Raw genomic sequence first — 55,484 nt, 5'->3', positions numbered from 1 at the left:
GAGGGGACCGAGCCGGCCTTCTCGAGCCCGCTGGACAAGGAGACCCGCGAGGGCGAATACCGCTGTGCCGGCTGTGACCTGCTGCTCTTCACCAGCGCCATGAAGTACGACTCCGGGACCGGCTGGCCGAGCTTCTTCGAGCACGTCGAGGGACACCTGCTGACCAGCGTCGACTACTTCCTGGTCTTCCCGCGCACCGAGTACCACTGCGCGCGGTGTGGCGGTCACCAGGGCCACGTCTTCGACGACGGCCCCGAGCCTACCGGCCTGCGCTGGTGCAACAACGGCCTGGCGCTGCGATTCGTCCCCGCCTGAATCCCGATTGTGATACCTTGTCGCGATCGTCTGGACGTTTGATTGCCAAGGATTTCATGGACGCACACGACAAGATCATCAGCCGCCTCGCCGAGGAACTCGCCGTTCGCCCGCCGCAGGTCAAGGCAACGGTGGAACTGCTCGACGGCGGGGCCACCGTGCCCTTCATCGCCCGCTATCGCAAGGAAGTCACCGGCGGGCTCGATGATATCCAGCTGCGCCAGCTCCATGAGCGCCTCGCCTACCTGCGCGAGCTGGAGGAGCGCCGCGAGACGGTGCTCGCCGCCATCGACGAGCAGGGCAAGCTCACCGACGCGCTCGCCGCCAGCCTCCGTGCCGCGGACACCAAGCAGCGCCTCGAGGACCTCTACCTGCCCTACAAGAAGAAGCGGCGCACCAAGGCGCAGATTGCCCGGGAGGCGGGGCTCGAGCCGCTGGCCGACACCCTGCTGGCCGACCCGGCCCTGGTCCCCGAGGCAGAGGCGGCCAAGTACCTTCGCGCCGCCGGGGGCGAGAGTCCCGCCATCGAGGACGCCAAGGCGGCCCTGGACGGGGCCAAGCAGATCCTCATGGAGCGTTTCGCCGAGGACCCCGAACTGGTCGGCCAGCTACGCGAACGGTTGTGGCGCGAGGGCGAGCTCTCCTCCCGGGTGATCGCCGGCAAGGAGCAGGAGGGCGCCAAGTTCTCCGACTACTTCGAGCACGACGAGCGGCTCGCCAGGGTGCCCTCGCATCGGGCGCTGGCCATGTTCCGCGGCCGCAATGAGGGCGTGCTGGCGCTGGCCCTGCGCCTGCCCGGCGAGGACGAGGCCCCGCTCCATCCGGCCCAGGTGGCCATCGCCCGGCACTTCGCTATCAGCGACCAGGGCCGGCCCGCCGACCGCTGGCTGGCCGAGGTGGTGCGCTGGACCTGGCGGGTCAAGCTCTATACCCACCTGGAGACCGAGCTGATGGGGCGGCTGCGCGAGCGCGCGGAGCTCGAGGCCATCGAGGTGTTCGCCGCCAACCTCAAGGACCTGCTGCTGGCCGCGCCGGCGGGCCAGAAGGCCACGCTGGCGATCGACCCGGGCCTGCGTACCGGCTGCAAGGTGGCGGTGGTGGATGCCACCGGCCAGTTCCTCGAGCACGCCACGATCTACCCCCATGCGCCCCGCAATGCCTGGGAGGCTTCGCTTTCCGAGCTGGCCCGGCTGGTGGAGACGCACGACGTGGCGCTGATCGCCGTGGGCAACGGCACCGCCAGCCGCGAGACCGACAGGCTCGCCGGCGACCTGGTCAAGGCCTTCGCCGGAAAGAAAGCGCTTTCCAAGGTGATGGTCAGCGAGGCGGGGGCCTCGGTCTACTCCGCCTCGGAGTATGCGTCCCGGGAGCTGCCGGAGCTCGACGTCACCATCCGCGGCGCGGTCTCCATCGCCCGGCGCCTGCAGGACCCGCTGGCCGAGCTGGTCAAGATCGAGCCCAAGTCCATCGGCGTGGGCCAGTACCAGCATGACGTCTCGCAGCTGCAGCTCTCCCGGAGCCTGGAGGCGGTGATCGAGGACTGCGTGAACGCCGTGGGGGTGGACCTCAACACGGCGTCGAGCGCGCTGCTCTCGCGGGTCGCCGGCCTCAATGCGGCCCTGGCCGACAACATCGTCGCCCGTCGCAACGCCGAGGGTGCCTTCACCAGCCGCCGGGCGCTGCTCGACGTCAGCCGCCTCGGGCCCAAGACCTTCGAGCAGTGCGCCGGCTTCCTGCGCATCATGAACGGCGACAATCCGCTGGATGCCAGCGCCGTGCACCCCGAGGCCTATCCGCTGGTGGAGCGCATCGCCCAGCGCAGCGGGCGCCCGCTGGCCGGGCTGATCGGCGACAGCGCCACCCTCAGGTCGCTCAAGCCCGCCGAGTTCGCCGACGAGCGCTTCGGCGTGCCCACGGTCACCGATATCCTCGCCGAGCTCGACAAGCCGGGCCGTGACCCGCGCCCCGAGTTCAAGGCGGCCGAGTTCCGCGAGGGCGTCGAGACCCTGAAGGACCTCGAGCCCGGCATGATCCTCGAGGGCAGCGTGACCAACGTCACCCACTTCGGGGCCTTCGTCGACATCGGCGTCCACCAGGATGGCCTGGTGCACATCTCGGCACTCTCCGAGAAGTTCATCGAGGACCCGCGCACCGTGGTCAAGGCCGGCGACATCGTGCGGGTCAAGGTGATGAGCGTGGACCTCGCGCGCTCGCGCATCGGCCTCACCCTGCGCCTCGATGACCAGCCCGACGACCGGGGGGGCGACCAGGCCTCCGGCCCGCCGCGCCGCGGGCGTGGCAATGGCCGGGGCCAGGGAGCCGGCAAGGCCGGCCGCGGCGGCAAGGTGGCCGAGCCGGCCAACCAGATGGGCGCCCTGGGGGCGGCCCTGCTGCAGGCAAAGAAGGGCCGCTGACCTTGAAGCGCCGCCTGGCGGCACCATAATCTGACGTTTGCCGGGCGCCATGGCGCCCGCCTTTCCACATATGGGGTGACCATCTTGTCCGAATCGCTCACCAGCCGCGTCGATCGACTCAAGTCCCTGGCCGACCAGGGGCGGGTCGGGCGCCTGCGCCGCGGCATCGAGAAGGAGGGGTTGCGGGTCGACGGCGAGGGGCGCATCGCCGCCACCCTGCATCCCGCCGCGCTGGGCTCCAAGCTGACCCACCCGCACATCACCACCGACTACTCCGAGGCGCTGCTGGAATACATCACCCCGGTCTATTGTCGGCCGGGCGATGCCATGGCCTTCCTCGCCGACCTGCACCGCTTCAGCTATCGTCACCTTGACGACGAGCTGATCTGGCCGGCCAGCATGCCGGCGCGCCTGGACGGCAATGACAGCGTCCCCATCGCCGACTACGGCCGTTCCAACGTGGGCACCATGAAGCACGTCTACCGCAAGGGGCTGGACCTGCGCTACGGACGGATCATGCAGTCCATCGCCGGGGTGCACTACAACGTCTCGCTGCCCGATGACCTCTGGCAGCTGCTGCGCGAGCTCGAGGGTGACCGCGACACCCCCCTTCGCGACTACCGTTCGGCGCGCTACTTCGGCCTGATCCGCAACTTCCGTCGCCACAGCTGGCTGCTGCTCTACCTGTTCGGCGCCTCGCCGGCACTGGATCACAGCTTCCTGCCGAGCGGCGAGGTGCCCGAGAAGCTCCAGCGGCATGGCGAGGAGACCCTGGTGTCGCGTCACGCCACCAGCCTGCGCATGTCGGACCTGGGCTACCAGAACAAGGTCCAGGAGCAGCTGAAGATCTGCTTCAACTCGCTTTCCAACTACGTCAACACCCTGCGCCACGCCATCGCCACGCCCTGGCAGGACTACCAGAGGCTGGGCGTGAAGGAGGGCGACGAGTGGCGCCAGCTCAATGCCAACATCCTGCAGATCGAGAACGAGTACTACAGCGACATCCGCCCCAAGCGGGTGGCGCGCCACGACGAGACCCCCAGCCAGGCACTGGAGGCCCGCGGCGTGGAGTACATCGAGGTGCGCTGCCTGGACCTCAACCCCTTCCTGCCGCTGGGGGTGGATGAGCCCCAGATCCGCTTCATCGACACCTTCCTGATGTGGTGCCTGCTCAGCGAGAGCCCCTGGATTCCCGACGACGAGTGCGACCGGCTGGACGACAACCGCCGCCTGGTGGTCGAGCGCGGCCGGGACCCCGAGCTGCGCCTGCTGCAGGATGGTCGGCACCGCTCCATCGCCGACTGGGGGGGCGAGATCTTCGACGAGATGGTGGCGGTGGCGGAGCTGCTCGACCGCCTGGAAGAGGGAGAGCCCCATGGCGAGGCGCTGGCGGCCCTGTCGCCGCGCCTCGACGACCCCGCCCTGACGCCTTCCGCTCGCCTGCTGGCGCGCCTCGAGTCGACCGGGGAATCCTTCGTCGAGGCCATGCTGGGCCTCGCCCGGGAACAGGCCCAAGACTTCCGTGACACCTCCATGGACCCGTCCCGGGAGTCGATGTTCGACGAACTGGTGGCAACGTCCCTGGCGCAGCAGCAGGACCTCGAGGCGGCAGACACCGAGGACTTCGACGCCTTCCTGGCTCGCTACTTCGAGCGCGCCCGAGAGGTGCGGGCCGTCACGCCGCTACAGACGGGAGAGACGTCATGATCGACGACCTTCGGCGCCTCTCGGTCCGCGAGTGGAGCCTCGCGGGCCTCGCCTTCTGCGCCCTGATGATGGCCGTGGCCCTGGGGCTCGAGCACCTCGTCGGGCTGGAGCCCTGCCCGCTGTGTATCTTCCAGCGGGTGGCCGTGCTGGCCGCCGCCGCCGTCTTCCTCGTCGCCGCGATCCACGACCCCGAGGGCCGCGCGGGTGCGGTGACCTACGGCCTGCTGTCGCTGGTCGCCGTGGGCGGCGGCATCGCCGTGGCGGGGCGCCACCTGTGGCTGCAGTCGCTGCCCGCCGACGAGGTACCGAGCTGCGGCCCGGGGCTCGACTACATGATGGAGATCCTGCCCCTGCAGCAGGTGCTGGCCCAGGTGCTCTCCGGCTCGGGAGAATGCGCCGAGATCGATTTCCTGCTGCTTGGCATCTCGCTGCCCGGCTGGACCCTGGCCGGCTTTCTGGTGCTCGCGCTGGTCCCGCTGGGCCTGCTGCTGGCGGCCAATCGCCCGCGTCGCGGCTATCACTGGCAGGGCTAGGCTCGGGCCATGCTCTATCGAGACCTGGCCTCCCAGGAGGCGATCGACCGGGCCTACGACCCCATGCGGGGGCGCGACCCGGCGGCCCTGCTCGAGGACTGGCGCGCGCGTAGCGCGGCCTCCCGCCAGCGCCATCGGGTAACGCTCGACCTGCCCTACGGGCCGACCCTCGCCGAGTGCCTGGATCTCTTCCATGCCGAGGGCATGGGGGAGGAGAGCGCGGAGGGGAGAGAGGAGGGCAAGCCTGCTCCCTGCCACCTCTTCTTCCATGGCGGCTACTGGCGCTCGCTCAGCCACAAGGAATTCAGCTTCGTCGTCGACGGCCTGGTGGCCGCTGGCATCAGCGTGGCGGTGGTCAACTACGCCCTCTGCCCCGCGGTGGCGTTCGGCGAGGTGGTGCGCCAGGCCCGGGCGGCGCTGGCGTGGGTCCATCGCAATGCGGGGGCACTGGGTGTCGACCCGCACCAGCTCAGCGTCTCGGGCCACTCCGCCGGCGGGCACCTCTGCGCCATGCTGCTGGCCACCGACTGGGAAGGCACGTACGGTCTGCCCCACGACTTGATCAGGGGGGCGCTGTGCGTCAGTGGCCTCTATGACCTCGGGCCCTTCCCCTGGTCATGGCTGCAGCCCAAGCTGCAGCTCACCGGGCGTGACGTGAGCGACTACAGTCCCGTGCGGCAGCCCTGCCGCGTCCCGTCCGCGGTGCGGCTGGTTGCCGGGGGCGAGGAGTCCAGCGAGTTCGCGCGCCAGATGCAGGCCTACGCCGAGCACCTGCGCGGGCAGGGAGTCAGCGTCGAGCCGACATTACTCGAAGGCGATGACCACTTCTCTATCCTCGACCACTATCGCCCCAACGGGCGTATCGGCGACTGGATCACCGCCTTTCATCCCTGAGCGCTGATGGCGCCAAGGTGGGGCAGTCAGATAAGGGGGTGCTACACGCCCAGGTAGCGGTCGCGGATGCCGGTATCCAGGGCCTCGGGTGGCCCCTCCCACGCCGTGCGTCCCTTCTCCAGAATGGTGCAGCGGTCGACGACCGGCAGCAGTTCGCCGAGCGACTTGTCGACGATGAGGGTCGACTGGCCCTGTGCCTTGAGCAGGCGCAACGCTGACCAGATCTCCTGGCGGATGACCGGTGCCAGGCCCTCGGTCGCCTCGTCGAGTACCAGCAGACGCGGGTTGGTCATCAGGGCGCGACCGATGGCAAGCATCTGCTGCTCGCCGCCGGAGAGGGTGGCCGCCATCTGGCGGCGCCGCTCGGCCAGCCGCGGGAAGAGGCTCTCGACGCGCTCCCGGGTCCAGGGACCGGGGCGGGCGGTCACCATCAGGTTCTCGTGCACCGACAGGTTGGGAAAGCAGCGGCGGCCCTCCGGCACGAGCCCCAGGCCGCACTGGGCGATGCGGTAGGCCGGCAGGCGCCGCAGGTCCCGCGACTCGAACTCGATGCGTCCGCGCCGCGCCGGCGTCAGGCCGAACAGCGAACGGATGGTGGTGGTCTTGCCCATGCCGTTGCGCCCCATGAGCGCCACCATCTCGCCGGCCTCGACCTGCAGGCTGACGCCGAACAGCGCCTGGGACGGCCCGTAGAAGGTCTCGATGTCGGCGATGACGAGCATCTCAGTCTCCCAGGTAGGCATCGCGGACGCGCGGGTCCCGGCGGATGGCCGCGCTGTCGCCATGGGCGATGACGCTGCCCGCTACCAGCACGGAAATGCGATCCGCCAGCCGGAACACCGCGTCCATGTCATGTTCGATCAGCAGGATGGGGACTTCCCGTTTCAGCGTCTCGAGCAGTTCGGTGAGCCGCGCCGACCCCTCGGGGCCGAGACCCGCCATGGGCTCGTCCAGGAGCAGGGCCCGCGGCTCGAGGACCAGCGCACAGGCCACCTCTACCTGGCGGCGCTCGCCATGGGAGAGCGCCGCTACCGGCGTGTCGGCACGGTGGGCGAGGTGCATGCGCTCAAGTGCCTCATAGGCGGGTTCGAGCAAACTGCGATCGCGGCTGACCGGCCGCCAGAAGCGGAAGCTGTGGCCCTGCAGCGCCTGGGCGCCGATCATCACGTTGCGCAGCACGCTGAGCGGTTCGGCAAGGCACGAGACCTGGAAGCTCCGTCCCAGGCCGAGGCGTGCCCGGCGGGCGACCCCCAGGGCGGTGATGTCGCGCTGCCCCAGATGGATCTGCCCCGCATCGGGCCTGAGGCTGCCGGCAATCTGGGCGATCAGCGTCGACTTTCCGGCGCCGTTGGGGCCGATCAGGGCATGGATCTCGCCGGCCCTCAGGTCCAGCGACACGTCGTGGGTGGCCTGCAGTGCACCGAAGCGCTTGTGCAGGCCGGACATCGACAGCACGGCCTCACTCATGGCGCTCCCTCCCGGCCAGCCAGCCGATCACGCCCTGCCTGGCGAACAGCACCACGCCCAGCAGCACCAGGCCGAGGAAGAACTTCCAGTATTCGGTCAGCCCCCCCAGCAGGGTCTCCATCAACACGAAGAGGATGGCCCCGGCAAGCGGCCCGTAGAGGCGCCCGACCCCGCCTAGGATCACGATCACCATCAGTTCGCCGGAAAGGTGCCAGCTCAGCATGGAGGGACTGACGAAGCCGTTCAGGTCGGCGTAGAGGGCACCGGCCAGGCCGGTGATCATCGCCGAGATGACGAAGGCTACCAGGCGGATGGGGAAGGGCGAGATACCGGCGGTGGCCAGGCGGGTCTCGTTGAGCCGCGCCATGCTCAGGGCGGCCCCGAAGCGGGACTTCATCAGTCGCGAGGTGAGCGCCAGGGAGAACACCAGGCCCGTGAAGCAGACCAGGAAGAAGCTCAGGGCGTGGTTGGTGTCGAGCCCGGGCAGGGAATTGCGCAGATAGATCGGCAGGCCATCCTCGCCCCCGTAGTCGGGCCACGAGTTGGCAAAGTAGTAGGCCATCTGGGCGAAGGCCAGGGTGATCATGATGAAGTAGACCCCGCTGGTGCGCAGCGAGATGGCGCCGATCACCAGGGCGAGCAGGCCGCAGAGCAGCGCGGCCGCCAGCCAGATCACCAGCATGTCGTCGCTGCCGGGCAGGCCCATCACCAGGCTGCCGTCGAAGGCGTGGTAGGCGCTGACGCCGCTCACGTAGCCGCCCAGGCCGAAGTAGGCGGCATGGCCGAAGCTGATCATGCCGCCGTAGCCGATGGCCAGGTTGAGTCCCACCGCGGCCATGGCCACCAGGGCAATGCGCGAGGCGAGATTGACGTAGTAGACCTCCCCCAGCAGGTGGGCGGCGACGGGGGCCAGCAGCATCAGCGTCAGAAGACCGCCTTGCACCAGGTGTGCGCGGTCCAGCCAGCGGTTCGTGCCAGCCGGGCGCTCCGCGGCGGGGGTGGTCGTGGGATGGAGCCTAGTCATGGGCGGCAAAGAGTCCTTTCGGCTTGAAGGCCAGAATTACCGCCATGAGAATGTAGATCAGCATGGCGGCCAGGGCTGTCCCGGCCCCGGCGGCGTCCGACGGCGCCATGAACTGGCCGAACAGGGCGGGAAGGAAGACCCGGCCCAGGGTATCCACCAGGCCGACCAGCAGGGCGCCGAGCAGGGCACCCTTGATCGAGCCGATGCCGCCGATCACGATCACCACGAAGGCCAGGATCAGCACCGGCTCGCCCATGCCCACCTGCACCGACTGCAGGGCGCCCACCAGTGACCCGGCCAGGCCCGCCAGGGCGGCGCCCAGGGCGAACACCAGGGTATAGAGCCGCCGGATGTTGACCCCCAGGGCGCCGATCATCTCGCGGTCGCTCTCGCCGGCGCGGATGCGCATGCCCAGCCGGGTATGCGCGATCAGCAGGTAGAGGCCGGCAGCAACGACCACGCCCACGGCGATGATCACCAGCCGGTAGACGGGATAGCGGGAGCCGCCGGGCAGGGCCACCGACCCGGCCAGCGCCTCGGGCGGGCTGAGCCACAGCGGCGAGGAGCCGAACAGCCAGCGGGTGCCCTCGGAGAAGATCAGGATCAGCGCGAAGGTGGCCAGCACCTGGTCGAGGTGCTGGCGCCGGTAGAGACGGCGGATCACCAGCAACTCGACGATGGCCCCCGCCGCGGCGGCCGCCAGTACGCCGGCGGCCAGCCCCAGCAGGAAGGAGCCGGTCGAGGCGGTGGCCAGGGCGGTGACATAGGCCCCGACCATGTAGAAGGAGCCATGGGCCAGGTTGATCAGCCCCATGACCCCGAACACCAGGGTCAGGCCACTGGCCATCAGGAAGAGCATGGTACCGAGCTGCAGGCCGTTGATCAGTTGCTCGATCAGCAGGGTAACGGACACGTCAGGCATCCTTGGTGGAACGAAGGAAGGGGCGGTGCCGAGACCACGCCCGGCCCGGCATCGCGACGATCACATCCGGCACTGCTCGGCATAGACGTCCTGGATGTCCTCGACGGCCAGGCCGACCAGGCGGTTGGTCGGCTCGCCGTCCTCGCCCTCGACCACCTCGCGGACATGGATGTCCTGGATCGGGTGGTGGTTCGGACCGAAACGGAACTTGCCGCGCACCGAGTCGAAGTCGGCCTCGCGCAGGGCCTCGCGAAAGGCGTCCTTGTCGCTCGGGTGGGCCTTCTCCAGGGCGCTCAGGATCAGGCGGGCCGTGTCGTAGCCCTGGGCCGCATAGAGGGTCGGGGTCCGCTCGTAGGCCTCACGGAAGCCCTCGACGAAGGCCTGGTTGGCCGCGTTCTCCAGGTCGTAGGCCCACTGTGAGGTGTTCATGGCGCCGATCGCGGCGCTGCCCACCGCCTTGATGATCGTCTCGTCTAACGAGAAGGCCGCTCCGAACACCGGCATCTCCACCCCCGAGTTCTCCCACTGCTTCATGAAGGAGATGCCCATGCCGCCAGGCAGGAAGAAGAACAGGCTATCGGCGTCGCTGGCGCGGATCCTGGCGATCTCGGCGGCGTAGTCGGTCTGGCCCAGCTGGGTGTAGATCTCGTCGATGACCTCACCCTCGTAGAGGTGCTTGAAGCCGGCCAGAGCATCGGTGCCCGCGGGATAGTTAGGCGCCATCAGGATGGGGGCCTCGTAGCCCTGCTCGCGCATCCAGGCGCCCATCGCGCCGTGCAGGTTGTCGTTCTGGTAGGCCACGTTGAAGTAGTTCTCGTGGCACATCTTCCCGGCCAGCGCCGAGGGGCCGGCATTGGGCGAGAGATAGAAGGTCCCCTGGCGGACCACGGAGGGCACCACGGCCATGGCCAGGTTGGACCAGATGATGCCGGTCATGATGTCGACCTCGTCGCGCTGCATGAACTCGTTCGAGAGCGTCTTGGCCAGGTCGGGGCGGCGGGCGTCGTCCTGGATCAGCACCTCGATGTCGCCGCGGTCTGCCTGGTCGATGGCGAGCATGAAGCCGTCGCGGACATCGACGCCGAGATGGGAGCCTCCCCCCGAGAGGGTGGTGATCATGCCGATCCTGACCTCCTCGGCCTGAGCCGTGGCCACGGCGGTCGTCATCAGCAGGCCGAGGCCGGCGCGGGTCAGCTTGTTCATGGGAGTCCCCTCCAGAGTCCTGATGGTGTGATGGCGGCAGCGCGGGCGGAGCTGCCCGAGATACACGTTACTACGAATGCCGCGATGACCTCTCCACGCTCCCCCAGCGGTGACAGGTGACCGCACGCCCTGCCATCCTCGCGGGCAAGCCGCGGCGACTCAAGCGCCACGTCGCGCTGAGGCGGCAACGGGATTGACACCGGGCCCGGCAGGCGCGAGTCTGTCAACTCGCGGGTCGAGTGCCCCGAGTGGCTGGCCGCATCGGGCAAGGGAGGCACCCATGCTGGAAGACTGCAAGAATGCCCTGGAGCGCTGGGGAGGCGTGCACGAGCTGATCGATCGCTGGCTGCACGAGCGCCGTGAGCTGCTGATCCATTTTGCCGCGCTGAAGCAGGCCTGTGACGCCGAGCTCGAGGCGGTGAGCGCGGAGCGCGTCGATACCTTCGGCGAACTGCTGATGGACTACATCAGTGCCGGCCACTTCGAGGTCTATCCCCAGCTGCGGGAGGAGGCCAAGGCCTTCGACGACCACCAGGCCCTGGAGCTCGCCGACCGCCTGCTCGAGCGCCTGGAGATGTCCACCGAACTGGTGCTCTCCTTCGATCGCGACTACGACAGTCCCGCCCGTGCCCAGCACCATATGCGTCGACTCCCCGCCTGGCTCGACCGCCTGAGCCGGGGGCTCAGCGAACGCTTCACCCTCGAGGACCAGCTGATCGCCCGCCTGCATGCGGCCCATGCGCCGGATGCCACTCGCGCCGAGGCCGACTCCCGGGCCTGAGCCCACCGTCCTCTCGAGACGAAGCCACGATCCGCATCGTCATGATTCGCCCCATCGGCTCCCGAGGTCGATGGGGCGTTCTCGTTGCGGGTGCCGTATCCACCTGATGCGAGGCTGACGGCGCTGCCTAGAGCCGGCGGTCCAGTCGCGCGCCAAGCACCAGCATGCAGGGCGTGAGCAGCAGGGTCAGGCCGGTGGCGAAGGTCAGGCCGCCGGCGATGGCGCTGGAGAGCTGGGTCCACCACTGGGTCGAGGGGGCGCCCAGCCCCAGGCTCGGGGTGATCAGGTCGACGTTGACGCCCAGCACCATGGGCGCGAGGCCCAGCACCGTGGTCACGGCGGTGAGCAGCACCGGGCGCAGGCGCAGGCCGCCGGCCTCGAGGGCCGCCTCGCCGGGAGCGAGCCCGTCACCGCGCAGCTGGTTGTAAGTGTCGATCAGCACGATGTTGTTGTTCACCACGATGCCCGCCAGGGCGATGATGCCCATGCCCACCATGACGATGCCGAAGGGCTGGGCATTGGCGAGCAGGCCGAGCAGCACGCCGGCGGTGGAGAAGACGATGGCGGAGAGCACCAGCGCCGCCTGGTAGAGGCTGTTGAACTGGGTGACCAGGATCAGCGCCATCAGGCAGATCGCCACCAGGAAGGCCGTGGCCAGGAAGCGCATCGCCTCCTGCTGGTCCTCCTGCTCGCCGGCCACGTTCACCATCACCCCCTCGGGAGGCGCCTTGGCCGCCTCGAGCAGTGCCCGCAGCCGTTCGTCGGCGCTCTGGTCCGGTTCCACGTCGGCCTCCAGCGTGACGGCCCGGCGCCCGTCGATGCGGTGCAGGATACCCACCTTGGGGGCGGGCTCCAGCGAGACGAAGTGCGAGATCGGCACCTGCCCTCGCGTGGTGTTCAGCGTCAGGCGGCCCAGCTGGTCCAGCGAGCGGGCCCCCCGCGGCAGGCGCACCCGGATATCCACCTCGTCGTTGACGCCGGCGGGGCGGTAGCTCGCCACCTGCAGCCCGGTGGTGATCAGCTGCACGGCACTGCCTACGCTTGCCACGTCGGTGCCGAAGCGGGCGGCAGCCTCGCGGTCCACCTTCACCCGCCACTCCACGCCGGGCAGGCTGCGATTGTCCTCGATGTCGCGGAAGCCGCCCAGCTCGGTCATGGTCCGTCGCAGTTCGGTCACGGCCTGGTCGGCCAGGCCCGGCTCCTCGGCGCTGATTTCCAGCACGATGGGCTTGCCGCCGGCCGGCCCCATCTCCTGTTCGCGGAACTCCAGCTGGATACCCGGCAGATCGCGGGTGCGCTCGGCCATCTCGGCCAGGATCGCGCTGGCCGGGCGGCGCCGCTGCCAGTCGATCAGCTGGAACTGCAGTACCCCCACCACGTCGCCGCCGAGCTGCTGGTCGGGCACGGCGAAGGAGCGCGCATAGAGCGCCTGGACCTCGCTCATGCCGGCGAGCCGCGCCTCGACCCGTCGCACCACCGCATCGGTCTCGGCGGCGGAGAAGTCGCCCCGCGAGCGCACCAGCACCTGGGCGGTGTCGGGCTCGACGTTGGGGAAGAACTCGACGCCATGGTTGAAGCGGGCGTAGGCGGTATAGATCAGCGCCATCAGCAGCAGGGTGACCAGCAGGGTGAGGCCGGGCCGGGCGAGCAGGCGGGCCAGCAGGCCCCGGTAGAGCCGTCCGCCGGCGGTGACCAGCTCGGCATCCCGGGTGGCGCCGGCGCTGCGCACGCCGAAGACCCCGCCCAGGGTCGGCAGGAACACCAGCGCCATGGCCAGCGACGCCAGCAGGCAGAGGATCACCGTGATCGGCAGGTACTTCATGAACTGGCCCACCACGCCCGGCCAGAACAGCAACGGCACGAAGACCGCCAGGGTGGTGGCGGTGGAGGCGATCACCGGCCAGCTCATGCGCGTGGCGGCCCGGATCCAGGCCTCCCGGGGCGGCTGGCCCTGGCGCAGGTGGCGGTCGGCCAGCTCGCTGACCACGATGGCGCCGTCCACCAGCATGCCGGCGACCAGGATCAGCGCGAACATCACCACGATGTTGAGGGTGTAGCCGAGGGCCCAGATCAGCAGGATGCCGGTCAGGAAGGCCCCGGGGATGGTCAGGCCCACCATCAGCGCCGAGCGCAGGCCCATGGCGGCCAGGATTAGCACCAGCACCAGCACCACGGCGGTGACCACGTTGTTGAGCAGTTCCGAGAGGATGTCGCGCACGGTCTCGGACTGGTCGAGGATGGTGGTGATCTCCAACTCGTCGGGAATCAGGCCGGCCGCCTCGTCGAGCAGCCCCTGCACTTGCGCCACGGTGGCGATGATGTTGGCACCGGCGCGCTTGGAGATCTCCAGCACCAGGGCCGGCTGGTCGTCGATGCGGGCGAAGCCCTCCGGGTCCTTGAAGGTGGGGCGGATCCAGGCCACGTCGCCGAAGGTCACCACCCGGTCCCCGTCGATCTTCACCGGCATCGCCATGACGTCCTCGAGGCGCTCGATGATGCCCGGCACCTTGAGCGCCTGGCGTCCGGTCCCGGTGTCCAGGCTGCCCGCCGCCACCAGTCGGTTGTTGCGGCTGACCAGGTTGAACAGGGTGGTGAAGTCGACCCCGTAGCTGTCGAGCACCAGGGGGTCGACGACGATCTCCAGCAGGTCCTCGCGGTCGCCACCGATGTCCACCTCGAGCACTTCCGGGATGCCCTCGATCTCCTGCTGAAGGCGGCGTGCCACGGCCAGCCGCCGGTTCTCCTCCAGCGGCCCCGAGAGGCCGATGGAAAGCACCGGAAAGAGCGCCACGTTGACCTCCGTGACCCGCGGTTCGTCGGCCTCGGCGGGCAGCTCGGCGCGGGCGATGTCGACCTTCTCGCGCACGTCGGTCAGCGCCTGGTCGGGATCGAAGCCGGCATCGAACTCCAGGGTGACCGCGGCATGGCTCTCACTTGCCTGGGCGGTCATCTTGCGCAGTCCCTCGATGCTGCGCAGTTCCTGCTCCATGGGTCGCACCAGCAGGCGTTCGCCGTCCTCGGGACTGACCCCCTCCAGCGACATCGAGACATAGATGATGGGGATGGTGACGTCGGGATTGGCCTCCTTGGGGATCGCCTGCCAGGCGGCGAGCCCCGCCAGCAGCAGCGCGACCAGCAACAGCAGGGTGGTGCGCGAGCGATCCAGCGCCGCCTCGATCAGGGTGCGCATGTCAGCGCGCGTCCCCGGGCGCGTCCGGGCCGGCCTGCGTGCCAGCCTGCGGGGTAGCCGTCGCGACGGGGACGGCCTCCACCCGCTCGCCGGCCTCGACGAAGCCGCCGCCCAGGGTGATCAGCCGGATCCGCTCGGGCAGCCCGGCCACCCGGGCGGTTTCGGCATCCGCGCTGACCAGCTCGACCGGGGTGAGGCGCACCCGGTCGTCGTCGTCCAGGTGCTTCACCGCCAGCCGCCCGTCGCCATCGAGCTCGAGCAGGGCAGGGGAGAGGCGATGTACCCGGCGCTCGGGCAGGCGGATGACCAGGGTGGCGCTGGCACCGGCCAGGCGGCGTCCCTCGGGATTGGCCGCCGTCGCCTCGACGGGGAAGCTGCGGGTGCTGTCGTCGGCGCGGCTGGCGACGTGGCTCAGCTCGCCGGCAAGGCGGGTGCCGTCGAGCAGCTGGATCTCGGCGGGCAGTCCGAGCTCCAGCGACAGGGCATTCCGCTGGGGGGCCGCGGCGAGGGCCGTGAGGCGCGAGTCGTCGACCAGCCGGCCCCAGGCCTCGCCGACCTGGACCAGGTCGCCGAGCTCCACGTCGAGGCGGTCGAGCACCCCATCGAAGGGCGCCTCGGGGCGGGTGTCTTCGAGCTGGCGGCGCAGGGCGGCGACCTCCGCCAGGGCCCGGCTGACGCCGCTCTGCAGACGCAGGTAGTCGGGATTGGAGATCAGCTCACGACGGCGCAGGGAATCGGCGCCGGCCAGCTCGCCCCGCGCCAGGGCCAGTTCGGCCTCGGCCTGCTCGAGCCGGGCGGGAAGCTCCTCGCGGGCCAACGCCAGCAGCGTCTCGCCCCGGCTGACCCGCGCGCCCAGGGCGACGGGCAACGTCTCCACCCGGCCTGACTGCCGGGCACGCAGCTCCACCTCGCGGTGGGCCTCGAGCTGGCCCTGTAGCACCAGCCGCGGCGAGTGGGCCCGTGCCTGGCGCTCCACCACCTCGACCCGGGTCAGCGCCGGCCCCTCGGCCTCGTCGCCCTCGGGTGGGGTATCGCGGAACCCCTCGATGTCCCCGAGTGCCAGCCAGATCAGCAGCAGGCAGGCCAGCCCGATGGCGAGCAGGACGGAGAGCGGGGGGAGACGACGAGGCATGCGGACCTTCCCTGGTGCGGCGCGACGTTCGAGAACGGGGCCTGGCGGCCCGGGTCGACAGGCTGCCAGCATAGCGCAGGGGGTGCCGGGGTGTCGCCGGCGGTACCTGACCTAGCCGCAGGTCGAATTGAGTTTTGTGCAGTGCAGGCATACCATCTTGGCGGTTCGAATTCCGGCCAGGGCAGGCGGCATGCCGGCCCGGCTCATCCTCACGGCGACAACCCGCGCGTTGAAAACCCAAGGAGCCACCATGAAAGATCCCGTCCGTATTTCCATCACCGGCGCTGCCGGCCAGATCAGCTACTCGCTCGCCTTCCGCATCGCCTCCGGCGACATGCTGGGCAAGGACCAGCCGGTCATCCTGCAGCTGCTGGAGATTCCGCCGGCCATGGACGCCCTCAACGGCGTGGTGATGGAGCTCAACGACTGTGCCTTCCCGCTGCTCCAGGACATCGTCGCCACCGACGATGCCAATGTCGCCTTCAAGGATGCCGACTTCGCCCTGCTGGTCGGCGCCCGTCCGCGCGGACCGGGCATGGAGCGCAAGGACCTGCTGGAAGCCAATGCGGCGATCTTCTCCGTGCAGGGCAAGGCGCTCAACGACAACGCCAGCCGCGACGTGCGCGTGCTGGTGGTGGGCAACCCGGCCAACACCAATGCCCTGATCGCCTCCTGCAACGCGCCTGACCTGGATGCGGGCCAGTTCACCGCGATGATGCGCCTGGACCACAACCGCGCCAAGACCCAGCTGGCCCAGAAGACCGGCAAGCACGTCACCGACGTCGAGCAGATGATCGTCTGGGGTAACCACAGCGCGACCCAGTATCCCGACCTGGCCCACTGCAAGGTGGACGGCACCCCGGCCTTCGACCTGGTCGAGCGTGACTGGTACGAGAACGACTTCATCCCCACCGTGCAGCAGCGCGGTGCCGCGATCATCAAGGCGCGTGGTGCCTCCTCCGCGGCCTCGGCGGCCTCCGCGGCCATCGACCACATGCGCGACTGGGCGCTGGGTACCGATGAGGTGGTGAGCATGGGCATTCCCGCCGACGGCAGCTACGGCGTCGAGTCCGGCATCATGTATTCCTACCCGGTCGTCTGCAAGAACGGCAAGTACGAGATCGTCCAGGGCCTCGAGGTCGACGAGTTCAGCCGTGGCCGCATGAAGGCCACCGAGGACGAGCTGCGCGAGGAGCGCGCCGCCGTCGAGCATCTGCTGGGCTAAACCCCAGCGGTAAGCTGTAAGCGATAAGCGGTAAGAAAAAGCAACCCCGCTCGGGATGACCCTGAGCGGGGTTTTTTGTAGGGCCTCTTCCAGGAGCGAAGCGACGCGCTTCCAGCTTACGGCTTACAGCTCTGATCCGGACGAAGGCCGGATCAGTCCCTCAGGCTGATGATCTTCCAGCCGCGGGCCTCGGCGACCTCGCGCAGGCTGGGGTCGGGGTCCACCGCCACCGGATGGTCGACCTGCTCCAGCAGCACCAGGTCGTTGTGGGAGTCGCTGTAGAACCAGCTGTCGTCCAGGGTCAGGTCGCGGTCGGCGAGCCATGCCTCCAGGCGCTTGACCTTGCCCTCGCGATAGCTGGGGATGCCGGTGGCGCGTCCGGTGTAGCGACCGTCGACCACCTCGGGCTCCACGGCGATCAGCTCGTCGATGCCCAGGCGCTCGGCGATGGGGCCGGTGATGAAGCGGTTGGTGGCGGTGACGATCAGCAGGGTGTCGCCGCGGGTGCGGTGGCGGGCCACCAGCTCCTCGCCCCTGGGCAGGATGTGCGGCTCGATCTTGCTGGCCATGAACTGCTGGTGCCAGGCGGTGAGCTGCTCGGGGCTGTGCTCGGCGAGCGGGCGCAGCGCCACCTCCAGGAAGGCGTGGATGTCCAGGGTGCCGGCCTCGTAGTCGGCCAGGAAGCGGTCGTTGGCCTCGCGATAGGCCACCGGGTCCACGGCGCCCTGCTCCAGCAGGAACTCGCCCCAGGCATGGTCGCTGTCGGTCGACAGCAGGGTGTTGTCCAGGTCGAAGATGGCCAGGCTCACTGCATTCCCCTCTGGTGTTGATGGTCAAGAGCGTTTCAGGGTCGTGACAAGGTCGGCGATTATGGCAGAAGCGCCGTCGGGCTTCGAGCGCTGGGACGGCGCCGATGACGACGCATTCACGGCTTACGGCATGGTTGTATTGATGCCCTTTGCGGCCTTGTGGAAGAATGGCAGCAATACTGGATTCATAAGGTGAAGTCCGTGATCGACGCTGACGGCTTTCGCCCCAATGTTGGCATCATCATCGCCAACGAGCAGGGGCAGCTGCTTTGGGCGCGTCGGGTAGGACAGAATGCGTGGCAGTTTCCCCAGGGAGGCATCAAGGCTAGCGAGACTCCGCAACAGGCACTTTTTCGTGAGCTGCACGAGGAGATCGGCCTTACCGCCGACGACGTCGAGATCCTTGCCTGCACCCGGGGCTGGCTGCGCTACCGCCTGCCGCGACGCATGGTTCGTACCCACTCGAGGCCGGTATGCATCGGCCAGAAGCAGAAGTGGTTTCTGCTGAGGATTTGCTGCCAGGAGAGCCGGATCTGCATGGACATGTCCGGCAAGCCGGAATTCGACGGCTGGCGATGGGTCAGTTACTGGTACCCTCTGGGGCAGGTCGTGCCATTCAAGCGTGAGGTCTACCGCCGTGCCCTGCGCGAGCTGTCCCCTCGGGCACAGCGGCTGGCCCTCGGGCATGGATAAGCGCAGGGATGAGCGCCACGGATGATCCGAGGGCCTGATGGCCGCGCCATTCCTCAGCGAGGCGAGAGACAACCACGATGGAAAAGAAGACGCCGATGCTCGAGGTGTTGCGACGCATCATTCAGGAGGTCAACGGAGCCCGCAACCTGGAAGCGGCCCTGGCCACCATGGTGCGACGCATCCGCAAGGCGATGCGCACCGACGTGTGCTCCTTCTACCTGTTCGACGGGACGATCGACCGGCTGGTGCTGATGGAGACCATCGGCCTTCGCGCCCAGGCGGTGGGCCGGGTCAGCCTGGAGGTGGGCGAGGGCCTGGTGGGCCTGGTGGCCAAGCGCGAGGAGCCACTGAACCTGGAAGATGCCCAGGCCCATCCCCAGTTCCTCTACTTCGAGGCCACCGGCGAGGAGCGCTACTCGAGTTTCCTCGGCGTGCCGATCATCCACCAGCGCCGCATGCTGGGGGTGCTGGTGGTGCAGCAGTCCGAGAAGCGCCGCTTCGACGAGGAGGACGAGGCCTTCCTGGTCACCATGGCCGCCCAGCTGGCGGGCGTGCTGGCTCACGCCCTGGCAACGGGCGGGCTCAACCGGCCGAGCATGCCGGGGGGGCAGGCGCGCTTTACCGGCGTGGCGGCCTCGCCCGGCATGGCCATCGGCGAGGCGGTGGTGATCGCTGCCCCGGCGGACCTCAACAGCGTGCCGGACCTGATTCCCACCGACGTTGAGTACGAGATCGCCCGGCTCAAGGAGGCCATCGGCCGGGTGCGCGACGAGATCCGCGCCGCCGGTGAGCGCCTGGCCAGCCGCATCTCTGCCCAGGAGCTGGCGCTGTTCGACGTCTACCAGCAGATGCTCGGCGAGGCGGCACTCTCCCAGGAGGTCGAGAAGCGCATCCGCGAAGGCCAGTGGGCGCCTGGCGCCCTGGCCGACGTGGTGCGTCGTCATGTCCAGTACCTGGAACGGGTCGACGACAACTACCTCCGCGAGCGTGCCGCCGACGTCCGTGACCTGGGGCGGCGGGTGCTGGCCCACCTTCAGGAGGAGACCCCCCAGACCCCGGCGGTATATCCCGACAGCACCATCCTGGTGGGCGACGAGATCAGTGTGGCGATGCTCGGCGAGGTGCCCCGCGAAAAGCTGGCCGGGCTGGTCTCGGTGCGCGGTTCCAGCACGTCCCACGTGGCCATCGTCGCCCGGGCCATGGGAATCCCCACGGTCTCGGGGATGGTCGACCTGCCGCTGCCGCGTCTCGGCGGCAACCGGGTGGTGCTGGATGGTCACCGCGGGCGCCTCTTCGTGCGACCCACGCCGGAGCTCGAGAGCCACTACCAGAGCCTGATCGACGAGGAGCGGGCGCTGATGGAAGTGCTGGAGCACGAGCAGGATCTGCCCAGCCGCACTCCGGATGGCCATGACATGCCGCTCATGGTCAACACCGGCCTGGCGGTGGACGCCGTGGCCTCGCTCAAGTCGCGGATCGGCGGGGTGGGGCTCTACCGCACCGAAGTGCCCTTCATGATCACCGAGCGCTTCCCCGGCGAGCAGGAGCAGACCCGACTCTATCGTGACCAGCTCGAGAGCTTCGCCCCCTTGCCGGTGGTGATGCGCACCCTGGACATCGGCGGCGACAAGGACCTGCCCTACTTTCCCATCGAGGAGGCCAACCCCTTCCTGGGCTGGCGCGGCATCCGGGTCACCCTCGACCATCCCGAGGTGCTGATGGTGCAGCTGCGTGCCATGCTGCGCGCCTCCCAGGGGCTGGACAACCTGCAGGTGCTGTTGCCGATGGTCACCAACGTCGAGGAGGTCGACGATGCGCTGCGCCTGCTCGACCGCGCCATCCTCGAGCTCGGCGAAGAGGGAGTGCCGGTGAATCGGCCTCCGGTGGGGGTGATGCTGGAAGTGCCGGCGACCCTCTACCAGCTCGATGCCCTGGCCAGGCGGGTCGACTTCTTTTCGGTGGGCAGCAACGACCTGACCCAGTACCTGCTGGCGGTGGATCGCAACAATCCGCGCGTCGCCGAACTCTACGATGCCTGCCATCCCGCCGTCCTCTCGGCCATGGCCCGGCTCGCCGAGGATGCCCGGCGTCTGGATATGCCCACCTCGGTATGCGGTGAGATGGCCGGCGACCCCGCCGGGGCGCTGCTGCTGATGGGCATGGGCTTCGATGCCCTGTCGATGAACGCCCCCAGCCTGCCGCGGGTGAGGGCGGCGATCCGCCGGGTGCCCCTCGACAGCGCCCGCGAGCTGGTCGCGGAGACGCTCAGGCTCGACTCACCCGGTGAGGTGCGCCGCCATCTCGCTGAACGCCTCGGCGGCTGGGACCTTGCCCACCTGCTGCCGCCCCGCGATTGAGTGCCCCTTGCCTGGGAACGCCCTGCAGGAGCGCTGCTTGCAGCGCGAAGAGGGTGTCAGGAAGGCAACATAGAATCTCCCACGACAACCTGCCCGGTGGCTCAACACCTTGTAGGAGCGCTGCTTGCAGCGCGATGGGGTAGGGCTTCTACGGTTGGTTCAGTGACAGTTGCACCACGCTCTCCCCCAGCCTGACCCCTTCCGGCCCGAAGCGTCGCTCGCCGATCTCGACCCGTCCGTCACCGTGCCAGGCCAGCCAGGTGGAGGCGCGGGTGCCGTAGTCCCGTCCGACGATGAAGGGGGACGAGAGCCGGCGCTCCATCTCGAGTCCCACGCCGGTTTCCGGCAACTGGTCGTCTTCGGCGGGGTGGGGGTCGCCGAGCACGGCCAGGGCATCCTCGGGCCAGCGGCCATGGCGCAGGCTGGCGGCAAGCCCCTGGCGGGCGGCGATCAGCTTGGGCCAGGGAGTGTCCAGGCTGGCGTTGGAAAGGCCGTGCAGGCCCGGCGGGACCCGCCTCAGCCAAATGCCGTCGAGCCCCCGGTGGAGGTGCCAGAGCCTCTCCCCGTCACCGACCAGCAGGTTGAAGCCCGCGTAGTGGCGAGCGGCCCCGCCCGACAGTCGGTCCAGCCAGGCCGGCAGGTCGTCGCGCTCCAGCGCCTCGCGCACCAGCGCGCCGCGGCTGGGGGCCCCCGGCGGCACCTTGAGGCGCGGGTCGCGCACATTGGTGACGGCGGCGAAGCGGCCGCAGCGGTGCACCGCCAGCCAGGTGCCGCCGGCCTCCAGGTCGCGGCCGCCGAGGATCTCGGGGGCATCGTCCCAGGCGTCCAGCGGGGCGGCAGGACGGGCATGGAATTCGTCACGGTTGGCCACCAGGCGCAGCGGGCAGGCACTGCCGGGGCGATGGTCGAAGGCGATCAGGCACATGGGGCCAGCTTAGCCGGCCGGCCGGCCGGGGGGAAGGCGCCGTCATGACAGTCCCGGCCTGGCCGCGTACACTCTGTTCACCATCGTGCTTGCACAGGGATGACAATGCAGGACGACATTCGCCTGGACCGCATCTGGTCGCGCCTGGTCTGGCCGATCCTCTGGCCGGTGCTGCTCGCTCAGGCCACTCTGGTGGTGCTCTGCCTGGTGGTCGGGGTCATGCTGTGGTCGATGATGCCCTCCCACGCCTCCTGGGGCGCCACCTTCTGGTTGCTGCTGGCGCTGCTGCTGGGCAGCAGCCTGAACGTGGCGGTCTTCCTGACGCTGCTGCGACAGCGCCTGCGCGGCATCCAGCGCGAGGTCAACGACGCCCTTGCCGGCATCGAGGCCTGGCTGGCCCGCCATCATCGTCCCCAGCCCGGCGACAAGCAGCCGCTCCCCAGGCGCCTGGCGATCATTTCCGAAACCTGCGAGGCGCTGCTCGCGGGCTGGCAGTGCGACCTCGAGGAGAGCCGAGCCGCCGAGCGTCGCCTGGCCGGCGACCTCCAGGCCCGCCGCGGCCAGATCGAGCGGTTGGAGGCCGGACGGGTGCGGGCCCGCGAGGAGTCGCGCCTCAAGTCCGGCTATCTCGCCCACCTGCAGCAGTCGCTGGCCCCGCTGATGAGCTCGCTCTCCGAGGTGCTCGAGAGCGATGCCCTTCGCCAGTGCGGCAGCGACCGTGACCATGCGGCGCTGCTGGCGCTGCGCGAGCGCCTGGCCGACGCGGTGGTGCTGCTGGAGAACCTCGGCGAGTCCACCGGCACGTCCGCGGCGCCTCCCCAGCCGCTCTCCTCCGGGAAGGGGCGGGTGCTGATCGTCGATGATGGCCCGGTGAACCTGACCCTGGCACGCCAGGTGCTGGAGCGCCAGGGGCTCGATGTCGAGACGGCCACCAGCGGCGAGGAGGCCCTGTCCCGGCTGGAGGGTGTCCCCTTCGACCTGGTGCTGATGGACATCTTCATGCCCGGCATGGACGGCGTGGAGACCAGCCGACACTGGCGGGACCGGGAGGCCGACGGGCCAGCCCGCCAGCGCAGCATCCTGGTGGCGCTGACCGCCAACGCCAGCGACGAGGATCGCCGCCGCTTTCGCCAGGCTGGCATGGACGACTACCTGGCCAAGCCCTATCGTCCCCAGGCGCTGGTCGACCTGGTGCGGCGCTGGCTGCCCGCCTCCCCGGCGCTCGGCTCGGCATGAGCCTGCTGGCAAGCCTGGCGGGCTACCTGGTCCTGGGCATGCTGGCCGGCACCATGGCAGGCCTGTATGGCGTGGGCGGCGGCCTGATCATCGTGCCGGCCCTGACGCTGGCCTTCGGGCTGCAGGACGTGGCGCCGGAGGTGATCATGCACCTGGCGGTGGGCACGTCGCTGGCCACCATCGTGGTCACCGGGGCCTCCTCGGCCTGGGGACACTACCGTCGCGGCAGCATCCGCCGCGACTGGTTCCTGGCCCTGCTGCCGGGCCTGATGCTCGGCGCGGTCGCCGGGGTCTTCGTCGCCGGCAGCCTCTCCGGTGGGCACCTGGGGACCCTGTTCGGCCTCTTCGTGATCCTGGTGGCCCTGAAGATGGCGCTGGGGCGTGGCCCCCGACCCGGCAGCGTGGCGCCCGAGCGTGCCGTGATGGGCCTGGCGGGCGCGGTGATCGGCGGCGTCTCGGCGCTCTTCGGCATCGGCGGCGGCACCCTCAGCGTGCCCTGGCTGTCGCGCTGCGGGGCCACCATGACCCAGGCCGTGGGCACCTCCTCGGCCTGCGGGCTGCCCATCGCACTGTTCGGCGCGGCCACCTTCGTGGTAGTGGGGTGGGGCAACACGCTGCTGCCCGCCGGGGCCATCGGTTTCGTGATGCTGCCCGCGTTCTTCGGTATCGTGCTGGCCAGCGTGCCCTTCGCGCGTCTCGGCGTCCTGCTGGCCCATCGCCTCTCGGCCCGGACGCTGCGCCTCTCCTTCGCCGCCCTGCTGACGGCAGTGGGGCTCAAGTTCCTTCTCTGATCCTCCAGTCACTCAAAGGCCTTCCATGCTGAGCTATCCCGACATCGACCCCGTGGCCATCTCCCTCGGTCCCTTCCAGGTCCACTGGTATGGCCTGATGTACGTCGTCGGCTTCGTCGCCGCCTGGTGGCTGGGGCGCCAGCGGGCCCAGCGCATCGGCCTGACCCGGGACGACGTGGGCGACCTGCTGTTCTATGCCGCCATCGGCGTGGTGGTCGGTGGCCGGCTCGGCTATGCGCTCTTCTATGGTCTGCCCCAGTGGTTCGCCGACCCGCTCTGGATCTTCCGCGTCTGGGACGGCGGCATGAGCTTCCACGGCGGCCTGGTCGGCGTCCTGCTCGCGGCCCTGTGGTTCGCCAGGAAGAAGGGGCTCGCCTTCATCAGCCTGACCGACTTCGTCGCGCCCCTGGTGCCCATCGGCCTGGGGGCGGGGCGCATCGGCAACTTCATCAACCACGAGCTGCCCGGCCGCGTCACCGGGCTGCCCTGGGGCATGCCCTTTCCCGGCATGGGCCCCGAGCCGCGCCATCCCTCGTCCCTCTACGAGGCGCTGCTGGAGGGGGTGGTGCTCTTCGTGGTGCTCTGGTGGGTCTCGGCACGCCCGCAGCGTCGCGGCCTGGTCTCGGGGCTGTTCCTCGTGCTCTACGGCGCCTTCCGCTTCCTGGTGGAATTCGTGCGCCTGCCGGATGCCCATATCGGCTACCTGGCCTTCGGCTGGGTGACCATGGGCATGCTGCTGACCCTGCCGATGATCGCCGTCGGACTCGCCCTGATCGCCTGGTCGCGTCGCCAGGCGGTGGATGTCAGGGTGTAGCGCGTGGCATCGACATGTAGAATGATCCGCCCATTTACCAGCCATGATGCCGCCGTGAACGACAACTCGCTTCCCGCTCTCGAACAGCCCTACCTCGACCTGATGCGCCAGGTGCTCGACCGCGGCGTGGAGCGCGACGACCGCACCGGCGTCGGCACCCGCTCGCTGTTCGGTCACCAGATGCGCTTCGATCTCTCCCGCGGCTTTCCGCTGGTCACCACCAAGAAGCTGCACCTGCGCTCGATCATCCACGAGCTGCTGTGGTTCCTGGCCGGCGACACCAACATCGCCTACCTCAAGGCGAACGGGGTGCGCATCTGGGACGAGTGGGCCGACGACAACGGCGACCTCGGCCCGGTCTACGGCTACCAGTGGCGCAGCTGGCCCGATCCTCGCGGCGGCCACGTCGACCAGATCGCGAAACTCCTCGAGCAGATCCGCGAGAACCCGCGCTCGCGGCGGCTGATCGTCTCGGCCTGGAACCCGGCACTGGTGGACGAGATGGCCCTGCCGCCGTGCCACTGCCTGTTCCAGTTCTACGTGGCCGAGGGGCGGCTCTCCTGCCAGCTCTACCAGCGCAGCGCCGACATCTTCCTGGGCGTGCCCTTCAATATCGCCAGCTACGCGCTGCTGACGCAGATGATCGCCCGGGTCTCGGGGCTCGAACCCGGTGACTTCGTGCACACCCTGGGCGATGCCCACCTCTACCTGAACCACCTCGAGCAGGCCGAGGAGCAGCTCTCGCGCACGCCACGCGCGGCACCGCACCTGGTGCTCGACCCGAGCGTCACCGACCTCTTCGCCTTCCGCTATGAGCATATCGCCATCGAGGGCTACGACCCGCATCCCCATATCAAGGCCGAGGTGGCCGTATGAACGAGACTCCTGGCATGACAGACGAGACCCTCGTCCCCGTGGCCATGATCGCCGCCCTGGCTCACAACCGGGTGATCGGCGTGGACAACCAGCTGCCCTGGTACCTGCCGGAGGACCTGAAATTCTTCAAGCGCATGACCCAGGCCAAGCCGCTGGTGATGGGGCGCAAGACGTATCAGTCCATCGGCCGACCGCTGCCCGGACGGCTCAATATCGTGGTGACCCGCGACCCCGACTTCCATGCCGAGGGCGTGCGGGTCTGCCATGACCTCGCCTCCGCGTTGCGGCTCGCCGACCAGCAGGCCACCATCGACGGCGTCGAGGAGATCATGGTGATGGGTGGCGCGCAGATCTACGCCCAGGCGCTGCCCTTCGCCAGCCGGCTCTATCTCACCGAGGTCGATATCGAGGTGGAGGGCGAGGCCCGCTTCCCCGAACTGGACATGGCCGAGTGGGAGGAGGTGCAGCGCGTGCCCGGTGAGCCCGCCGAGGGCCAGCCGGCCTACCATTTCGTGCAGTACCGTCGATGTTAAGGGCAGCGACGTTGATGCCGTCGCCGGCCGGCGACATTTGTCACCACGCCACGCCTGGCACAGACTGAGCAGCAGGTGCCGTGGCCGGACACAGTCGGCCGCGGCCCGAGGAGTCACCGGGAAGGCGCATTGGAGGGCCTGGATGTGATCGAGGAACGCTCAACCCGCCTGCTGGAACAGCTGGAGCGACGCGCCGCGGCACTGCTGGGCGTATTGCGGGAATCCCGCGTCCAGCAGGATGCCCTGCACACCCGGCTGGCCGAGCTGGAACGCCGTCGCGTCGAACTGGAGGCGAGCAATGCCGAGCTGGCCGCCGAGGCCCGCGAGGAGCAGGCCGGCCGGGAGGCCCTGGTGCATCGCTGCGGCGAGTTGGAGGCGCGTCTCGCCGAGCTGGAGGCGACCCGCCTGGAGCTCGCCGAGGAGAACCGCGAGCTCGACGAGCAGAACCGCGAACTCGAGGCGCACAACCGTCGCCTGCTGGAGCGCGAACCCGCCGAGGCTCCGGCATCGCTCTTCCACCGCCAGGCGCGCCGCGCCCAGGGGCTCTCCGCGCTGATCGGTCATCGCCCCCGGCAGCCTGACGCCGGCGAGGCCGCTGGCGAGCCCCCCCCCACCCCGGAGGTGGCCACCCCGTCGGCGCCGGCACCGGTACCTGCCCCCGCCGAGCCCGCCGCTGATTCCAAGGCCCCGGCCGAGACGCCCCCCGAGGAGGCACCATCCCCCCAGGCGCTGCTCGACCAGTGGTACCAGCGCTACTCCTCGACCTTCTTCAAGGGCCACACCCGGCCACTCAAGGTCGGCATCCACGAGGAGCTGACCGCGCGCGAGCCCTGGCCCGAGAAGCTGGTGCGCCGGGCGCTGGCCTGCTACGTCAACCTGCCGCGCTACCTCAAGTCGGTGCGCGAGGGCGCCGAGCGGCTCGACCTGGCCGGGGAGCCCGCCGGGCGGGTGGATGCCGCGGCCGCCGAGCATGCCCACAAGAAGCTCGAGCGGCTGCAGGCCGACCGCCGGCACAAGGGCCGCCCGGCCAGGCAGCGGGGGAAGAAGGGGGATGCCGCCAAGGGCGGCAAGCCCTCCGCCGATGCGACCCGCCATGACGCGGCCGAGGCGGCCGCCCCCTCCTCGAACCGGGCGCCCGCCGCGGCCGAAGGTGCCGGGCATGGCGCCGCCCCGGGCAAGGAGCCCGCCACCCTGGAAGAGAAGCTCTCCGCCCTGCTCGCCAAGCACAACCAGCGTTGATCCGCTGACTTGCTCTCGTCATATTCGCAGGGCATGATGAACCCGCTCATCGCGCCAGGTACCTGATTCGCATGCCGGATCGCCGTGGCTGGTGGAACGGGTACCGGGCTCGCCGGGATGGCGCCCGAATCGCAAGGGCAGGGGGACGCGCCGGGACAGGGTAGGGCGCAGCGAAGGAAAACAGTGTTTTTTTCTTGTTGCGTTCCCGTATATCCCGGTATAGAGTTCCTCTTGCGAGCATTGGACTATAACAAGGCTTTGCCGAGGTCTGGCTCGCGACCTGCCACCTCCCGGGAGGGAGCCCGCAGGCACGAGAACCGGCACCAAGACCGGCCAAGCCCGCTGACCCGCTCACCAAGAACGGGCAGCCACGATCGAAACAGCAAGCTAGTCAATAAGGAACTATCGCAATGAAAAAGACACTGTTAGCGACTGCTATCGCCGGTGCCCTGGCCGCTTCCGGCGCCCAGGCCGCCACCGTCTACAACGAGGACGGCACCAAGCTGGACCTCTACGGCAACATCCAGATTGCCTACTACAACACCAACAATGCCGAGGGTGAGTCCCAGGACGCCGTGGCCGACAACGGTTCCACCATCGGCTTCTCCGGCGAGCACGTGATCAGCCAGGGCCTGGCCGGCTACTTCAAGGCCGAGCTCGAGCATGACGCCGACGAGGCCAAGACCGCCGGCGGCCTGGATACCGGTGACCAGGCTTACCTGGGCCTGAAGGGCAACTTCGGTGACGTTCGCCTGGGTTCCTGGGATCCGCTGATTGATGACTGGATCCAGGATCCGATCACCAACAACGAGTTCTTCGACGTTACCGATTCCAGCAGCCGCATCGTGGGCATCGAGAGCCGTGAAGGCGACAAGCTGCAGTACCTCTCCCCGTCGCTCAGCGGCTTCCAGTTCGGCGTGGGGACCCAGTACGAGGGCGACGCCGAGTTCGAAACCGGCTCCGTCAACGCTACCACTGCAGACGGCGGCAACGTCGATGTCTTCGACGCCGAGAGCAGCGACGCTTCCTTCTTCGCTGGCGTGAAGTATACCGCCGGCGCCTTCTCCATCGCGGCCGTCTACGACGACTTGGGCAACAACGATGGTGAATTCAGCGGCACAGACGGCGATGGCAACGCCATTGGCGGCGATTTCGACGCAGGCGACCAGTACGGCATCACTGGCCAGTACACCATGGACACCCTGCGTGTCGCCCTGAAGCTGGAGCGCTTCGAGTCCGACAGCGACCTGCTGGCCGACACCAACTACTATGGCCTGGGTGCCCGCTACGGCTACGGCATGGGCGACATCTACGCGGCTTACCAGTATGTCGACGTGGGTGGTGGCAATTTCCTCGATACCGCCGACGATGCCTTCACCAGCGGTGACTGGCCGAACGAGCGCGAGGACGAGAGCTACAACGAGGTCGTCCTGGGTGCCAACTACAACATCTCCGATGCCATGTACACCTTCATCGAGGGTGCCTGGTACGATCGCGAGAACGACGAGAACGACGGCGTCGCCGTTGGTGCGGTCTACCTGTTCTAAACTCCTTGGTCGCAGGGTCTGACCCTGCCCCGACGGGTTTCGAGACCGAAAGCCGATCCTCCGGGGTCGGCTTTTTTCATTGGGCGTAAACGCATCCAGGTGAGATTTCATGAAACAGCAGAAGATGACCACCGGCCTGCTGGCACTTTGCATGGCGTTCTCCTCGGCGCCGCTATGGGCCGATAGTGCCATGGAGCAGCGCTTCCGGGAGGAGGGTAAACAGCTCGACCTGACTCGCTTCCTGAAGTCCGATAATGACGCCCGTAGCCGCAGCTTTCTCTATGGGAGCGTGCACGAGCACGACTTCACCGTGAAGGAGGCCGGCACCTACCGCTTCGAGAGCAGCGTGCCGGGGGGCGAGTCCGACAGCTACCGGGTCGAGGCGGTGCTGCTCGACGGCGAGGGCAGGGTGGTGGCCCGCGGCGAGGGGCTGGGCGAGAGCGGCGGCCTGGCGCTGCGCCAGCGCCTGGAGCCAGGCGACTATGTGCTCCAGGTGCAGGGCAACAAGTTCGGCAGCGTGCGCCGCGACGGCAACAGCTTCTATATCACCGTGACTGGCCTGGACGTGGAGGACGACGTGTCATCCGGCGACGGTATCGCCTTCATCGGTAACCGCCGCGAGGGGGGGCGTACCGCCTTCGTGCGCCGCTCCGATGCCGTGGCCGCGGTGGCTGCGCCTTCTGCCGCGACCGGCCAGGCAGAGCGCAGCCAGCCCGTCGCATCAACCAGCGAAACCACTACCGCGACAGTGGCGGAGAGCGAAGGTAGCGTTGCCCGGCGCGAGCCTGCCGCCGCCGATGCCGAGCCATCCAAGGGCTTCGAGGAGATCGTCACCGACGTGAAGATCCGCGCCCGTGGTGAGGTGCTGACCTTCGAGGTGCTGGAGGCAGGCACCGTGGCCATCACCACGGCGACCTTCCCCGGCAACGAGGGCACCTACCGCATCGAGGCCGAGGTACTGGACGAGCAGGGCCGCGTGGTCGCCCAGGATGCGGGTGAGGGGTTCGACGGCGATGTGGACCTGCGCACCGAACTGGAGCCCGGCCGCTATCGCGTCCGAGTGCAGGGCCAGAAGTTCGCGGGTTCGGGCTCCGGGGTCAATAACTACGAACTCAAGGTGCGGCAGCTGGATCGTCGGTAACCTTTCCAGTGCCGCGATACGGCGAGGCCCCGGTGCGAATGCACCGGGGCCTCTCGTCGTCAGGCCTCAGTTGCATGAGGGCCGTCAGGAATCCTGCTCGTCGATGATCATCTGGATCATTTCCTCGAGTTCCTCGACCTTCTCCTCGAGTGCCTTGACCTTGCCTTCATCCTCGACGGCCTTGACGTAGTTGTCGTTGATCTTGGCCATATGCTTCTCGATGGCTTCGGAATCCATGGCCAGGGCAGAGCCGGCCATCATCAGGCTGGTAAGCAGGCCGGCAATGAGCAGCTTCATCTTCATGGTGTACCTCATTGTGTTGTGTGGGTGGGAGGGACCTGCCGTCAGGTCCTGCTGCTTGGTGTCACTGATCTGGCCAGGCTTACAGGGCGACCATGGTGCTGTGCATTTTTCCGTGCACTGTTGCCACGAGGAAGTCGACGGCATTGTCGCCCGAACGAAAAAGCCCCGGCCGAATGGCCGGGGCGCAAGGATCGAATATGCAGTTGCTTGTACTCTAAAGAACTATCGCAATGATGGCGGGGCCTGCCCCGCCATCGGTTCGGCTTAGAAGCTGTACATCGCCATGCCCTGGATGCGCATGGCGTCACCCTCGTCACCACCACTGGTCTCGCGGCCGACCCAGCTGGTCTCGATGCCGTAGCTGATACGCTCTGCCGGTGACCAGATATAGTTCAGGTGCACGGTTTCGAAAGTATCGTTGCCATCGATCTCTTCATCGTCCAGGTCGACAGTAGAGATGCTGTAGGCAGCGTTGATGGCACCTGGGCCGGCCTTGAGGCTGGCGCCGAAGGTGCCGCCGGTGGCCTCGATGGCCTCGAGCTCGCCGTCACTGTTGACGTAGGCGGGAGAAGGCATCGGGCTGACGTTCTGGTAATCGCCCAGGCCCTCACCGTGGATCACACCGCCGCGCAAGGTCAGCGCCTCGGTCACGTCCATGGCGGCTTCAAGGGTGATCCCCCAGCCGGTAGCGGTGTCGTCGCTCCAATTGGCCGGTGCATTGGCCTGACCGTCTGCATCGTACTCGAGCTGGCGCAGCACGCCGGAGGCGGAGTACTTGAAGGGGCCAGAGGTATCGGTATAGCGGGCGATCAGGTCGGGCAATTTGCTCTTCGCCGCATCACCGCCAGCTACTTCCTCGGCGATTACAGTGTCATTAAACTCTACGTCGCGTACGAAGTTGTAGTCGGCATCAACGACACCACCCAGTGCATCCGGTTCCTCGAGGGAGACGGCAAAGTTGCCGGTGGTATAGCGCAGCTGGGCCTGGCGGGCCTGGTTGCCGGTGCCGTGGGTGCCGGTGAAATCGATGGTCGGGGTGCCGGCGACGAAGCCATAGAGGTTGGTCCAGGTCTGGCCGGCCAGGATGCCGTTCCAGGAGCCAAAGGCATGGCGCAGGCGCAGCTCGCCGCCGCCGCTGCCGTAGAAGTCACCCTCGATCTGGGTCACCAGGTCGCTGCCGGCGACCGGAGTGCTGGTCTTGAAACCGATACGGCTCTGGTAGGCATGCAGCGTGGTATGGCCATCGGAGCCATCGGCATCATCCAGACGGATGTTCTCATGCACAAGGGAATTACCCAGTTCGGCATCCACATCGTAGATCATGTCCAGCTTGGCGTAGCCATAGACGCTGGCGGTGGTGTCGCCCACCTCGAAATCGACGGCATGGGAAGCGCTGGCAACGGCGAGGGCCAAGGCGCTGGCGGAGAAGATGGCGGTTTGCTTGAAGCGGTTTTGAATTGTCACTTGCGGTTCCTTTCGATGCGTGACTGCCCCCTGCAGAAGGGCAGATCGTTTATTGTAGTGACCTTGACGTCAACGTAACTTGTACGCATGGCGAAGATACGTTCGGCGCCAGGGCTCAACATAACGGCCGCGTCCGGGGCTGACAATCGACTAAGCCAGACTTACGACAAAAGGATGAGGAATCTTTCTGTAAGGTTCGTAGGCATCATTCTCCCTGGCAGCCTGGTTGGGACCCATGTGTCTTTGCGCCATGGCGGTTGGCGCAGGATCGGTAAGCCGGCATTTTGCATCACAGCTTCCTGAACTACGCTTGACCGATACCAAGGCAACTTCGGTGCCGCGGAGGGGGCCCGAGCCTTGAACGACTCGAACGTCAAGGAACAGGGAGTTCACCATGACCCACCATACCCCTGGCCATGCGGCAACGCCGTCAGGCCAGGTGTCGCGCTGTCAGGGCTGCAGCCTCTGCGCGCACTGCCTGCCGCTGGGACTCGCTCCTGACGATCTGGAGCAGTTTGACGCCATCATCCGCCGCCCCCGGCCGCTAAAGCGGGGGGCGCTGCTGGTGCGCGAGGGGGACCCCTTCACCAGCCTCTACGTGGTGCGCTCGGGCAGCTTCAAGCAGGTGGTGGCGGACACGGGGTATCGCGAGAACGTGACCCATTTCCTGCTGCCCAGCGAGGTGGCAGGGCTGGACGCGGTCGGAGAGGCGCTCCACCCGACCAGCGTGGTGGCGCTGGAGAGCAGCTTCGTCTGCGAACTGCCGTTCGCCTCGCTTGAGGCGCTGAGTGACCGGCTGCCGGCCCTGCGCGGGGCGCTCTACCGCTGCATGAGCCAGGAACTCCATCGTGACCAGCGCCTGCACTGCCTGCTCTCTTTCGCCACCGCGGAGCGGCGCATGGCGAGCTTCCTGCTCGGCATGTCAGAGCGCCATGCCGCGCGGGGCTACTCCCCCTATGGCTTCCAGCTGGCCATGTCGCGGGCCGACATCGGCAGCTTCCTGGGGCTGGCGCTGGAGACCGTCAGCCGGCTGATGAGCCGCTTCCAGCGGCATGGCCTGCTCGCGGTCAGGGGGCGCGAGGTGACGCTGCTGGACCTGCCGGCCCTGGAAGCCCTGGCCGAGCAGGGCGAGACCCGCCGCTGAGCGAGGGAGCCCGCCTCCGCGCGTTGGTTACCAGGCATGGCTACTGAGACAAGGTGGCTCGCCATGTCGGCGATGCTCCCCATGCCGTATCCTGACCTATTCCTGGTCATTTCACCCCGGCTTAATATTCCCTTACCTTATAAACTGATTCGAAAAAGCACGGGACCATGACCACACCGATCCTTCGTCGCCTGCCGGCGACTGGCTGCGCCGGATCAACGGCATCGAGGCGTTACGCATGGGCGGTCACGGCCTCGATCCGGTGATTCGCGGCCAGCAGGGCAATGCGCTGAATATCCTGGTGGATGGGGGGTATGTCTTCGGCGGCTGTCCCAACCGTATGGACCCACCCACCGCCTATGTGCCGCTGCACTGCTTCGACCGGGTGACGGTGGGCAATCCTGGTCTCAACCCCGAGGTGCACCATTAGCTGGACCTGAGGCTGGAGCGGCGTCTGGCCAGTGGTAGCCTCGAGGTAGCGGCCGTCGCCGACTGTGCGTCGACGACTATGTCTTTCGCGAGTGTTGGATGGCGTCAGTGTCTACCGCAATGTCGACGTCACCCTCTATAGGTCTGGAGCTTTCGGGCGACCTGCGCTGGGCCCACCATTGGGAGACGCGCGGCCAGCTCTCACTATTCCATGTGCGCGAGGGCTGGGAAGCCTGAGGCCGGCCACCCACCCCGCTTCTCCTCAGCTGACAGCCTCCGCCAACCGCTTCGCCCCGATGCGTCGGCGCTTGAAGTGTCGCCAGGGATCCTCGATCTGGCCGAGGCGCTGGAAGACGTTCTTCAGGGTATAGCGGTCCGGCAGGAGATCGCCGTCTTCCAGCTCGTCTGCGCGGATCGGCATCGCGACCGGGGCGCCTTCCCTGGCGCGCACCGAATAGGGCAGGACCGCCGTCTGCCCGTAGTCGTTGCGCAGCACGTCGATGAAGACCCTGTCGCCCCGCTTGTCCTTACGCTGTTCCAGCGTGGTTTCCGCGGGCATCTCGTCGTGCAGCTTGCGGGCGAGGGCCTTGGCCCAACCCTTGACCGTGCTGAAGTCCCGTTCGGGGCGAATCGGAATATGGGCGTGAAACCCCCTCGAGCCCGTCGTCTTCCAGAAGGCGTTAAGCGCCAAGGAATCAAGCAACTCGCAGAATCCCAGGGCCACCCTCCGCACCTTGTCGAAATCGTCGTCGGACGGATCGAAGTCGACAATGAGCTGGTCAGGCTTCTCGAGGTCCGCCTCCGTCGAGAGTGCCGCGTGGATCTCGATCACGTTTTGCCCGGCGAAGTACACCAGGTCCGCCGCCTCGTCGGCACTGGACATGAGCGCGGCCTCTCTACCGGCGTCGCGGGTGGGCACCTCGATACGCCTGATGAAGTCCGGAAAATGGTCGGGCGCATGCTTATTGAAGAATCCCTCCTCGCCGATGCCTTCCGGAAACGCACGCAGCGTCAGCGGGCGTCCCTTTGCATAAAGCAACAACCGCTGCGCGATTCGCGCGTAATAATCGGCGAGCTCACGCTTGGTGATGCCCGTGTCGGGGAACAGCACCTTGTCGTGATGTGATATCTCGATCTCGTTGGGTTTCATTGGGCGCTCTCCCTCCTGACCTCCTGGGGATCCTTGTCGTCGCGCAGGCCGAGGAAGCGCGGATGCCGGAGACAGCCATCCTGCGTCCATTCCGTGAAGCCCACCTCGCCGACGAACCTTGGCTCGATCCAGTGGATGTCAGCGTCCTCCTCCATGTCATCGGCATAGGGCGACGTATCGCGCTCCTCGCGCTGCATCGTCTTGTGAAAGGATGTCAGAAACGCATCGTCGAAGCCGGTGCCCACGCGGCCCGCGTAGCGAAGCTCGCCATCCTCGTAGTAACCGAGCAGCAGCGCGCCGAAGCCGACCCGCTCGCCTTTCGGCTCCGTGTAGCCGGCGATCACCATTTCCTGGCGGTGGCCGCACTTGAACTTCAACCACTGCCTGGAGCGCCTGTGCACGTAGGAGGACCGGGCATCCTTCGCGATCAGGCCTTCCCAGCCCTTCTTCGATGCCTCCTTGAGATAGGCCTCTCCCTCCGCGTTACGGTACGGCAGAACGCGCAGGGGCGACGCCCACTCGAACGCCCTTCGCAGGACCTTCTTGCGTTCCCGCAGGGGGAGGTCGGTCAGGTCGTAGCCGTCTAGGTAGAGGATATCGAAGGCGTAGGCGTAGACCGGGCATTCCCTGAGGATGTCGTCACCGGGCGCCTTTCTGTGGATGCGCTTCTGCAGTCGCTTGAAACTGGTCACCTTCCCGTCGAAGGTCACGATTTCCGAATCGAGGATGCAACTCCCGTCGAGGCTGCCCACCGCTTCCGCGATCTCGGGGTAAGTACTGTTTTTCTTCTTCTCGTTCCGGGAGTAGAGCGTCACTGTGCGCCCCTTCTTGTGCAGTAGGCAGCGCTCGCCGTCGAGCTTGCGCTCGTAGATCCAGTCGGGGTCGGAAAAAGGCTCGTGCACCAGCGTCGCCTTCATCGGCTCGACGAAGCCGGGCTGCGGTGCCCTCTTCAGCTTCGAGCGCGCTTCCGCCGGAAGGGCTGCCAGGGCATCATGCATCCTTACCCTCCTCCGCTTCGATTTCCTCCAGGGAGCGGCCCGTCTTGACCGAGTTCGGCTCGGTGCTCGTCGGCTTTCGGCGTGCGTCGGCGTGCTCGTCGTCCAGTTTGAAGATCACCCACTGCTCCTTTCCATCGCGCTTTCCTGTGCGCGCCATGGCGAAGCCGCCCTTGAGTTTCTTGCCGTGGAGCTCGAACTTGAGCGAACCGCCCTCGCGCGCGTCTTCCATGCTCTTCTCGTCTTCGTCGAGGATCGGCGCGTAGGTTCCCTGATCCCAGACCATGACCGTGCCGGCCCCGTATTCGCCCTCGGGAATCACGCCCTCGAAGTCGGCGTAGTCGAGCGGGTGGTCCTCCACCCGGATCGCCAGTCGCTTGTCATTGGCTTCGGTGGAGAGCCCCTTCGGCACGGCCCAGGAGGCCAGGACATCGCCGATGCGAAGGCGAAAGTCGTAGTGCAGCTGGCTGGCGTCGTGCTTGTGGATGACGAAGATGCGTTTCCTGCCCACGTTGTCCTCCTCGCCGGTGGGTGCCGGACGCTTTCGGAAGTCCCGTATGTCGTTATACTCCTCCAACTGAGCGTTGGCGTTCCCCGAGTCAGCGGACGTTGCGCGGTTTCGGACGTAGGCTGCCGCCTGTAGTCGCTTGAAGCGGAGGGACTGGCATAGCCAATCGCCGAGTGTCGGCGATGTGGGTTGTGCCATCCCTCGATGAACGCGAAGACCGTCCGCTTCGCCTCCGCCGGCGTGGCGAACCGTTTCCTGTCGAGCAACTCGCATTCCAGAGTGGCAAAGACGCTCTCGGCCATCGAGTCATCGTAACAATCCCCGACAGACCCCATCGAGGGCCGAACACCGGCCTTCCGGCAGCGCTCACCGAAGGCGATGGAGGAGCATCTCCTTGCCATCGTGATTGCTTGGCCGGCCGTGAAGCGCCTTCCAGCCGGCTGCCTGCCCGGGGAGTTACCAGGGCAGTACCGCGGCGTCGGTGCGGGGCTCGGTGCCCCCGCACAGCACGCCGGTTTCCGCGTCGCGCACAATGATCTGCCCACGACCGAAACTCACGGAATCCGCCAGCTTGACGATGTGATGACCGCGTCGTGCAAGCGCCTGGGCCAGGTGGTCGGGGAAGTGGGGCTCGACCTCGACGGTGCGTCCTTTCGTCCACTTCCAGCGTGGCATGTCCAGCGCGGCCTGCGGGTTAAGGGCGTCGTCGAGCATGCCGGTGATCACCTGGACGTGGCCCTGGGGTTGCATGAAGCCCCCCATGACGCCGAACGGACCGACGGCCTGGCCGTTGCGGGTGATGAAGCCGGGAATGATGGTGTGATAGGTGCGCTTGCCGGGGGCCAGGGCGTTGGCGTGACTCTCATCTAGCTTGAACGACCAGCCGCGGTTCTGGAGGCTGATGCCCGTGCCGGGGATCACGATGCCGGAGCCGAAGCCTTTGAAGTTGCTCTGGATGAAGGAGACCATGTTGCCCTCCGCGTCCGCCGTGGCGAGATAGACGGTGCCGCCGGTGATGGGGTTGCCATGCACCGGATCCAGCGCCTGCTCGCCGATCATGGCGGCACGCCCCTTGAGATACGGGTCGGCCAGCATCTGCTCGACGCTCGGCCGCATGGCATCACCGTCGGTGATGTGGTGCAGCCCGTCCACATAGGCCAGTTTGGTGGCTTCGATGCGTCGATGGAGTGTCTCGACCGGATCCCGTGCTTCTTCACCGAGGTGTTCCAGCATGCCGAGGGCCTGAAGGGCGATCAGGCCACAGCCGTTGGGCGGGATTTCCCAGATCTCGTGATCGCGGTAGCGGGTGCTGATCGGTTCCACCCACTCCGGTGTGAAGGCGGCGAGATCCTCGCGGCGCAGCAGTCCGCCGTGCTCTCGGAAGAAGGCATCGATGCGGTCGGCCAGCTCGCCGTCATAGAAGGCTCGGGCGCGGGTCTCAGCGATCAGGCGCAGGCTGTGCGCATGATCCGGGGAGGACCACATCTCGCCGGGGCGTGGCGCATGGCCTCCTGGCGCGAAGGTCCCGAACCAGGGCTGGAAGGCCTCGTCATCGTAGCGGCTATAGGTATCGAAGGCCTCCTCCCACAGCTGATTGATCAACGGCGAGACCGGGAAGCCTTCCTCTGCCAGGGTAATGGCCGGGGCCAGCAGGTCGGCGAAGGGCAGTCGACCGAAGCGCTCGGACAGCGTGGCCCAGGCGGCAGGGGCGCCGGGAACGGTCACGGGAATCAGGCCGTGCTCGGGCACCGCCTCGTGACCCAGTGCCTTGACGGCCTCGATGGTGGCAGCCTGTGGCGCAGGGCCACTGGCGTTCAGGCCATGCAGCTCACCATTCATCCAGACGATGGCAAAGGCGTCGCTGCCCAGCCCGTTGGAGGTTGGCTCCACCACGGTGAGCGCCGCGGCGGTGGCGATGGCTGCATCCACGGCATTGCCCCCCTGGCGCAGGATCTGCATGCCCGCCTCGGCGCCGAGGGCCTGTGAGGTGGCGACCATGCCGCGGCGGCCGAACGTCGTCATGCGACGGGAGGGACTGGGGTAATAACGCGCATCGAATTGCATACGGGGTTCCTCTGTGGATGTCAGGCGTTGCGGGACGTGGCCCCATCGGCCTGAAGGCGCTGAATCTTGCGGTTCTGGTAGAGCGAGAAGATCACGGAAGCGACGGCCAGGGCCAGGAAGAGGGCCGAGAGCGGTCGCGTCAGGAAGGTCAGCCAGCTGCTCTCGAGTTCCAGGGCGCGGAACAGCTGACGTTCCAGGTTGTTACCCAGCACCACGCCGAGGATCAGCGGGGTCAGGGGCACCGAGGCCTTCCAGAGCAGGTAGCCGAGGATCCCGAAGGCGAACAGTACCCAGACGTCAAACAGGTTGTTGTTGAGGGCATAGGAGCCGATGGCGCACAGCATCAGCACGACCGGTACCAGGACCTGCTGGGGGATCAGCGAGATCTTGGCGAACCAGCGCACCAGCAGCAGCTGACACAGCACCATGACCACCGCGCCGATCATCAGGCTGGCGTAGATGGCCCCCACCAGCACCGGGTTCTGCTCGAACATGAGCGGCCCGGGCGTGATGCCGTGGAGGATGAGCACGCCCATCATGATGGCCATGGGCAGGTCGCCGGGGATGCCCAGCGCCAGGGTCGGCACGAAGGCCCCGCCCGCCACGGCGCTGTTGGAGGCTTCGGAGGCCACGATGCCGTCCGGTATGCCCGTGCCGAAGCGCTCGGGGTGGCGCGAGAACTTCTTGGCCTGGTCGTAGCTGACGAAGTTGGCCACGGTGCCGCCGGTACCCGGCAGGGCGCCGATCAGGCTGCCGATCAGCGACGAACGTAGCGTGTTGAGCTTCTGGCCGGCCATGTCACGCAGGATCAGGGTATAGGGTATGGCGACGTTGGTATTGGCGCCCTTGGCGGATTGCGGGTCATCACGCAGTTTCTCCAGGTTCCCCATCAGCTGGGAGAAGGCAAAGATACCGATCATCACCGGCAGCATCTCGAACCCGGCGCCGAGGGCATCGAAACCGAAGTCGAAGCGCAGGTTGCTGTTGCGGTCATAGCCCACGGTGGTGATCAGCAGGCCAAGGGCGGCGGCCAGCAGACCCTTGAGCAGGGCACCATGCGAGAGCCCGGCGACCAGCGTCAGGGCAAAGATGATCAATGCCGTGATCTCCCAGGGCCGGAAGTTCATGCTGAAACTGGCCAGCAGGGGACCGAAATAGACCAGCACGGCCACGCTGATCAGGGTGCCGATGAACGAGGCGGCGACGCCGATGCCGAGTGCGCGCCCGGGTTCCCCGCGCTGGGCCATGGGGTAGCCGTCATAGACGGTGGTGATGGAGGAGGGCGTGCCGGGGATTCCCAGCATCACGCCGGACACGATACCGCCCGAGTACCCTCCGACAAACACACCGACCATCAGCGAAACGCCACTGACGGGATCCATGGCAAAGGTGAAGGGGAACACCACCAGGATGGCCATGGTCACGGTGAAGCCGGGTATGCTGCCGCCGATGATGCCGAACAGCACGCCTATCAGGATCAGCAGCAGCACCGACGGCGTGCCGACCTGAGCAAGCGCTTGTAGAAAGAAGTCAGCCATGGGTCACTCCATCGTCAGGGTAGCCAGACGTTGAGGACGAAACGAAAGATCACGTAGACCAGCGGGGCTAGCGTGCACGAGACCGTCAGGTTGATGATCCACTTGCGGCGCGTATCGATACCGAGCAGCAGGGCCAGCGATGTCACCAGGAACGCCAGCGTGGCGGGCAGGTAGCCGATCAGTGGCAGCAGCAGGGCATAGAGTCCGAACAGGCCGAACAGTGACAGCACGGTACCGTTATGCCGGATCCAGGCCGCCAGGGAGCGACGTGGCCGGTCCGGTTCGTCCTTGCGATCAGCGGGGGAGACGAAAAAAGTGCGCAGCAACAGCAGCAGGGACAGGACGGCGATGATGCCCAGCAGGATCTGCGGAAAAAGGGCCGAACCATAGGGTTGCCAGCTGGTAGGCGGAGCGATGTTTCGGGTCTCTGCCAGCAGGATGCCGGTGAGGGCCAGCATGGCAAGTGCCAGGGCGCGGTCCTTGGTCAAGGTCAGCATGGTCTTGCTCTCCGTGCTTGCCCCGGAGACCTGGGTCTCCGGGGGCTCGCCGCGTCTCAGTTCTGGAAGTCGATGTCTTCGGCAGCGGCGGTGAGGGCCGCCTCATTCTCCTCCAGGAAGGCCTGGTACTCCTCCCCGGGCAGATAGCGCACCACCGAGCCGAAATCGTTCTCGATGCGACCGCGTACCTCGTCATCTTCCAGTGCCTTGCCGTAGGCGTCCGCCAGGGTGTCGAGGATCTCCTGCGGGGTGCCCTTGGGGGCGAACAGGCCACGGCTGGTGGAGTGGTCCATCTCGATCCCCTGCTCGCGCAGCGTCGCGACATCGGGCAGGCTGTCGAGCCGCTCGGGGTGCGCCACGCCCAGCGGGGTGAAGCTGCCGTCCTCGAAGAAGGCCCCGGCGGAAGGCAGGTTGAACATCGCGAAGTCGATCTCTTCGGCGAGCAGGGCGGAGACCTGTTCGCCGGTATCGGGATAGCCGACCAGGCGCACGTCGGCCATGTCGATGCCGGCGGCTTCGAAGAACTGGACCCAGAAGAAGTGGTCCGTGGAGCTCGGGATCATGCTGAAGCGAACTTCACCCGGGTTCTCGCTGACGTAGTCGGCGATCTCCTCGGCGCTCTTGACGGGATGGTTGGCGTGGGCAACCGGCAGGTTGATGGTCTGGGTCAGCAGGGTGATGGGCTCGAAGGCATCGTAGGAGTAGTCCACGGTGCCGGCCAGCTTGGAGAGCGCGATGGTGTCATGGCTGCCCAGCAGGGTGTAGCCATCGGGATCGGCATCCTTGACGTTGCGTGAACCGAGCGTTGCGCCGGCGCCGGCCATGTTCACCGGCACCACCGATTCGCCCAGGTGCTCCTCGGCCTCCTTCGAGATAAGCCGGAAGATGATGTCGGTGGCGCCGCCCGGGCCGTAGGGGATGATCAGGCGGATATCCTTCTCGGGATACTCGGCCTGGGCGTTGCCGGCGATGGCAATGCTCAGGCCAAGGGTGGCAATGATGGGAGTCAGCTTGTTGCGCATCATGGTGGTACACCTCGGATGTTGTGGCTTTTGTCGTGAGGTTCGGGCTATCCCGAACCAGGTGTGAGCGCGTGTTCCGTGTCGGTTCTTGTTATGGGGCGTTCAACCGAGAAAGAGTCCTCCGTAGGCCAGGGCGGCCATCACGATGAAGGCCGGGTGGATTCGAAACCGCAGCAGCGTCAGGGCCGCCAGTGAGCCAATCAGCAGGGTGTGGACGAGTCCTGCCGTTGCTAACCCTTCGCTAAAGAAGCTCCAGGTGAGCCAGGCCATCATCATGGCGATGACCGGGCGGACCCACTGGCTCATGCGCTTGACGCGGGGTGAGTCACGGTATCGATAGAGAAGTCCCAGGGCGCCCAGCATCAACAGGAGGGAAGGCACCACCGTGGCCAGCACCGCCACCAGAGCGCCACTCGCACCGGCAACGTCAAAGCCGATCTGGCCGGCCATCTTGGTGGCGATGGGGCTGGGCACGGCGTTGCCCAGGGCCAGGGTCTCGGCGAATTCCTGGGCCGTCATCCAGCCGTAGCGGCCGACGACTTCCGCCTCGATCAGCGGAATGATCGCCGGGCCGCCGCCGTACCCGATGATGTTGGGGATGAAGAAGGCAAGGAACAGCTCCCAGTGGATCATTCACGGGCCTCCTTCGGGCGCGGCTCTGGCGCGACCATCGCCGTTATCAGCAGGGCACCGATGATCCAGCCAGGATGGAGGCCGAGCAGGTAGATGAGCACGCCTGCCACCGCCCCCATGACGAGGCTCGTCCAGGGGCCCAGGGAGAGGCGTGACTTGTTCCAGAAGTCCAGCGTCAGCTGGCCCATCATGACCATCACCACGGGCACAACGGCATAGCCCATCCCGCGGATCCAGGTGACGTCGCGATAGCGGCTGAACAGGCCCAGCAGCAGGATCATGGCAAGCATCATGGGGACGATGACGGCAGCAACCGCGATGATGCAGCCGGCGATACCGCCGACGCGATAGCCGATGTAGCCCGGCATCTTGGTGGCGATGGGGCCGGGAAGGGTGTTGGCGATCGCGAGCACGTCGGCGAAGGCATCGTCATCCAGCCAGTGATGACGGGTGACGACCTCTTCGCGGACCAGCGGAATCATGGCCGGCCCACCACCGAAGCCGAGCAGGCCGATGCGGGTGAAGGCCCAGAAGACCTTGCGCAGCGAAGCGGGAGACGGGTCGGTCATGAACGCGGCCCCGAGCGGTCGATCCCAATGTCTGGAATTGATTTTGTCATTGTCATTGTCTTTTAGATAAAAAATCGATTATTTGGTCTAGAATATAGTTTGCAACAGAAAGCAGCGTCAACCTTCAATGTGTGGAGGCCACGGGGAGGCAGTATGGGGATCTTCGAACGCAAGGAGGGGGTAACGGCGTCCAGTTGGATCTACGACACCCTGCGGCAGGACCTGGTCAATGGACGCTTCACCGCCGGCGAGAAGCTGGCGATCAGTGCCCTCAAGGAGCGCTACGGGGTGGGCCTGAGTCCGCTGCGCGAAGCCCTCAATCGCCTTGCGGCCTATGGTCTGCTGATTCAGGAGAACCAGCGTGGCTTCCGGGTGCCGCGTCTGGCGCGCGACGAGCTCGATGATATCGCCGACATGCGGCGTGCACTGGAGGGCATGGCGCTGGAGCGGGCCATTCAGCGAGGCGACGCCGAATGGGAGTCAGAGCTGCTGGCGGCGGCACATCGCTTGAAACGTGCCGACGAGGCGCCGGAGATGGAAGAGGAATGGGAGCGGCTGCACATGCGCTTCCATCGCACGCTGGTGGCGCCCTGTGGTTCCGCGTGGCTGCTGCGCTTCATCGAGCAGTTGCACGACCAGTTTGACCGCTACCGGCGCCTGGCGCCCGGGGAGCCGGAGGTTCGACACGTGCTTGATGCTCAGCATGGCGAGCTGGTGGAACTGGCGCTGGCCAGGGACGTCAAGGGGGCGAGGGCGCTGATGGATGACCATATCCAACGCTCCTACGAAGTGGCCCTCGGCAGCTTCGCTCGTTAGGCTCGTTAGAGAGCGTACCGAGGTGCTGCATGTCAGTGAGTATCAGGGATAGCCGACGTGCATGCAGTGCCCCCGGGAAACGTCTCACCGCCCCGGTCCGGCAAGGCCGAAAGGGAGCGGTGGGGGACAGTGGAAACCGCGAGGGAGCGCCGCTTTGACTCGCGTCGTACCGTGACGGTCACACGGGTCCTGTGCCATCATCAAACGGCTCTCCCCCTTGTGGCGGACTCTCCTGAGCGCTACCTGCCGTTGTCCCCCCTACCGAGTCCTATGCTCCTCGACACCCTCATCGTCCTGGCCCTGATCCTGCTGAACGGCCTGCTCGCCATGTCGGAGCTGGCGATCGTCTCCTCCCGACCGACGCGCCTCAAGACACGCGCCGCGGGCGGCTCGCAGGGGGCCAGAATCGCCCTCGCTCTCTCCGAGGACCCGGGGCGGTTTCTCTCGACTGTCCAGATCGGGATCACCCTGGTCGGTGTGCTCTCCGGTGCCTTCTCCGGGGCGACGCTGGGTATCCGGCTCGCCGAAGCGCTGCCTGGCCTCGGGATTCCTGCACGCCTCGCCGACCCGCTGGGCGTCGGTATGGTCGTCGTCGTCATTACCTACCTCTCCCTGATCATCGGCGAACTCGTTCCCAAGCAGATCGCGTTGGCCAACCCAGAGTCGGTCGCTTCCCGCATTGCGCCGGCGATGCAGCTTCTTTCCCGCGCTGCCCTGCCCCTCGTCTGGCTGCTGGACCGGTCGGGCAAGCTCGTGCTCATGCTGATCGGACATTCGGGCAAGCAGAAGGCTGTTGTCAGCGACGAAGAGATCCGGACGCTCATCACCGAGGCGGAGGGCGCTGGCACCATCGAGAAGGGGGAAACCAGGATGATCGCCGGGGTCATGCGCATCGCCGACCGCTGCGCACGCGGCTTGATGACCCCGCGGCACGAGGTCGAGCTTGCCGAGATCGGCGATACCCGTACTGAGATCCTCGCCCGGTTTCTCGCCTCCGGCCGCTCACGCCTCCCGCTGCGTTATGGCGGGCAGGACGACATCGTCGGCATCCTTCACAGTCGTGATCTTCTGCAGGTGGCGGAAGAAGGCTTCGATCCCGGATCGCTCCTGCGACCTGCCCCGGTGGTCAACGATGCCCTGCCGGCAATGCAGGTGATCGAGCAACTCAAGGCAGCCCCCGAGCAAATGCTCCTCGTCTACGATGAGTACGGTCATTTCGAGGGCATCATCACCCCCATGGATATTCTCAGCGCCATCACAGGGGGATTCGATGACGCGGAAGTGAACGAACCCAAGCTGGTCGAGCGATCGGACGGCTCCCTGCTAGTCGCCGGCTCGATGCCTGTCGACGAGTTCGCCGACCACATCGGCATCACGCTGGAGGAGGCTTCTGACTACGAGACCGTGGCCGGCCTCGTCCTGCACCGGGCCGAGGAACTGCCGAAGGTGGGCCAGCACGTGACTGTCGGCGACTGGCGGATCGAAGTCGTCGACATGGATGGACAGCGAATCGATCAACTGCTTGTTCAGCGAACCACTGCAGCGAGCGAAACGCCGACGTGCTGACGCGCTGCCTGGAGGATGGGGAATATCCATCGACAACTTTGGGGAGAAGAACCTGATTCGCCCATGGGCCTCGGGCTGGAGATGAGGCGCCAGTACACCCAGTTGCTGGAGTCGCGTAGTTGCCCGAATCTTGGGGCCTACTCAGGAGAGTGCGGGGGCGTATGTAGGGGCGAAAGCGATCTTGACTATGGAAATGATTGCTTGTTTTTACGCAAATCATTGAAATTACTGGCGCCCCCATCAGGATTCGAACCTGAGACCTTCCCCTTAGGAGGGGGACGCTCTATCCAGCTGAGCTATGGGGGCGCGACCGGGCGCATTATAAGCGCCTGAACCGCCGAGATAAACCCGCAGTGGGCCTGGGCCTTGCCGCGGGCCATGAGTCCGGCGGGATTCCCGAGTAGAATGCACGGCAAACCCGCGACCGGTGGCCGGCATGTCCGAACCCGTTTCTCCTCTTTCACCGGCTGGTGACCGTCACTTCGACGGCCTGGCCGACAAGTTCGCCGCGAGCCTCTACGGCGGGGCCCGCGGCGAGCTGCGTCTGGCGCTGCTCGACCGCCTGCTGCCCGAGATGCTCGACCTTCGCGGCCAGCCGCTGCTCGACGTAGGTGGCGGCCTGGGCCAGCAGGCCGACTGGTTTGCCGCACGTGGCCATGCGGTGACCTTGGCCGAGCCCTCTGGCGAGATGCTGGCCCAGGCGCGGGAGCAGTTGGCGGGCCGGGAGGTGAACGTTCTGCAGGCGCCGCTCCAGGCGCTTCCCGAGCTGGCGCCCGGCCCCTGGCCGTTGATCGTCTGCCATGCCGTGCTGGAGTGGCTCGCGGATCCGCGCGGGGCCCTGGCCACCCTGGCCGGCCTGCTGTCGCCAGGCGGTCAGCTCTCGCTGATGGTGTTCAACCGGGACGCCCTCAGGCTCTCCAACGTGGTCAAGGGCAATCTGGAGAAAGCCCTGGCCGACCGACTCGAGGGCAGGGGGCTGCGCAAGCGGTTGACGCCGATCTCGCCGCTGACTCATGGCCAGGTCGAGGCCTGGAGCGCCGAGAGTGGCCTGGTAATCCGTGAGATGGCGGGCATCCGGGTCTTCGCCGACTATCTGCGCCAACCGCCGGAGAGCGATGCCGACCGGGAACGCCTGCTGGCACTGGAGCAGCGCTATTGTCGCGTCGACCCCCACTGGCGTCTGGGTCGCTACCTGCTCTATACCCTGCAGCGACCGATACGTCCCCCCGAGGAGACCACCGCATGAGTGCCGAGACCCCCGTCTGCGAGCTGCTGGAGCGCCAGGATGCAGACTACTGCGGCTGGCTGTGGGTTGCGCCACCCAGGGACGCCTGGCTGGAAGCCGGGGAGAGGAGCCTGCTCTCCGCCGACCAGGGCATTCTCGCGGCCTGGCGGTTGCGGGGGAGGGCGGCGTATTCGCCCTTCGAGGGTGGGATACCGGCCCCGCCGGGGGCGGTGCTGTTCTGGCCCAAGAGCCACGCCCTGGGCGAGTGGTGGCTGCTGTGGCTATGTGCCCACCTGCCGCCGGGTACCCCGCTGCAGCTGGTGGGCGAGAACCAGGGCGGCATCAAGCGGGTTCTCAAGGCGCTGGCGGCCCTGGGGCTGGGCTGTCGCAAGGTGGACAGCGCACGGCGCTGCGGGCTCTATGCGACCCGCCTGGACCGGGTGGGCATCGACCCGGACGATGCCTGGACCACCTTCGAGGCAGAAAGCATTCGGCTGGTCAGCCATCCGGGTGTGTTCGGCCACGGCAAGCTGGATGATGGTACCCGGCTGCTGCTGGAGACGTTGCCTGCTTTTCTCCCGGCGACGCAGCATGATGTTCTCGACGTGGGCTGCGGCGACGGCATCCTGGCGGCCTGGCTGGCCCGGCATGGGGCGCGGGTCACGGCAGTGGATGTGGGCCACTTCGCGGTGGAGGCGACCCGACGCACCCTGGCAGCCAACGACCTCGAGGGCGAGGTCCTGGCGAGCGATGTCTACACGGCGCTGGGGGAGCGACGCTTCGATGCCATCGTCAGTAACCCGCCCTTCCACCAGGAGCGGGCGATCGACTATGGCCCCGCGGGGCGGTTGATCCTCGAGGCCCCCGACCACCTGCACCCCGGCGGCCAGCTGATCCTGGTGGCCAACGCCTTCCTGCCCTATCCGGACCTGCTGGAGCGCGCCTTCGGCGCCTTCGAGGTCCTGGCCGACGACCGGCGCTTCCGGGTCTATCGGGCGGTGAAGGGTTGATCAGGCAACGTGCTCATGGTGCTGAGTCACGTCGCCACGACCGGCGAGGAGGCCCTCGACAGAGATGTCTTCGTCAAGATCATCCCAGTGCAGGCCCTTGCCGGAATAGCTGATACGACACTTGGCCCTTTCGACTGGACTTGCGTGCAGCAGCCGGGGAAACCAGGCCAGTGGAATGCCCAATGTTCTACCGTCGTTGAGCTCGACCCACATGGTGTAGTCGTCAAAGCCGACGGTCTTGGCGGAAATGCTCATTCCAGGCCCTCTCGATTTCACTACGATGTTCTTCAACCAGTTGCATGAGCTGTGACAACTGCTTTCGATTGTAGCCAGCGCTGCTGGCGATAGCGACCTGCGGGTCGAGCCATATCTTGGCTTCCCCATCACCACTCTCGGCATGGATATGGATGGGCTCCAGCGGGTTGCCTTCGTTGGAGAAGAAGAAAAACCGTCCCCTTGTAGTGGAAGACGACCGGCATAGTGAGCCTCCTATGCCCGCGGGTCGCGATAGACGATCTCGGTGATCACGTAGGTGGTCTCGCCGCCCGGGGCGGTCACCGTCACCTCGTCGTCCAGCGCCCTGCCGAGCAGGGCCTTCGCCAGCGGGGCGTCGACGCTGATCCAGCGCTTGGTGGTGTCGGTCTCGTCATGCCCGACGAGGCGGATGCGCATCTCCTCGCCCTCCTCGTCCTCCAGGGTGACGAAGGCGCCGAAGAAGACCTTGTCGGTATCCGCCGGCAGGCGGTCCACCACGGTGAGTTCGTCGAGGCGCTTGGTCAGGTAGCGGATGCGGGCGATGACCCGGTTGAGCTCCTTCTTGTTGTAGGTGTAGTCGGCGTTCTCGCTGCGGTCGCCCAGTGCCGCCGCCTCGCCCACCTTGGCCGAGAGGGCTGGGCGCTTGACCCTCGAGAGGTGGTCGAGGATGCCGCGCAGCCGCTCGGCCCCCTCGGCGGTGATCAGGTTGCTCTTGGGTTCCTGGCGCGGGTCCTTGGCGGGGTCCCGCCAGCGCGTCATGTTGCGGCCTTTCATGGCGTTCCTCGCGGTCTGGTGTCTGACGGCGAACATACGCCAAGCGGTCGATCTGGCCAAGCCAGGCATGGCTGGTGAATCATTCAAACGTTCGTTACATTGCGGAAGGGAACCACAATGCCAATACCCCGAAGGAGATGCGAGATGATGCGACGCCGACTGCTTGCCACCGCCCTGGGCTTGAGCCTGGCCACCCTGCCGCTGGCGAGTGTCCACGCCTGGGAGGCCCGGGTGGAAGGCATCAAGAACCATTGGGAGCGGGTGATCACCGAGCAGGCCGAGGGCGAGCGTGGCGATGGCCTCAAGGCGTTGGCCGGTCAGGCCGAGCGGCTGGTGGCCGAGCACCCAAACGCGGCCACGCCGCTGGTATGGCAGGGCATCATCGAGGCGTCCTGGGCCCGCGAGCGCAGTGGCCTGGGCGCGCTCTCCAGCGCCAAGAGCGCCCGCGATGCCCTGGAGCGTGCCGTCGAGCTCGACCCCGAGGGGCACAACGGCTCCGCCTGGGTGACCCTGGGAGCCCTCTATCACCGGGCGCCGGGGTGGCCGGTGGCCTTCGGCGATGACGAGACCGCCGACAGGATGTTTCGCCGCGCCTTGTCGATTCGCCCCCAGGGCATCGACGTCAACTACTATTATGCCGACTTCCTCGACGACGAGGATCGCCACGACGAGGCCCGCGAGCATGCCCGTCGCGCTTTGGTCGGCCAGGCCAGGGAAGCTCGCCGGGCCTCCGACGAGGCGCTGCGCGAGGAGGCCAGGGCGCTGCTGGAGCGTTTCTGAGGCTCACCGGAGGGCAGGGCGGTTGGCATTCCCGCTCCCGGTCCCGATAATGGAGCCTTTGCGCGACCCGGAGACCGGCATGAGCGAGACCCGCCCGCCCGCAGACGATCAGGACCTGCCCCTCGCGGTGCCCTTCACGGCCGCCGACGTGGACCTGGCCGAGCGTCGCTGCCTGCACCAGGGCTTCTTCCGGCTGGAGGAGCTCCACCTGCGCCACCGCCTCTTCGAGGGCGGCTGGAGCGGCAGGGTGGTGCGCGAGGTGCACCATCGTCACGATGCGGTGGGGGTGCTGCTCTACGACGTGGAGCGCGACACCGTGGTGCTGGTCGAGCAGTTCCGCGCCGGTGCCCTCGACGACCCCGATTCCCCCTGGAAGATGGAGGTGGTGGCCGGGCTGGTCGAGCGTGGCGAGAGTGTCACCGAGGTAGCGCGACGCGAGGCCATGGAGGAGGCCGGTTGCGAGGTGGGCGAGCTGGTCGAGCTGCACACCTACTATCCGAGCCCCGGGGCCTGCGACGAGCGGGTCACCCTGTTCTGTGGCCTGGTCGACAGCCGTGGCCTCGGTGGGGTGCACGGGCTCGACGAGGAGCACGAGGATATCCGCGTGCATGTGCTGCCGTTTACCCGGGCCTGGGAACTCCTGCAGGCCGGGCGACTCGACAATGCCATGTGCCTGATCGCCTTCCACTGGCTGGCCGGTGAACGCGCATCGTTGCGAGCAAGGAGGTAGCGTGCCGAGAAACGCCTATGTCACCGACCTGAAGACCCTGCAGGGCGAGTGCACCGCCAATTTCATCCGGCTGACCCGGCTGCTGGGCGACCTGGAGGTCGGCGAGACCCGCGAGGTCGAGCTGTTCAACCATGGCCGTCGCCTGGGGGCCCTGTGCCTCAAGCTCCAGGAGCGTGCCCCCTACACCAGCATCGTGCGCGTCTCCCAGCGCGGGGTGCTCGACACGATGATCGACACCCCGCGCATGCGCGTTCACCTCTACCACGACGTGCGCATGGCCGAGGTCACCGACTTCCAGCGTCAGCGTCACTTCGACGGTCGCTACCGCTATCCCAACTCGCGCATGCACCAGCCCGACGAGAAGCTGCAGCTCAACCGCTTCCTCGGCGAATGGCTGGACCATGGCCTGGCCCATGGCCACTCCCTCGACCTGCCCCAACTGCCCTGAGGAGAATGCGGCACTGATGCGACTGGTCCAGCTCACCGACTGCCACCTGCGGGCCGACCCTGCGGCTCGCGCCCGGGCGGGCTTCCCGCTGCGCCAGCTGGAGGCCGTGGTCGAGGCGGTGAACCGGGAGCGGCCGGAGCTGGTGCTGGTCACCGGTGACGTCAGCGAGGACGAGACGGCGGCTTCCTACCGGCTGGCGGAACAGGTGCTGACACGGCTCGACGCCCCCTGGTTCTGGCTCCCCGGCAACCACGACCAGCCGGCGCTGATGGCCGAGAGTCGTGCGCTACACGACGAGCTGGACCTGGGAAGCTGGCGGGCGCTGCTGCTGGATACCCGCGTGAGCGGCCGGCCCGGCGGCGAGCTGGGCGAGGCGGCCCTGGCCACCCTGGACGAGCGTCTCGCGGCCGACGACCGGCCGATCCTGCTGGTGATGCATCATCCGCCGCTGCCCGTCGGCTCGGCCTGGCTCGACGAGATCGGCCTGGCCGATGGCGAGGCCTTCTGGCGGGTCGTCGCCCCCCATCGCCAGGTCCGGGCGGTGTTCTTCGGCCATGTCCACCAGGCCTTCCACGGCACCCATGTCCTGGCGGACGGCGAGGTGCCGGCCTACGGCTGCCCCGCCACCTCCGACCAGTTCCTTCCCGGCTCCTCGACCTTCGCCCTCGATGAGGCCTCGCGCCCGGGCTATCGCCTCATCGAGCTTCGAGACAGCGAGCTGGCGACCTGGGTGGAGCGCGTCGACCCGTGAATGACAAATAGCCATATTGGCTATAAAAAGATAGTTATTAATTCTTTTGGGTTATTATTGGCCCGGCGTTACCCTGTCTCGCATGATCTCACCCGCCCAACGTCATGCGAGGTAGCCGGGCCATGAGCAGTCTTCACGCACCGTCACGCGAGAGCGCCGTCGAGGCCGCCGCCGGCCTGGTCCCGTCGCGCCAGCGGCAGACCCACCTCCAGCAGCTCGAGGCCGAGTCGATCCACATCATCCGCGAGGTGGTGGCGGAGTTCGCCAACCCGGTGATGCTCTACTCCATCGGCAAGGACTCCTCGGTAATGCTGCACCTGGCGCGCAAGGCCTTCTATCCCGGGCCGCCGCCCTTCCCGCTGATGCACGTCAACACCACCTGGAAGTTCCGCGAGATGATCGAGTTCCGCGATCGCATGGCCGCCGAATCCGGCATGGAGCTGATCGAGCACATCAACGAGGAGGGGCGTGCCGCCGGCATCAACCCCTTCGATCATGGTTCGAGCGGCTATACCGACGTGATGAAGACCCAGTCCCTGAAGCAGGCGCTGGACAAGTACGGCTTCGATGCCGCCTTCGGCGGGGCGCGCCGTGACGAGGAGGCCAGCCGCGCCAAGGAGCGGGTGTTCTCCTTCCGCGACCGGCACCATCGCTGGGATCCCAAGAACCAGCGCCCGGAACTGTGGAACCTCTACAACGCCCGGGTCAACAAGGGCGAGTCGATCCGCGCCTTCCCACTCTCCAACTGGACCGAGCTGGATATCTGGCAGTACATCCACCTCGAGGGCATTCCCATCGTGCCGCTCTACTACGCCGCGCCGCGTCCGGTGGTGGAGCGCGACGGCATGCTGATCATGGTCGACGACGATCGGATGCCGCTGGCCGAGGGCGAGGTGCCCGAGGAGAAATGGGTGCGCTTCCGCACCCTGGGCTGCTATCCGCTGACCGGCGCCGTGGAGTCGCGGGCGGACACCCTGCCCGAGATCATCCAGGAGATGCTGCTGACCCGCACCAGCGAGCGCAGCGGCCGCGCCATCGACCACGACCAGGCCGGCTCCATGGAGAAGAAGAAGCGCGAGGGCTATTTCTGATGTCACACCAATCGACCCTGATCGCCGACAACATCGAGCAGTACCTGCACGAGCACGAGAACAAGGACCTGCTGCGCTTCATCACCTGCGGCAGCGTCGACGACGGCAAGTCGACCCTGATCGGCCGCCTGCTGCACGACTCCAAGATGATCTTCGACGACCAGCTCGCTGCGATCACCCAGGCCTCGAAGAAGAGCGGCACCACCGGCGAAGCGGTGGACCTGGCGCTGCTGGTCGATGGCCTGCAGTCCGAGCGGGAGCAGGGCATCACCATCGACGTGGCCTACCGCTTCTTCTCCACCGACAAGCGCAAGTTCATCATCGCCGACACCCCGGGGCACGAGCAGTACACCCGCAACATGGCCACCGGGGCCTCCACGGCGAGCCTGGCGATCATCCTGATCGATGCCCGCTATGGCGTGCAGACCCAGACCCGCCGGCACAGCTTCATCGCCGACCTGCTGGGCATCCAGCACCTGGTGATCGCGGTCAACAAGATGGACCTGGTGGGCTTCGACCAGGCTCGCTTCGAGGAGATCGTCGCCGACTATCGCGACTTCGCCGGGCAGCTGGCCGCGCCCGACATCCACTTCGTGCCGCTCTCGGCGCTCGAGGGCGACAACGTGGTCAACCGCAGCGAGCGCATGCCCTGGTATGCAGGCCCACCGCTGCTCGAGCTGCTGGAGGGCATCGAGGTCAGCCGCGATCGCAACCTGACCGACCTGCGCCTGCCGGTGCAGTATGTCAACCGGCCCGACCTGGATTTCCGGGGCTATGCCGGTACCCTCGAGGCCGGCATCCTGCGCCCGGGGCAGGCGATCAAGGTGCTGCCGTCCGGGCGGACCTCCACGGTCGAGCGCATCGTCACCTTCGACGGCGACCTGGAGGCCGCCTGGCCTGGGCAGGCGATCACCGTGACCCTGGAGGACGAGATCGACATCTCCCGGGGCGACTGGATCGTGGCCGCCGACGCCGAGGTGGCCATGGCCGATGCCTTCGACGCCGACATCGTCTGGATGCATGACGAGGTGCTCGCCCCCGGGCGCCAGGTCGACATCCGCCTGGCCGGGCGCTCCGTGTCGGGGCAGGTCGGCGAGATTCTCCACCAGGTGGACGTCAACAGCCTGGAACGCCACCCTGCCGAGCGCCTCGAGCTCAACGCCATCGCCCGCTGCCGGGTCGAGCTGACCGCCGAGGTGCCGCTGGATGACTACGGCACGAGTCCGGGCACCGGCAGCTTCATCGTCATCGACCGGCTCTCCAATGTCACCGTGGGCGCGGGGATGATCCGCGGCGTCGCCCGCTCGGGTAACCGACCGACTGGCGAGGTGGACTGGGCCGGCTTCGAGCTGGAGCTCAACGCCCTGGTGCGCAAGTACTTCCCCCACTGGGAAGCGAAGGATATCCGCGAACTGCTCAAGTAGGCCGATTCCCTAGGCCGTCCACGAGCCCGGCGATTTCGTCTCCGGGCTCGTTGTTGTTTTGGGGCAAGACGTTCACCGACGAGGAAACCGGCTCTGGTAGGGTAGGTCCAATGACCTGCCCCCTGCCCGGAGTCTGCCCCCATGATCGTCCTGGCAATCGCCCTGCTGCTGGCCCTCTTCCTGCTGCCCAACCTCTGGGCGAAGTGGGTGCTGGCGCGCCACGCCCGGGGGCGCGAGGAGTATCCTGGGACCGGGGGCGAGCTGGCGGACCACCTGATCCGGCGCCTCGGTCTCGAGGGGGTCAGGGTCGAGATGACCGACCAAGGCGACCACTACGACCCCGAGGCGCGCCGAGTGCGCCTCTCCCGGGAACACTACGAGGGCCGCTCGCTCACCGCGGTGACGGTGGCGGCCCACGAGGTGGGGCATGCCATCCAGCACCAGCAGGGATATGCGCCGCTGCTGGCGCGCTCGCGACTGGTGGCAGTGGCGCAGAAGGCCGAGAAGGTCGGCGCGCTGCTGATGATGGCCGCGCCCTTCCTGTTCCTGTTGACCCGCCTGCCGGGCGGCCTGGCCATCGTGGTGGCCGCCGCGGTGATCAGCTTCGGCACCGCGGCCCTGGTGCACCTGGTGACCCTGCCGGTGGAGTTCGATGCCAGCTTCCAGCGCGCCCTCCCGCTGCTCAAGGAGTACATCCCGCCCCGCGACCTGGCGGGTGCCCGCCACGTGCTCACCGCCTGCGCCTTCACCTATGTGGCGGCCTCATTGGCCAGCATCCTCAACCTGGGACGCTGGCTGGTGATCCTGAGGCGGTAGGCCTGTTCCACAGGTGACAATGCTACGCCGCCCTTGCCGGTGGTCATCGTCAAGGGCAGTGAAGGACGTGCGGAAGCGGCCGGGTCGGGACTAGGCTTAGGATCATCGACATGGCCAGGAGTGTCCGTCCATGAACGGCAAGTCTCGTCCTGGTTACCGGGCAGGGTGGCGTGGGTGAAGAAGGCGCTTCGACACCTCTCCCTGTTCGTGAAGCGGCTCGTGGGGGTCGTGGCCAGACCGATGAAGCGGGATCACGGCCACGGTGGCCTGACGGTCACCCCTTACCGAGGGTATGGTTCGCGGCGCGAAGCCTTCCTTACGGGCCGCGTGTTTCATCAGGCGCCTCTGGGCAGGCTGGTGCCTCGCCGTGGCTTCCTGCGCGACCTGGCCGACGTGGTGCGTCGCATCGCCCGTCATGGCGTGGCCGATGCCCGCGTCGATATCCATCTGGGTGGTAGCCATGTCTCCGTGTCCACCGACCGGGATGGCTACTTCGATGCCCACCTGCCGCTCGTGTCGTCACTGCCACTCGACCGTTCCTGGCACTGCGCCGAGCTGTGGGTCACGGCCGATCACGAGGTGCCGGTACGCGCCAGTGTGGAGGTCTACATCCCGGCCCCCGAGACCGACCTGCTGGTGATCAGCGACATCGACGACACCGTGATGTACACCGGGGTAGCCGACAAGCTGCGGATGCTCTATCGGTTGTTCATCGAGAAGCCCCATCGGCGCACGGCCTTTCCCGGCGTGGCGTCGCTGTACCAGGCCCTGCACCGCGGCGCCGATGACCGGGGCGAGCGGCCCATCCTCTACGTCTCACGGGGGCCCTGGGCGATCTACGAGATGCTGGAGGCCTTCTTCCAGCTCAATCGCATTCCGGTCGGGCCGATCCTGTTCCTGCGCGAGTGGGGCATCTCCCTTCGCCATCCCTGGCCGCGTCGGGCCGAGGATCACAAGCAGCGACTGATCAGCCGCATGCTGGCGGTGTTCGAGGGGGTACCCTGCATCCTGATCGGCGACAGCGGGCAGCATGACCCGGAAGTCTACACTCGAATCGTCAAGGCCCATCCCGGGCGTATCGAGGCGATCTATATCCGTCGCGTGGACCAGCGCGTGGATCGGCAGCGTGACATCCAGCGGTTGCGCGACCAGATACGCCACACCCGCTGCGATCTGTTGCTGGCGGCCGACAGCGTGCTGATCGCAGAACATGCCCAGGCGCGCGGGTTCATCTCAGACCATGGGCTGGCGGCCGTGCGCCGTGATGTGGCCGGTTCGCCCGACGATTCCGCGTGAGATCCGGATCCTTCCAGGGCTCAGACCGGTCGGTTGGCGAGGACCACCGCCCGGCGCGGGGCGGGGTGACCCTCGCGTGTGCGAGTCGAGTCCGCGGGGTCGAGGAAGTCGGCCAGCGACTGGAAGCTCATCCACGCGGTGGCGCGCTGCTCGTCCGTGGTGGTCACCGCCTCGTCCACCACCCGCACGTTGGTGAGGCCGCAGCGCTCGAGCCACTGGCAGAGCGCGGCGGAGGAGGGCAGGAAGTAGACGTTGGGCATGGCGGCATAGCGCTCTCCGGGGAGCAGCACCGTGGTTTCGTCGCCCGCCACCACCAGGGTCTCCAGCACCAGCTCGCCGCCAGGGCGCAGGGCCTCCCTGAGCTGCTGGATATGTTCCAGCGGCGAGGGGCGGTGGTAGAGCACGCCCATGGAGAACA

Annotated in this window: 54 protein-coding genes, 1 tRNA gene and 2 pseudogenes (2 of these 57 cut by a window edge); 31 read left to right on the top strand and 26 right to left on the bottom strand. The window is 67.3% G+C overall.

Going from position 1 to position 55,484, the window contains the following annotated elements; genetic code table 11:
* The 5 genes from msrB to QLQ83_RS07250 all read left to right on the top strand — a co-directional run.
* A protein-coding gene (msrB, locus tag QLQ83_RS07270; protein WP_282734848.1) for a peptide-methionine (R)-S-oxide reductase MsrB crosses the window boundary here: on the top strand, positions 1–315 show its 3' portion. 183 nt of this gene lie to the left of the window's left edge; 315 of the gene's 498 nt are visible here — the last part of the coding sequence; the start codon falls outside the window, past its left edge; its stop codon occupies positions 313–315.
* A 56-nt stretch (positions 316–371) separates the two neighbouring features.
* Complete coding sequence (locus QLQ83_RS07265; protein WP_282734847.1) at positions 372–2,729, top strand: Tex family protein; 2,358 nt, start codon at positions 372–374, stop codon at positions 2,727–2,729.
* 84 nt (positions 2,730–2,813) lie between these two features.
* The gene (gene gshA, locus QLQ83_RS07260; RefSeq protein WP_282734846.1) at positions 2,814–4,436 is read left to right on the top strand and encodes a glutamate--cysteine ligase; all 1,623 of its coding nucleotides are present in this window, start codon (positions 2,814–2,816) and stop codon (positions 4,434–4,436) included.
* Complete coding sequence (locus tag QLQ83_RS07255; RefSeq protein ID WP_282734845.1) at positions 4,433–4,969, top strand: disulfide bond formation protein B; 537 nt, start codon at positions 4,433–4,435, stop codon at positions 4,967–4,969. Before gshA ends, QLQ83_RS07255 begins: the two co-directional genes overlap by 4 nt.
* A gap of 9 nt (positions 4,970–4,978) precedes the next feature.
* Positions 4,979–5,863, top strand: coding sequence for an alpha/beta hydrolase (locus tag QLQ83_RS07250; protein WP_282734844.1), 885 nt, complete (start codon positions 4,979–4,981; stop codon positions 5,861–5,863).
* A 41-nt stretch (positions 5,864–5,904) separates the two neighbouring features.
* On the opposite strand, the gene QLQ83_RS07245 is transcribed toward QLQ83_RS07250, so the two are convergent.
* The 5 genes from QLQ83_RS07245 to QLQ83_RS07225 form a co-directional block, all read right to left on the bottom strand.
* The gene (locus QLQ83_RS07245; RefSeq protein WP_282734843.1) at positions 5,905–6,585 is read right to left on the bottom strand and encodes an ABC transporter ATP-binding protein; all 681 of its coding nucleotides are present in this window, start codon (positions 6,583–6,585) and stop codon (positions 5,905–5,907) included.
* Position 6,586: 1 nt separating this feature from the next.
* Entirely contained in the window at positions 6,587–7,330 is a 744-nt protein-coding gene (locus QLQ83_RS07240; protein ID WP_282734842.1) for an ABC transporter ATP-binding protein, read from the bottom strand.
* Positions 7,323–8,354: a branched-chain amino acid ABC transporter permease gene (locus QLQ83_RS07235; protein WP_282734841.1), complete on the bottom strand. Its 1,032-nt coding sequence runs from the start codon at positions 8,352–8,354 to the stop codon at positions 7,323–7,325. The genes QLQ83_RS07240 and QLQ83_RS07235 overlap by 8 nt, the downstream gene beginning before the upstream one ends.
* A complete protein-coding gene (locus QLQ83_RS07230) occupies positions 8,347–9,267 on the bottom strand; it encodes a branched-chain amino acid ABC transporter permease (protein WP_282734840.1) in 921 nt (306 codons plus the stop codon). Before QLQ83_RS07230 ends, QLQ83_RS07235 begins: the two co-directional genes overlap by 8 nt.
* Positions 9,268–9,336: 69 nt before the next feature.
* A complete protein-coding gene (locus QLQ83_RS07225) occupies positions 9,337–10,479 on the bottom strand; it encodes an ABC transporter substrate-binding protein (RefSeq protein WP_282734839.1) in 1,143 nt (380 codons plus the stop codon).
* 280 nt (positions 10,480–10,759) lie between these two features.
* Between QLQ83_RS07225 and rsd the strand changes: the two genes are divergently transcribed.
* The gene (rsd, locus tag QLQ83_RS07220) at positions 10,760–11,260 is read left to right on the top strand and encodes a sigma D regulator (protein WP_282734838.1); all 501 of its coding nucleotides are present in this window, start codon (positions 10,760–10,762) and stop codon (positions 11,258–11,260) included.
* A gap of 127 nt (positions 11,261–11,387) precedes the next feature.
* On the opposite strand, the gene QLQ83_RS07215 is transcribed toward rsd, so the two are convergent.
* Together QLQ83_RS07215 and QLQ83_RS07210 are read right to left on the bottom strand one after the other, a co-directional pair.
* The gene (locus tag QLQ83_RS07215) at positions 11,388–14,450 is read right to left on the bottom strand and encodes an efflux RND transporter permease subunit (protein ID WP_282734837.1); all 3,063 of its coding nucleotides are present in this window, start codon (positions 14,448–14,450) and stop codon (positions 11,388–11,390) included.
* A gap of 1 nt (position 14,451) precedes the next feature.
* Positions 14,452–15,582 carry an efflux RND transporter periplasmic adaptor subunit gene (locus QLQ83_RS07210; RefSeq protein WP_282734836.1) on the bottom strand — a complete coding sequence of 377 codons (1,131 nt, stop codon included), beginning with the start codon at positions 15,580–15,582 and terminating at the stop codon, positions 14,452–14,454.
* Positions 15,583–15,832: 250 nt separating this feature from the next.
* On the opposite strand from QLQ83_RS07210, the gene QLQ83_RS07205 reads away from it, so the two are divergent.
* A complete protein-coding gene (locus QLQ83_RS07205) occupies positions 15,833–16,807 on the top strand; it encodes a malate dehydrogenase (RefSeq protein ID WP_282734835.1) in 975 nt (324 codons plus the stop codon).
* A gap of 152 nt (positions 16,808–16,959) precedes the next feature.
* Here QLQ83_RS07205 and QLQ83_RS07200 read toward each other — a convergent pair whose 3' ends face one another.
* Complete coding sequence (locus tag QLQ83_RS07200) at positions 16,960–17,616, bottom strand: histidinol-phosphatase (protein ID WP_282734834.1); 657 nt, start codon at positions 17,614–17,616, stop codon at positions 16,960–16,962.
* 201 nt (positions 17,617–17,817) lie between these two features.
* Between QLQ83_RS07200 and QLQ83_RS07195 the strand changes: the two genes are divergently transcribed.
* On the top strand, positions 17,818–18,309 hold the full coding sequence (locus tag QLQ83_RS07195; protein ID WP_250060191.1) for an RNA pyrophosphohydrolase: 492 nt from the start codon (positions 17,818–17,820) through the stop codon (positions 18,307–18,309).
* Positions 18,310–18,404: 95 nt separating this feature from the next.
* On the top strand, positions 18,405–20,666 hold the full coding sequence (ptsP, locus tag QLQ83_RS07190; RefSeq protein WP_282734968.1) for a phosphoenolpyruvate--protein phosphotransferase: 2,262 nt from the start codon (positions 18,405–18,407) through the stop codon (positions 20,664–20,666).
* 148 nt (positions 20,667–20,814) lie between these two features.
* On the opposite strand, the gene QLQ83_RS07185 is transcribed toward ptsP, so the two are convergent.
* A complete protein-coding gene (locus QLQ83_RS07185) occupies positions 20,815–21,591 on the bottom strand; it encodes an NRDE family protein (RefSeq protein ID WP_282734833.1) in 777 nt (258 codons plus the stop codon).
* Positions 21,592–21,696: 105 nt separating this feature from the next.
* Here QLQ83_RS07185 and QLQ83_RS07180 point away from each other — a divergent pair, with 105 nt between their 5' ends.
* From QLQ83_RS07180 to QLQ83_RS07145, 8 genes are all read left to right on the top strand, one after another.
* On the top strand, positions 21,697–22,827 hold the full coding sequence (locus tag QLQ83_RS07180; RefSeq protein ID WP_282734832.1) for a response regulator: 1,131 nt from the start codon (positions 21,697–21,699) through the stop codon (positions 22,825–22,827).
* On the top strand, positions 22,824–23,618 hold the full coding sequence (locus QLQ83_RS07175; protein ID WP_282734831.1) for a sulfite exporter TauE/SafE family protein: 795 nt from the start codon (positions 22,824–22,826) through the stop codon (positions 23,616–23,618). Before QLQ83_RS07180 ends, QLQ83_RS07175 begins: the two co-directional genes overlap by 4 nt.
* Positions 23,619–23,643: 25 nt before the next feature.
* A complete protein-coding gene (gene lgt / locus QLQ83_RS07170) occupies positions 23,644–24,432 on the top strand; it encodes a prolipoprotein diacylglyceryl transferase (protein WP_282734830.1) in 789 nt (262 codons plus the stop codon).
* 21 nt (positions 24,433–24,453) lie between these two features.
* A complete protein-coding gene (locus QLQ83_RS07165; RefSeq protein WP_411971117.1) occupies positions 24,454–25,308 on the top strand; it encodes a thymidylate synthase in 855 nt (284 codons plus the stop codon).
* A 14-nt stretch (positions 25,309–25,322) separates the two neighbouring features.
* Complete coding sequence (locus QLQ83_RS07160; RefSeq protein WP_282734829.1) at positions 25,323–25,841, top strand: dihydrofolate reductase; 519 nt, start codon at positions 25,323–25,325, stop codon at positions 25,839–25,841.
* 144 nt (positions 25,842–25,985) lie between these two features.
* Positions 25,986–27,080, top strand: coding sequence for a ProQ/FINO family protein (locus QLQ83_RS07155; RefSeq protein ID WP_282734828.1), 1,095 nt, complete (start codon positions 25,986–25,988; stop codon positions 27,078–27,080).
* 410 nt (positions 27,081–27,490) lie between these two features.
* Positions 27,491–28,627 carry a porin gene (locus tag QLQ83_RS07150; protein ID WP_282734827.1) on the top strand — a complete coding sequence of 379 codons (1,137 nt, stop codon included), beginning with the start codon at positions 27,491–27,493 and terminating at the stop codon, positions 28,625–28,627.
* A gap of 109 nt (positions 28,628–28,736) precedes the next feature.
* Positions 28,737–29,768 (top strand): hypothetical protein, encoded by a 1,032-nt coding sequence (locus tag QLQ83_RS07145; protein ID WP_282734826.1) that lies wholly within the window; start codon positions 28,737–28,739, stop codon positions 29,766–29,768.
* Between the two features lie 84 nt (positions 29,769–29,852).
* Here QLQ83_RS07145 and QLQ83_RS07140 read toward each other — a convergent pair whose 3' ends face one another.
* A complete protein-coding gene (locus QLQ83_RS07140; protein WP_282734825.1) occupies positions 29,853–30,071 on the bottom strand; it encodes a hypothetical protein in 219 nt (72 codons plus the stop codon).
* 264 nt (positions 30,072–30,335) lie between these two features.
* A complete protein-coding gene (locus QLQ83_RS07135; protein WP_282734824.1) occupies positions 30,336–31,535 on the bottom strand; it encodes a DcaP family trimeric outer membrane transporter in 1,200 nt (399 codons plus the stop codon).
* A gap of 394 nt (positions 31,536–31,929) precedes the next feature.
* Here QLQ83_RS07135 and fnr point away from each other — a divergent pair, with 394 nt between their 5' ends.
* Positions 31,930–32,679, top strand: coding sequence for a fumarate/nitrate reduction transcriptional regulator Fnr (fnr, locus tag QLQ83_RS07130; protein ID WP_282734823.1), 750 nt, complete (start codon positions 31,930–31,932; stop codon positions 32,677–32,679).
* A gap of 193 nt (positions 32,680–32,872) precedes the next feature.
* A pseudogene (locus QLQ83_RS07125) lies at positions 32,873–33,109 on the top strand (TonB-dependent receptor plug domain-containing protein); the annotation flags it as partial.
* Positions 33,110–33,370: 261 nt separating this feature from the next.
* Here QLQ83_RS07125 and ligD (QLQ83_RS07120) read toward each other — a convergent pair.
* The 10 genes and pseudogenes from ligD (QLQ83_RS07120) to QLQ83_RS07075 all read right to left on the bottom strand — a co-directional run bounded on the left by ligD (QLQ83_RS07120) (position 33,371) and on the right by QLQ83_RS07075 (position 42,084).
* Positions 33,371–34,258 carry a non-homologous end-joining DNA ligase gene (ligD, locus tag QLQ83_RS07120; RefSeq protein WP_282734821.1) on the bottom strand — a complete coding sequence of 296 codons (888 nt, stop codon included), beginning with the start codon at positions 34,256–34,258 and terminating at the stop codon, positions 33,371–33,373.
* Positions 34,255–35,256 carry a non-homologous end-joining DNA ligase gene (gene ligD / locus QLQ83_RS07115; protein ID WP_282734820.1) on the bottom strand — a complete coding sequence of 334 codons (1,002 nt, stop codon included), beginning with the start codon at positions 35,254–35,256 and terminating at the stop codon, positions 34,255–34,257. Before ligD (QLQ83_RS07115) ends, ligD (QLQ83_RS07120) begins: the two co-directional genes overlap by 4 nt.
* Positions 35,249–35,830, bottom strand: a complete 582-nt coding sequence (locus QLQ83_RS07110; protein ID WP_411971119.1) for a DNA polymerase ligase N-terminal domain-containing protein — start codon at positions 35,828–35,830, stop codon at positions 35,249–35,251. Before QLQ83_RS07110 ends, ligD (QLQ83_RS07115) begins: the two co-directional genes overlap by 8 nt.
* A 77-nt stretch (positions 35,831–35,907) precedes the next feature.
* Positions 35,908–36,147 (bottom strand): annotated as a pseudogene (locus tag QLQ83_RS07105) (integrase core domain-containing protein); the annotation flags it as partial.
* A gap of 70 nt (positions 36,148–36,217) precedes the next feature.
* Positions 36,218–37,825, bottom strand: a complete 1,608-nt coding sequence (locus QLQ83_RS07100) for a gamma-glutamyltransferase family protein (protein ID WP_282734818.1) — start codon at positions 37,823–37,825, stop codon at positions 36,218–36,220.
* A gap of 20 nt (positions 37,826–37,845) precedes the next feature.
* Positions 37,846–39,363 carry a tripartite tricarboxylate transporter permease gene (locus QLQ83_RS07095; RefSeq protein WP_282734817.1) on the bottom strand — a complete coding sequence of 506 codons (1,518 nt, stop codon included), beginning with the start codon at positions 39,361–39,363 and terminating at the stop codon, positions 37,846–37,848.
* Between the two features lie 14 nt (positions 39,364–39,377).
* Positions 39,378–39,860 (bottom strand): tripartite tricarboxylate transporter TctB family protein, encoded by a 483-nt coding sequence (locus QLQ83_RS07090; RefSeq protein WP_282734816.1) that lies wholly within the window; start codon positions 39,858–39,860, stop codon positions 39,378–39,380.
* Between the two features lie 56 nt (positions 39,861–39,916).
* Positions 39,917–40,885, bottom strand: coding sequence for a Bug family tripartite tricarboxylate transporter substrate binding protein (locus QLQ83_RS07085; RefSeq protein ID WP_282734815.1), 969 nt, complete (start codon positions 40,883–40,885; stop codon positions 39,917–39,919).
* A gap of 99 nt (positions 40,886–40,984) precedes the next feature.
* Complete coding sequence (locus tag QLQ83_RS07080; protein WP_282734814.1) at positions 40,985–41,515, bottom strand: chromate transporter; 531 nt, start codon at positions 41,513–41,515, stop codon at positions 40,985–40,987.
* Positions 41,512–42,084 (bottom strand): chromate transporter, encoded by a 573-nt coding sequence (locus QLQ83_RS07075; protein WP_282734813.1) that lies wholly within the window; start codon positions 42,082–42,084, stop codon positions 41,512–41,514. The genes QLQ83_RS07080 and QLQ83_RS07075 overlap by 4 nt, the downstream gene beginning before the upstream one ends.
* A gap of 153 nt (positions 42,085–42,237) precedes the next feature.
* Here QLQ83_RS07075 and QLQ83_RS07070 point away from each other — a divergent pair, with 153 nt between their 5' ends.
* Together QLQ83_RS07070 and QLQ83_RS07065 are read left to right on the top strand one after the other, a co-directional pair.
* On the top strand, positions 42,238–42,900 hold the full coding sequence (locus QLQ83_RS07070; RefSeq protein ID WP_282734812.1) for a GntR family transcriptional regulator: 663 nt from the start codon (positions 42,238–42,240) through the stop codon (positions 42,898–42,900).
* Between the two features lie 270 nt (positions 42,901–43,170).
* On the top strand, positions 43,171–44,466 hold the full coding sequence (locus tag QLQ83_RS07065; protein ID WP_282734811.1) for a hemolysin family protein: 1,296 nt from the start codon (positions 43,171–43,173) through the stop codon (positions 44,464–44,466).
* A 229-nt stretch (positions 44,467–44,695) separates the two neighbouring features.
* Here the strand turns inward: QLQ83_RS07065 and QLQ83_RS07060 are convergent.
* A tRNA-Arg gene (locus QLQ83_RS07060) sits at positions 44,696–44,772 on the bottom strand.
* Between the two features lie 130 nt (positions 44,773–44,902).
* Between QLQ83_RS07060 and QLQ83_RS07055 the strand changes: the two genes are divergently transcribed.
* Positions 44,903–45,712, top strand: coding sequence for a methyltransferase domain-containing protein (locus QLQ83_RS07055; protein WP_282734810.1), 810 nt, complete (start codon positions 44,903–44,905; stop codon positions 45,710–45,712).
* The gene (locus QLQ83_RS07050; RefSeq protein ID WP_282734809.1) at positions 45,709–46,701 is read left to right on the top strand and encodes a class I SAM-dependent methyltransferase; all 993 of its coding nucleotides are present in this window, start codon (positions 45,709–45,711) and stop codon (positions 46,699–46,701) included. Before QLQ83_RS07055 ends, QLQ83_RS07050 begins: the two co-directional genes overlap by 4 nt.
* Here QLQ83_RS07050 and QLQ83_RS07045 read toward each other — a convergent pair whose 3' ends face one another.
* The 3 genes from QLQ83_RS07045 to greB all read right to left on the bottom strand — a co-directional run bounded on the left by QLQ83_RS07045 (position 46,702) and on the right by greB (position 47,730).
* Positions 46,702–46,956, bottom strand: coding sequence for a DUF2442 domain-containing protein (locus QLQ83_RS07045; RefSeq protein ID WP_282734808.1), 255 nt, complete (start codon positions 46,954–46,956; stop codon positions 46,702–46,704).
* Positions 46,925–47,104, bottom strand: coding sequence for a DUF4160 domain-containing protein (locus tag QLQ83_RS07040; protein ID WP_282734966.1), 180 nt, complete (start codon positions 47,102–47,104; stop codon positions 46,925–46,927). Before QLQ83_RS07040 ends, QLQ83_RS07045 begins: the two co-directional genes overlap by 32 nt.
* Before the next feature lie 86 nt (positions 47,105–47,190).
* Entirely contained in the window at positions 47,191–47,730 is a 540-nt protein-coding gene (gene greB / locus QLQ83_RS07035; protein WP_282734807.1) for a transcription elongation factor GreB, read from the bottom strand.
* Positions 47,731–47,874: 144 nt separating this feature from the next.
* Here greB and QLQ83_RS07030 point away from each other — a divergent pair, with 144 nt between their 5' ends.
* The 8 genes from QLQ83_RS07030 (at position 47,875) to QLQ83_RS06995 (ending at position 55,066) form a co-directional block, all read left to right on the top strand.
* On the top strand, positions 47,875–48,510 hold the full coding sequence (locus QLQ83_RS07030) for a tetratricopeptide repeat protein (RefSeq protein ID WP_282734806.1): 636 nt from the start codon (positions 47,875–47,877) through the stop codon (positions 48,508–48,510).
* A 79-nt stretch (positions 48,511–48,589) separates the two neighbouring features.
* A complete protein-coding gene (locus tag QLQ83_RS07025) occupies positions 48,590–49,240 on the top strand; it encodes an NUDIX domain-containing protein (RefSeq protein WP_282734805.1) in 651 nt (216 codons plus the stop codon).
* Between the two features lies 1 nt (position 49,241).
* Positions 49,242–49,688, top strand: coding sequence for a DUF1249 domain-containing protein (locus QLQ83_RS07020; protein ID WP_282734804.1), 447 nt, complete (start codon positions 49,242–49,244; stop codon positions 49,686–49,688).
* Between the two features lie 16 nt (positions 49,689–49,704).
* Positions 49,705–50,439 (top strand): phosphodiesterase, encoded by a 735-nt coding sequence (locus tag QLQ83_RS07015; protein WP_282734803.1) that lies wholly within the window; start codon positions 49,705–49,707, stop codon positions 50,437–50,439.
* A 122-nt stretch (positions 50,440–50,561) separates the two neighbouring features.
* Complete coding sequence (gene cysD / locus QLQ83_RS07010) at positions 50,562–51,530, top strand: sulfate adenylyltransferase subunit CysD (RefSeq protein ID WP_282734802.1); 969 nt, start codon at positions 50,562–50,564, stop codon at positions 51,528–51,530.
* On the top strand, positions 51,530–52,954 hold the full coding sequence (gene cysN / locus QLQ83_RS07005; protein WP_282734801.1) for a sulfate adenylyltransferase subunit CysN: 1,425 nt from the start codon (positions 51,530–51,532) through the stop codon (positions 52,952–52,954). Before cysD ends, cysN begins: the two co-directional genes overlap by 1 nt.
* A 141-nt stretch (positions 52,955–53,095) precedes the next feature.
* Positions 53,096–53,770, top strand: a complete 675-nt coding sequence (locus QLQ83_RS07000; RefSeq protein ID WP_282734800.1) for a zinc metallopeptidase — start codon at positions 53,096–53,098, stop codon at positions 53,768–53,770.
* Between the two features lie 240 nt (positions 53,771–54,010).
* A complete protein-coding gene (locus QLQ83_RS06995) occupies positions 54,011–55,066 on the top strand; it encodes an App1 family protein (protein WP_282734965.1) in 1,056 nt (351 codons plus the stop codon).
* A 20-nt stretch (positions 55,067–55,086) separates the two neighbouring features.
* Here the strand turns inward: QLQ83_RS06995 and cmoB are convergent, their stop codons facing one another.
* On the bottom strand, positions 55,087–55,484 hold the 3' end of the coding sequence (gene cmoB, locus QLQ83_RS06990; RefSeq protein ID WP_282734799.1) for a tRNA 5-methoxyuridine(34)/uridine 5-oxyacetic acid(34) synthase CmoB. It continues 595 nt past the right edge of the window; 398 of the gene's 993 nt are visible here — the last part of the coding sequence; the start codon falls outside the window, past its right edge; it ends in the stop codon at positions 55,087–55,089.

The sequence above is a fragment of the Halomonas rhizosphaerae genome (assembly GCF_030010555.1).
Lineage (GTDB): Bacteria > Pseudomonadota > Gammaproteobacteria > Pseudomonadales > Halomonadaceae > Halomonas > Halomonas rhizosphaerae.
Note: the sequence above shows the minus strand (reverse complement) of the source record. Positions and strands in the feature narration are given on the sequence as shown.

What these genes read in the sequence shown, in the direction of transcription:
- QLQ83_RS07265 (WP_282734847.1), top strand. Translation starts at nt 372, where the DNA reads ATGGACGCACACGACAAGATCATCAGCCGCCTCGCCGAGGAACTCGCC.
- QLQ83_RS07255 (WP_282734845.1), top strand. Translation starts at nt 4,433, where the DNA reads ATGATCGACGACCTTCGGCGCCTCTCGGTCCGCGAGTGGAGCCTCGCG.
- QLQ83_RS07250 (WP_282734844.1), top strand. Translation starts at nt 4,979, where the DNA reads ATGCTCTATCGAGACCTGGCCTCCCAGGAGGCGATCGACCGGGCCTAC.
- QLQ83_RS07245 (WP_282734843.1), bottom strand. Translation starts at nt 6,585, where the DNA reads ATGCTCGTCATCGCCGACATCGAGACCTTCTACGGGCCGTCCCAGGCG.
- QLQ83_RS07240 (WP_282734842.1), bottom strand. Translation starts at nt 7,330, where the DNA reads ATGAGTGAGGCCGTGCTGTCGATGTCCGGCCTGCACAAGCGCTTCGGT.
- QLQ83_RS07235 (WP_282734841.1), bottom strand. Translation starts at nt 8,354, where the DNA reads ATGACTAGGCTCCATCCCACGACCACCCCCGCCGCGGAGCGCCCGGCT.
- QLQ83_RS07225 (WP_282734839.1), bottom strand. Translation starts at nt 10,479, where the DNA reads ATGAACAAGCTGACCCGCGCCGGCCTCGGCCTGCTGATGACGACCGCC.
- rsd (WP_282734838.1), top strand. Translation starts at nt 10,760, where the DNA reads ATGCTGGAAGACTGCAAGAATGCCCTGGAGCGCTGGGGAGGCGTGCAC.
- QLQ83_RS07215 (WP_282734837.1), bottom strand. Translation starts at nt 14,450, where the DNA reads ATGCGCACCCTGATCGAGGCGGCGCTGGATCGCTCGCGCACCACCCTG.
- QLQ83_RS07210 (WP_282734836.1), bottom strand. Translation starts at nt 15,582, where the DNA reads ATGCCTCGTCGTCTCCCCCCGCTCTCCGTCCTGCTCGCCATCGGGCTG.
- QLQ83_RS07205 (WP_282734835.1), top strand. Translation starts at nt 15,833, where the DNA reads ATGAAAGATCCCGTCCGTATTTCCATCACCGGCGCTGCCGGCCAGATC.
- ptsP (WP_282734968.1), top strand. Translation starts at nt 18,405, where the DNA reads ATGCTCGAGGTGTTGCGACGCATCATTCAGGAGGTCAACGGAGCCCGC.
- QLQ83_RS07185 (WP_282734833.1), bottom strand. Translation starts at nt 21,591, where the DNA reads ATGTGCCTGATCGCCTTCGACCATCGCCCCGGCAGTGCCTGCCCGCTG.
- QLQ83_RS07180 (WP_282734832.1), top strand. Translation starts at nt 21,697, where the DNA reads ATGCAGGACGACATTCGCCTGGACCGCATCTGGTCGCGCCTGGTCTGG.
- QLQ83_RS07175 (WP_282734831.1), top strand. Translation starts at nt 22,824, where the DNA reads ATGAGCCTGCTGGCAAGCCTGGCGGGCTACCTGGTCCTGGGCATGCTG.
- lgt (WP_282734830.1), top strand. Translation starts at nt 23,644, where the DNA reads ATGCTGAGCTATCCCGACATCGACCCCGTGGCCATCTCCCTCGGTCCC.
- QLQ83_RS07165 (WP_411971117.1), top strand. Translation starts at nt 24,454, where the DNA reads ATGATCCGCCCATTTACCAGCCATGATGCCGCCGTGAACGACAACTCG.
- QLQ83_RS07160 (WP_282734829.1), top strand. Translation starts at nt 25,323, where the DNA reads ATGACAGACGAGACCCTCGTCCCCGTGGCCATGATCGCCGCCCTGGCT.
- QLQ83_RS07150 (WP_282734827.1), top strand. Translation starts at nt 27,491, where the DNA reads ATGAAAAAGACACTGTTAGCGACTGCTATCGCCGGTGCCCTGGCCGCT.
- QLQ83_RS07145 (WP_282734826.1), top strand. Translation starts at nt 28,737, where the DNA reads ATGAAACAGCAGAAGATGACCACCGGCCTGCTGGCACTTTGCATGGCG.
- QLQ83_RS07140 (WP_282734825.1), bottom strand. Translation starts at nt 30,071, where the DNA reads ATGAAGATGAAGCTGCTCATTGCCGGCCTGCTTACCAGCCTGATGATG.
- fnr (WP_282734823.1), top strand. Translation starts at nt 31,930, where the DNA reads ATGACCCACCATACCCCTGGCCATGCGGCAACGCCGTCAGGCCAGGTG.
- ligD (WP_282734821.1), bottom strand. Translation starts at nt 34,258, where the DNA reads ATGAAACCCAACGAGATCGAGATATCACATCACGACAAGGTGCTGTTC.
- ligD (WP_282734820.1), bottom strand. Translation starts at nt 35,256, where the DNA reads ATGCATGATGCCCTGGCAGCCCTTCCGGCGGAAGCGCGCTCGAAGCTG.
- QLQ83_RS07100 (WP_282734818.1), bottom strand. Translation starts at nt 37,825, where the DNA reads ATGCAATTCGATGCGCGTTATTACCCCAGTCCCTCCCGTCGCATGACG.
- QLQ83_RS07095 (WP_282734817.1), bottom strand. Translation starts at nt 39,363, where the DNA reads ATGGCTGACTTCTTTCTACAAGCGCTTGCTCAGGTCGGCACGCCGTCG.
- QLQ83_RS07090 (WP_282734816.1), bottom strand. Translation starts at nt 39,860, where the DNA reads ATGCTGACCTTGACCAAGGACCGCGCCCTGGCACTTGCCATGCTGGCC.
- QLQ83_RS07085 (WP_282734815.1), bottom strand. Translation starts at nt 40,885, where the DNA reads ATGATGCGCAACAAGCTGACTCCCATCATTGCCACCCTTGGCCTGAGC.
- QLQ83_RS07080 (WP_282734814.1), bottom strand. Translation starts at nt 41,515, where the DNA reads ATGATCCACTGGGAGCTGTTCCTTGCCTTCTTCATCCCCAACATCATC.
- QLQ83_RS07075 (WP_282734813.1), bottom strand. Translation starts at nt 42,084, where the DNA reads ATGACCGACCCGTCTCCCGCTTCGCTGCGCAAGGTCTTCTGGGCCTTC.
- QLQ83_RS07070 (WP_282734812.1), top strand. Translation starts at nt 42,238, where the DNA reads ATGGGGATCTTCGAACGCAAGGAGGGGGTAACGGCGTCCAGTTGGATC.
- QLQ83_RS07065 (WP_282734811.1), top strand. Translation starts at nt 43,171, where the DNA reads ATGCTCCTCGACACCCTCATCGTCCTGGCCCTGATCCTGCTGAACGGC.
- QLQ83_RS07055 (WP_282734810.1), top strand. Translation starts at nt 44,903, where the DNA reads ATGTCCGAACCCGTTTCTCCTCTTTCACCGGCTGGTGACCGTCACTTC.
- QLQ83_RS07050 (WP_282734809.1), top strand. Translation starts at nt 45,709, where the DNA reads ATGAGTGCCGAGACCCCCGTCTGCGAGCTGCTGGAGCGCCAGGATGCA.
- QLQ83_RS07045 (WP_282734808.1), bottom strand. Translation starts at nt 46,956, where the DNA reads ATGAGCATTTCCGCCAAGACCGTCGGCTTTGACGACTACACCATGTGG.
- greB (WP_282734807.1), bottom strand. Translation starts at nt 47,730, where the DNA reads ATGAAAGGCCGCAACATGACGCGCTGGCGGGACCCCGCCAAGGACCCG.
- QLQ83_RS07030 (WP_282734806.1), top strand. Translation starts at nt 47,875, where the DNA reads ATGATGCGACGCCGACTGCTTGCCACCGCCCTGGGCTTGAGCCTGGCC.
- QLQ83_RS07025 (WP_282734805.1), top strand. Translation starts at nt 48,590, where the DNA reads ATGAGCGAGACCCGCCCGCCCGCAGACGATCAGGACCTGCCCCTCGCG.
- QLQ83_RS07015 (WP_282734803.1), top strand. Translation starts at nt 49,705, where the DNA reads ATGCGACTGGTCCAGCTCACCGACTGCCACCTGCGGGCCGACCCTGCG.
- cysD (WP_282734802.1), top strand. Translation starts at nt 50,562, where the DNA reads ATGAGCAGTCTTCACGCACCGTCACGCGAGAGCGCCGTCGAGGCCGCC.
- cysN (WP_282734801.1), top strand. Translation starts at nt 51,530, where the DNA reads ATGTCACACCAATCGACCCTGATCGCCGACAACATCGAGCAGTACCTG.
- QLQ83_RS07000 (WP_282734800.1), top strand. Translation starts at nt 53,096, where the DNA reads ATGATCGTCCTGGCAATCGCCCTGCTGCTGGCCCTCTTCCTGCTGCCC.
- QLQ83_RS06995 (WP_282734965.1), top strand. Translation starts at nt 54,011, where the DNA reads ATGAAGCGGGATCACGGCCACGGTGGCCTGACGGTCACCCCTTACCGA.